General features: G+C 67.7%; 44 protein-coding genes, 1 tRNA gene and 1 pseudogene (3 of these 46 running past the window's edge). 34 read left to right on the top strand and 12 right to left on the bottom strand.

What is annotated here, in order from left to right:
* The 5 genes from glgX to AC1DCZ_RS04565 all read left to right on the top strand — a co-directional run.
* Nucleotides 1-2,191 carry the 3' portion of a glycogen debranching protein GlgX gene (gene glgX, locus AC1DCZ_RS04585; protein WP_476973568.1) on the top strand. 191 nt of this gene lie to the left of the window's left edge, so the window shows 2,191 of its 2,382 coding nt (coding positions 192-2,382); the start codon falls outside the window, past its left edge; it ends in the stop codon at nt 2,189-2,191.
* On the top strand, nt 2,188-4,521 hold the full coding sequence (gene treY / locus AC1DCZ_RS04580) for a malto-oligosyltrehalose synthase (RefSeq protein WP_476973567.1): 2,334 nt from the start codon (nt 2,188-2,190) through the stop codon (nt 4,519-4,521). Before glgX ends, treY begins: the two co-directional genes overlap by 4 nt.
* 32 nt (nt 4,522-4,553) lie before the next feature.
* Nucleotides 4,554-6,353, top strand: a complete 1,800-nt coding sequence (treZ, locus tag AC1DCZ_RS04575; RefSeq protein ID WP_476973566.1) for a malto-oligosyltrehalose trehalohydrolase — start codon at nt 4,554-4,556, stop codon at nt 6,351-6,353.
* A 5-nt stretch (nt 6,354-6,358) separates the two neighbouring features.
* Nucleotides 6,359-7,396: an L-glyceraldehyde 3-phosphate reductase gene (gene mgrA / locus AC1DCZ_RS04570; protein ID WP_476973565.1), complete on the top strand. Its 1,038-nt coding sequence runs from the start codon at nt 6,359-6,361 to the stop codon at nt 7,394-7,396.
* Nucleotides 7,397-7,563: 167 nt separating this feature from the next.
* Nucleotides 7,564-8,649 (top strand): inositol-3-phosphate synthase, encoded by a 1,086-nt coding sequence (locus tag AC1DCZ_RS04565; protein ID WP_476973564.1) that lies wholly within the window; start codon nt 7,564-7,566, stop codon nt 8,647-8,649.
* Between the two features lie 282 nt (nt 8,650-8,931).
* On the opposite strand, the gene AC1DCZ_RS04560 is transcribed toward AC1DCZ_RS04565, so the two are convergent.
* The 3 genes from AC1DCZ_RS04560 to mshA all read right to left on the bottom strand — a co-directional run bounded on the left by AC1DCZ_RS04560 (nt 8,932) and on the right by mshA (nt 13,122).
* Nucleotides 8,932-9,648: an endonuclease domain-containing protein gene (locus AC1DCZ_RS04560; RefSeq protein WP_476973563.1), complete on the bottom strand. Its 717-nt coding sequence runs from the start codon at nt 9,646-9,648 to the stop codon at nt 8,932-8,934.
* 465 nt (nt 9,649-10,113) lie between these two features.
* The gene (locus AC1DCZ_RS04555) at nt 10,114-11,820 is read right to left on the bottom strand and encodes a formate--tetrahydrofolate ligase (RefSeq protein ID WP_476973562.1); all 1,707 of its coding nucleotides are present in this window, start codon (nt 11,818-11,820) and stop codon (nt 10,114-10,116) included.
* A 36-nt stretch (nt 11,821-11,856) separates the two neighbouring features.
* Nucleotides 11,857-13,122 carry a D-inositol-3-phosphate glycosyltransferase gene (gene mshA / locus AC1DCZ_RS04550; RefSeq protein WP_476973561.1) on the bottom strand — a complete coding sequence of 422 codons (1,266 nt, stop codon included), beginning with the start codon at nt 13,120-13,122 and terminating at the stop codon, nt 11,857-11,859.
* 133 nt (nt 13,123-13,255) lie between these two features.
* Between mshA and AC1DCZ_RS04545 the strand changes: the two genes are divergently transcribed.
* The gene (locus AC1DCZ_RS04545; RefSeq protein ID WP_476973560.1) at nt 13,256-13,822 is read left to right on the top strand and encodes an N-acetyltransferase family protein; all 567 of its coding nucleotides are present in this window, start codon (nt 13,256-13,258) and stop codon (nt 13,820-13,822) included.
* Nucleotides 13,823-13,894: 72 nt separating this feature from the next.
* On the opposite strand, the gene AC1DCZ_RS04540 is transcribed toward AC1DCZ_RS04545, so the two are convergent.
* Complete coding sequence (locus AC1DCZ_RS04540; RefSeq protein ID WP_476973559.1) at nt 13,895-15,313, bottom strand: family 4 glycosyl hydrolase; 1,419 nt, start codon at nt 15,311-15,313, stop codon at nt 13,895-13,897.
* A gap of 82 nt (nt 15,314-15,395) precedes the next feature.
* Between AC1DCZ_RS04540 and AC1DCZ_RS04535 the strand changes: the two genes are divergently transcribed.
* Nucleotides 15,396-16,487 carry a PfkB family carbohydrate kinase gene (locus tag AC1DCZ_RS04535; protein WP_476973558.1) on the top strand — a complete coding sequence of 364 codons (1,092 nt, stop codon included), beginning with the start codon at nt 15,396-15,398 and terminating at the stop codon, nt 16,485-16,487.
* Between the two features lie 168 nt (nt 16,488-16,655).
* Here AC1DCZ_RS04535 and AC1DCZ_RS04530 read toward each other — a convergent pair.
* Nucleotides 16,656-17,854, bottom strand: a pseudogene (locus tag AC1DCZ_RS04530) (IS110 family RNA-guided transposase).
* Between the two features lie 697 nt (nt 17,855-18,551).
* Here AC1DCZ_RS04530 and alr point away from each other — a divergent pair.
* The 5 genes from alr to tsaD are packed head-to-tail and all read left to right on the top strand — an operon-like array spanning nt 18,552 to nt 22,738.
* Nucleotides 18,552-19,772, top strand: a complete 1,221-nt coding sequence (alr, locus tag AC1DCZ_RS04525) for an alanine racemase (RefSeq protein ID WP_476973557.1) — start codon at nt 18,552-18,554, stop codon at nt 19,770-19,772.
* Entirely contained in the window at nt 19,769-20,449 is a 681-nt protein-coding gene (gene tsaE / locus AC1DCZ_RS04520) for a tRNA (adenosine(37)-N6)-threonylcarbamoyltransferase complex ATPase subunit type 1 TsaE (protein WP_476973556.1), read from the top strand. Before alr ends, tsaE begins: the two co-directional genes overlap by 4 nt.
* Nucleotides 20,443-21,114 carry a tRNA (adenosine(37)-N6)-threonylcarbamoyltransferase complex dimerization subunit type 1 TsaB gene (tsaB, locus tag AC1DCZ_RS04515; RefSeq protein ID WP_476973555.1) on the top strand — a complete coding sequence of 224 codons (672 nt, stop codon included), beginning with the start codon at nt 20,443-20,445 and terminating at the stop codon, nt 21,112-21,114. The genes tsaE and tsaB overlap by 7 nt, the downstream gene beginning before the upstream one ends.
* A 53-nt stretch (nt 21,115-21,167) precedes the next feature.
* Nucleotides 21,168-21,635, top strand: a complete 468-nt coding sequence (gene rimI, locus AC1DCZ_RS04510) for a ribosomal protein S18-alanine N-acetyltransferase (protein WP_476894220.1) — start codon at nt 21,168-21,170, stop codon at nt 21,633-21,635.
* The gene (gene tsaD, locus AC1DCZ_RS04505) at nt 21,632-22,738 is read left to right on the top strand and encodes a tRNA (adenosine(37)-N6)-threonylcarbamoyltransferase complex transferase subunit TsaD (RefSeq protein WP_476973554.1); all 1,107 of its coding nucleotides are present in this window, start codon (nt 21,632-21,634) and stop codon (nt 22,736-22,738) included. Before rimI ends, tsaD begins: the two co-directional genes overlap by 4 nt.
* 37 nt (nt 22,739-22,775) lie before the next feature.
* Here the strand turns inward: tsaD and AC1DCZ_RS04500 are convergent, their stop codons facing one another.
* Nucleotides 22,776-23,927, bottom strand: coding sequence for a glutamate--cysteine ligase (locus AC1DCZ_RS04500; RefSeq protein WP_476894076.1), 1,152 nt, complete (start codon nt 23,925-23,927; stop codon nt 22,776-22,778).
* Nucleotides 23,928-24,069: 142 nt separating this feature from the next.
* Here AC1DCZ_RS04500 and AC1DCZ_RS04495 point away from each other — a divergent pair, with 142 nt between their 5' ends.
* Nucleotides 24,070-25,731, top strand: coding sequence for a glycoside hydrolase family 3 N-terminal domain-containing protein (locus AC1DCZ_RS04495; protein ID WP_476973553.1), 1,662 nt, complete (start codon nt 24,070-24,072; stop codon nt 25,729-25,731).
* A 42-nt stretch (nt 25,732-25,773) separates the two neighbouring features.
* Complete coding sequence (locus AC1DCZ_RS04490) at nt 25,774-26,619, top strand: shikimate 5-dehydrogenase (RefSeq protein WP_476973552.1); 846 nt, start codon at nt 25,774-25,776, stop codon at nt 26,617-26,619.
* Between the two features lie 57 nt (nt 26,620-26,676).
* On the opposite strand, the gene AC1DCZ_RS04485 is transcribed toward AC1DCZ_RS04490, so the two are convergent.
* Nucleotides 26,677-27,927, bottom strand: coding sequence for a class I SAM-dependent methyltransferase (locus AC1DCZ_RS04485; RefSeq protein WP_476973551.1), 1,251 nt, complete (start codon nt 27,925-27,927; stop codon nt 26,677-26,679).
* 66 nt (nt 27,928-27,993) lie between these two features.
* On the opposite strand from AC1DCZ_RS04485, the gene AC1DCZ_RS04480 reads away from it, so the two are divergent.
* The 3 genes from AC1DCZ_RS04480 to groL all read left to right on the top strand — a co-directional run bounded on the left by AC1DCZ_RS04480 (nt 27,994) and on the right by groL (nt 31,139).
* On the top strand, nt 27,994-28,413 hold the full coding sequence (locus tag AC1DCZ_RS04480; protein WP_476973550.1) for a hypothetical protein: 420 nt from the start codon (nt 27,994-27,996) through the stop codon (nt 28,411-28,413).
* Between the two features lie 741 nt (nt 28,414-29,154).
* Nucleotides 29,155-29,451, top strand: a complete 297-nt coding sequence (gene groES / locus AC1DCZ_RS04475) for a co-chaperone GroES (RefSeq protein ID WP_018773735.1) — start codon at nt 29,155-29,157, stop codon at nt 29,449-29,451.
* 77 nt (nt 29,452-29,528) lie between these two features.
* Nucleotides 29,529-31,139 carry a chaperonin GroEL gene (groL, locus tag AC1DCZ_RS04470; RefSeq protein ID WP_476894081.1) on the top strand — a complete coding sequence of 537 codons (1,611 nt, stop codon included), beginning with the start codon at nt 29,529-29,531 and terminating at the stop codon, nt 31,137-31,139.
* A 257-nt stretch (nt 31,140-31,396) separates the two neighbouring features.
* Here the strand turns inward: groL and AC1DCZ_RS04465 are convergent, their stop codons facing one another.
* Nucleotides 31,397-32,365: a DUF389 domain-containing protein gene (locus AC1DCZ_RS04465; RefSeq protein ID WP_476973549.1), complete on the bottom strand. Its 969-nt coding sequence runs from the start codon at nt 32,363-32,365 to the stop codon at nt 31,397-31,399.
* A 238-nt stretch (nt 32,366-32,603) separates the two neighbouring features.
* Here AC1DCZ_RS04465 and AC1DCZ_RS04460 point away from each other — a divergent pair, with 238 nt between their 5' ends.
* The 3 genes from AC1DCZ_RS04460 (at nt 32,604) to AC1DCZ_RS04450 (ending at nt 38,341) form a co-directional block, all read left to right on the top strand.
* Nucleotides 32,604-34,673: an acyltransferase family protein gene (locus tag AC1DCZ_RS04460; protein WP_476973548.1), complete on the top strand. Its 2,070-nt coding sequence runs from the start codon at nt 32,604-32,606 to the stop codon at nt 34,671-34,673.
* Nucleotides 34,674-34,878: 205 nt separating this feature from the next.
* Complete coding sequence (guaB, locus tag AC1DCZ_RS04455) at nt 34,879-36,390, top strand: IMP dehydrogenase (RefSeq protein WP_476973547.1); 1,512 nt, start codon at nt 34,879-34,881, stop codon at nt 36,388-36,390.
* Between the two features lie 109 nt (nt 36,391-36,499).
* A complete protein-coding gene (locus tag AC1DCZ_RS04450; RefSeq protein ID WP_476973546.1) occupies nt 36,500-38,341 on the top strand; it encodes an ABC transporter ATP-binding protein in 1,842 nt (613 codons plus the stop codon).
* Between the two features lie 9 nt (nt 38,342-38,350).
* Here the strand turns inward: AC1DCZ_RS04450 and AC1DCZ_RS04445 are convergent, their stop codons facing one another.
* Nucleotides 38,351-38,980 (bottom strand): hypothetical protein, encoded by a 630-nt coding sequence (locus AC1DCZ_RS04445; protein ID WP_476973545.1) that lies wholly within the window; start codon nt 38,978-38,980, stop codon nt 38,351-38,353.
* Nucleotides 38,981-39,077: 97 nt separating this feature from the next.
* Between AC1DCZ_RS04445 and AC1DCZ_RS04440 the strand changes: the two genes are divergently transcribed.
* The 7 genes from AC1DCZ_RS04440 (at nt 39,078) to AC1DCZ_RS04410 (ending at nt 50,198) form a co-directional block, all read left to right on the top strand.
* Nucleotides 39,078-40,214 carry a GuaB3 family IMP dehydrogenase-related protein gene (locus AC1DCZ_RS04440; protein WP_476973544.1) on the top strand — a complete coding sequence of 379 codons (1,137 nt, stop codon included), beginning with the start codon at nt 39,078-39,080 and terminating at the stop codon, nt 40,212-40,214.
* 74 nt (nt 40,215-40,288) lie between these two features.
* Nucleotides 40,289-42,040 (top strand): glycerol-3-phosphate dehydrogenase/oxidase, encoded by a 1,752-nt coding sequence (locus AC1DCZ_RS04435; protein WP_476973543.1) that lies wholly within the window; start codon nt 40,289-40,291, stop codon nt 42,038-42,040.
* A gap of 90 nt (nt 42,041-42,130) precedes the next feature.
* Nucleotides 42,131-42,619 carry a PTS sugar transporter subunit IIA gene (locus AC1DCZ_RS04430; protein WP_476973542.1) on the top strand — a complete coding sequence of 163 codons (489 nt, stop codon included), beginning with the start codon at nt 42,131-42,133 and terminating at the stop codon, nt 42,617-42,619.
* Nucleotides 42,620-42,703: 84 nt separating this feature from the next.
* Nucleotides 42,704-43,597 carry an SURF1 family protein gene (locus AC1DCZ_RS04425; protein ID WP_476973541.1) on the top strand — a complete coding sequence of 298 codons (894 nt, stop codon included), beginning with the start codon at nt 42,704-42,706 and terminating at the stop codon, nt 43,595-43,597.
* Nucleotides 43,594-44,106, top strand: a complete 513-nt coding sequence (locus tag AC1DCZ_RS04420; protein WP_476894091.1) for a DUF3817 domain-containing protein — start codon at nt 43,594-43,596, stop codon at nt 44,104-44,106. Before AC1DCZ_RS04425 ends, AC1DCZ_RS04420 begins: the two co-directional genes overlap by 4 nt.
* Nucleotides 44,107-44,238: 132 nt before the next feature.
* On the top strand, nt 44,239-45,828 hold the full coding sequence (gene guaA, locus AC1DCZ_RS04415; protein ID WP_476973540.1) for a glutamine-hydrolyzing GMP synthase: 1,590 nt from the start codon (nt 44,239-44,241) through the stop codon (nt 45,826-45,828).
* Between the two features lie 209 nt (nt 45,829-46,037).
* Nucleotides 46,038-50,198 carry an AAA family ATPase gene (locus AC1DCZ_RS04410; protein ID WP_476973539.1) on the top strand — a complete coding sequence of 1,387 codons (4,161 nt, stop codon included), beginning with the start codon at nt 46,038-46,040 and terminating at the stop codon, nt 50,196-50,198.
* 151 nt (nt 50,199-50,349) lie between these two features.
* On the opposite strand, the gene AC1DCZ_RS04405 is transcribed toward AC1DCZ_RS04410, so the two are convergent.
* The 3 genes from AC1DCZ_RS04405 to AC1DCZ_RS04395 form a co-directional block, all read right to left on the bottom strand.
* Nucleotides 50,350-50,913, bottom strand: coding sequence for an RcpC/CpaB family pilus assembly protein (locus AC1DCZ_RS04405; RefSeq protein ID WP_476973538.1), 564 nt, complete (start codon nt 50,911-50,913; stop codon nt 50,350-50,352).
* A gap of 498 nt (nt 50,914-51,411) precedes the next feature.
* The gene (locus tag AC1DCZ_RS04400; RefSeq protein WP_476973537.1) at nt 51,412-51,669 is read right to left on the bottom strand and encodes an FmdB family zinc ribbon protein; all 258 of its coding nucleotides are present in this window, start codon (nt 51,667-51,669) and stop codon (nt 51,412-51,414) included.
* A gap of 200 nt (nt 51,670-51,869) precedes the next feature.
* Entirely contained in the window at nt 51,870-52,493 is a 624-nt protein-coding gene (locus AC1DCZ_RS04395; protein ID WP_476973536.1) for a 5-formyltetrahydrofolate cyclo-ligase, read from the bottom strand.
* 96 nt (nt 52,494-52,589) lie between these two features.
* Here AC1DCZ_RS04395 and galU point away from each other — a divergent pair, with 96 nt between their 5' ends.
* Nucleotides 52,590-53,519 (top strand): UTP--glucose-1-phosphate uridylyltransferase GalU, encoded by a 930-nt coding sequence (galU, locus tag AC1DCZ_RS04390; RefSeq protein WP_476973535.1) that lies wholly within the window; start codon nt 52,590-52,592, stop codon nt 53,517-53,519.
* 5 nt (nt 53,520-53,524) lie between these two features.
* Nucleotides 53,525-54,145, top strand: coding sequence for a GNAT family N-acetyltransferase (locus AC1DCZ_RS04385; RefSeq protein WP_476973534.1), 621 nt, complete (start codon nt 53,525-53,527; stop codon nt 54,143-54,145).
* Between the two features lie 118 nt (nt 54,146-54,263).
* The gene (locus AC1DCZ_RS04380) at nt 54,264-55,277 is read left to right on the top strand and encodes a hypothetical protein (RefSeq protein ID WP_476973533.1); all 1,014 of its coding nucleotides are present in this window, start codon (nt 54,264-54,266) and stop codon (nt 55,275-55,277) included.
* Between the two features lie 98 nt (nt 55,278-55,375).
* Nucleotides 55,376-56,176 carry an SDR family oxidoreductase gene (locus AC1DCZ_RS04375; protein WP_476973532.1) on the top strand — a complete coding sequence of 267 codons (801 nt, stop codon included), beginning with the start codon at nt 55,376-55,378 and terminating at the stop codon, nt 56,174-56,176.
* A gap of 46 nt (nt 56,177-56,222) precedes the next feature.
* Nucleotides 56,223-56,295: transfer RNA gene (locus AC1DCZ_RS04370), tRNA-Ala, on the top strand.
* 721 nt (nt 56,296-57,016) lie between these two features.
* On the top strand, nt 57,017-57,671 hold the 5' portion of the coding sequence (locus tag AC1DCZ_RS04365; RefSeq protein ID WP_476973531.1) for an amidohydrolase family protein. 26 nt of this gene lie beyond the right edge of the window; the window shows 655 of its 681 coding nt (coding positions 1-655); it begins with the start codon at nt 57,017-57,019; its stop codon lies beyond the right edge, outside the window.
* Nucleotides 57,616-57,671 carry the start of an amidohydrolase family protein gene (locus AC1DCZ_RS04360; protein WP_476973530.1) on the top strand. 337 nt of this gene lie beyond the right edge of the window, so the window shows 56 of its 393 coding nt (coding positions 1-56); the start codon lies at nt 57,616-57,618; its stop codon lies beyond the right edge, outside the window. The genes AC1DCZ_RS04365 and AC1DCZ_RS04360 overlap by 82 nt, the downstream gene beginning before the upstream one ends.

The raw sequence follows: 57,671 nt of genomic DNA, 5'->3' as shown, positions 1-57,671 counted from the left end.
GCCCGGGCAGAAGTACGGTTACCGCGTCCACGGCCCGTACGAACCGGACCACGGAAACCGGTTCAACCCCAACAAACTGCTGATGGACCCGTATGCCAAGGCCATCCAGGGCCAGATCGACTGGGATCCGGCGCTGTTCTCCTACAACTTCGGCGATCCCGCGTCCCGCAATGACGCCGACTCGGCCCCGCACACCATGCACGGCGTCGTCATCAACCCGTTCTTCGACTGGGACGGCGACCGCCAGCTGCGCATCCCGTACCACGAGTCCGTCATCTACGAGGCCCACGTCAAGGGCCTGACCGAGCTGCACCCGGACGTCCCGGACGAGCAGCGCGGCACCTACGCGGGCGTGTCCCACCCCGCCGTGATCGAGCACCTCAAGAAGCTCGGGATCACGGCGATCGAGCTCATGCCCGTCCACCAGTTCGTCAACGACGGAACCCTCGTGGAGAAGGGCCTCAACAACTACTGGGGCTACAACACGATCGGCTTCTTCGCGCCGCAGAACACCTACAGCTCCTCCGGCGACGTCGGGCACCAGGTGCAGGAGTTCAAGGCGATGGTGCGCGAGTTGCACAAGGCCGGCATCGAAGTGATCCTTGACGTGGTGTACAACCACACCGCCGAAGGCAACCACCTCGGCCCGACCCTGTCCTTCAAGGGCATCGACAACCAGGCGTACTACCGGCTGGTCGACGGCGACCTGAAGCACTACATGGACTACACCGGCACCGGCAACTCGCTCAACGTCCGGCACCCGCACTCCCTGCAGCTGCTCATGGACTCCCTGCGCTACTGGGTGACGGAAATGCACGTGGACGGGTTCCGCTTCGACCTGGCCTCCACCCTGGCCCGCGAGTTCTACGATGTGGACAAGCTCTCCACCTTCTTCGAACTCATCCAGCAGGACCCGATCGTCTCCCAGGTCAAGCTGATCGCCGAGCCGTGGGACGTGGGCCCCGGCGGCTACCAGGTGGGCAACTTCCCGCCGCAGTGGACCGAGTGGAACGGCAAGTACCGCGACACGGTCCGGGACTTCTGGCGCGGGGAACCGTCCACCCTGGGCGAGTTCGCCTCCCGGCTGACCGGCTCCGCGGACCTGTACGAGAGCTCTGCGCGCCGTCCCGTGGCTTCCATCAACTTCGTCACCGCGCACGACGGCTTCACCATGCGTGACCTCGTGTCCTACAACGAGAAGCACAACGACGCCAACGGCGAAGGCAACAACGACGGCGAATCGCACAACCGGTCCTGGAACTGCGGCGCGGAAGGCGACACCGACGACGACGCCGTCCTGACCCTGCGCGCCCGCCAGCAGCGCAACTTCATCGCCACCCTGCTGCTCTCCCAGGGTGTCCCGATGCTCCTGCACGGCGACGAGCTGGGCCGCACCCAGCAGGGCAACAACAACACCTACTGCCAGGACTCCGAGCTGAGCTGGATCCACTGGGAAGCCATGGACCAGCCCCTCGTGGAGTTCACCGCCGTCGTCAACAAGATCCGCCACGACCACCCCACCTTCCGGCGCAGCCGTTTCTTCGACGGCCGCCCGGTCCGCCGCGGCGAGGGCGAGAAGTTGCCGGACATCGTCTGGCTGAACACCGACGGCAAGGAAATGCTGCCCGAGGACTGGGACAGCGGATTCGGCCGGACCATCGGCGTGTTCTACAACGGCCACGGCATCCAGGAACAGGATTCACGCGGACGCCGGATCACCGACGACAGCTTCCTGCTCGCCTTCAACGCCCACGACGACAACGTCGACTTCCTGCTGCCGGCAGAGGAGTTCACACCGTTCTGGGAAATCCTGGTGGACACCGCCGACCAGGCTGACACGAACGAACCACTCAAGGCCGGATCCGTCCTGAAGCTGGCGGCCAAGTCCCTCGTGGTCCTGCGCGCCTACTCCGGCCCGGAGGTGGAGGTGGACTACTCCGCCGCCGCGTCCCTGGCCGCGATGGCCGAGACCGCCGAAGACGAGACCCCCGCGCCGGCGAAAGCTGCCGAGCCTGCTCCGGTGGAAGAATCTCCCGCTGAGCCGGCGCCGGCGAAAGCCGCCGAGCCTGCGCAGGAAGTCTCCGCACCGGCAGAGACCGGCACGGCCAAGGACTCCGCAAAGGGCGGTGCCAAGGAACCGAAGGCTGCCCCGGGCAAGAAGCCGAGAACCAAGAAGGGACCCGCTTCATGAGGACACCCGTCTCCACGTACCGTTTGCAGATCCGTCCGGGCTTCACGCTCCAGGACGCCGCCGCGACCGTGCCGTACCTGAAATCGCTCGGCGTGGACTGGATCTACCTCTCGCCGATCCTCACCGCCGAGCAGGGCTCGGACCACGGCTATGACGTCACGGACCCCTCCACCGTCGATCCGGACAGGGGCGGCCCCGAGGGGCTGCTCGCCGCGTCCAAAGCTGCACGGGACGCCGGCATGGGGGTGCTCGTTGACATCGTGCCCAACCACGTCGGCGTCGCCACCCCGGCCCAGAACCCGTGGTGGTGGTCCCTCCTGAAAGAGGGCCGGGACTCCCGCTACGCCCAGGCGTTCGACGTCGACTGGGACTTCGGCGGCGGCCGGATCCGGATCCCCGTGCTCGGCGACGATTCCGGTCTGGACGAGCTCGAAATCCGGGACGGGGAACTGCGGTACTACGATCACCGTTTCCCGCTCGCGGCCGGCAGCTACGCCGAGGGCGATGATCCCCGGCAGGTCCACGACCGGCAGCACTACGAGCTGATCGGCTGGCGTCGCGCCGACAACGAACTGAACTACCGCCGGTTCTTCGCCGTCAACACGCTGGCCGGGATCAGGGTGGAAATCCCGGCAGTCTTCGACGAGGCCCACGAGGAGGTTGTCCGCTGGTTCCACGAGGGACTGGTGGACGGCCTGCGGATCGACCACCCGGACGGCCTCGCCGATCCGGAAGGCTACCTCCGCCGGCTGCGGGAGGTCACGGACGGCAGTTACCTGCTGATCGAGAAGATCCTGGAACCGGGAGAGGTGCTCCCCGCCAGCTTCGAGTGCGAAGGAACCACCGGCTACGACGCCCTCGCGGACGTGGACCGGGTGTTTGTCGACGCCGGCGGCCAGGACGCGCTTGATGCGCTCGACACCGAACTGCGCGGCGGCCAGGCCGCCGACTACGAGGACATGATCCGCGGGACCAAGCGCAGGATCACCGACGGGATCCTGCACTCCGAAATGCTCCGCCTGGCCCGGCTCGTGCCGGCCGGGACCGGGCTGGCCGTCGAAGAGGCGGCCGACGCACTCTCGGAAATCATTGCCGCCTTCCCCGTCTACCGCAGTTACCTTCCGGAGGGGGCAGACGTCCTCCGGGAGGCCTGCGAACTCGCCGTCCGCCGCCGGCCCGGGCTAGAGCACGCCGTCGGGCTGCTGGTGCCCCGCCTGCTCGATGCCGGACCCGGGGCCGAAGCGGAGCTGGGGCGCCGGTTCCAGCAGACCTCCGGCATGGTCATGGCCAAGGGCGTGGAGGACACCGCGTTCTTCCGTTACACCCGTCTTGGCACGCTGACCGAGGTCGGAGCCGACCCCACCGAATTCGCCGTCACACCCGAGGAATTCCACGCCAGGATGGCACGCCGCCAGGCTGAACTTCCACTGTCCATGACGACACTCAGCACCCATGACACGAAGCGCAGCGAAGACACCCGGGCGCGGATCTCCGTTCTCGCGGAGCTCGCCCCGGAGTGGAAAGAGACCCTGGAGCGGCTGCAGAAGCTCGCGCCCCTGCCGGACGGGCCGCTGGCCAACCTGCTGTGGCAGGCCATTGCCGGAGCGTGGCCGGCGGACCGGGAGCGCCTGCAGTCCTATGCCCAAAAGGCCGCCCGCGAGGCCGGAAACTCGACCGACTGGTTGGACCCGGACGCGGCCTTCGAGGCGAAGCTGACCGACGCCGTCGACGCCGCCTTCGACAACGCCGACGTGCGCGCCGAACTGGATTCCCTTGTGGCACGGCTGGAGCCTTACGGCGCCTCCAACTCGCTGGGCGCCAAACTCGTCCAGCTCACCATGCCCGGGGTCCCGGACGTCTACCAGGGCACCGAATTCTGGGACCGCTCCCTGACGGACCCTGACAACCGCCGGCCGTTCGACTTCGACGAGCGCCGCAAGGCCCTGGCAGCGCTCGACGCCGGCGACCGTCCGGCGTCGTACCTGGACGACGCGGCAAAACTCCTCGTCACCTCCCGGGCGCTGCGGCTGCGGCGTGACCGCCAGGAGCTGTTCACCGGGTATACGTCCGTCGCCGCTGCGGGCGCGGCGGCCGGGCACCTGCTCGCCTTCGACCGGGGCACCGCGGCTGATCCCGGCGCCGTCACGCTGGCAACCCGCCTTCCGCGCGGGCTGGAACGGCGCGGCGGCTGGCAGGACACCGCGATCGAGCTCGTCACCGCCATGACGGACGAACTGACCGGCAACGCCTTCGGGCCGGGCGCGGTGGAGGTGGGCCAGATCCTTGGCACCTACCCGGTCGCCCTCCTGGTGCCGGCCGAGAAGCACTGAATCGAACCATAGATAAGGAACGGAAAGCTGTCATGACTGTGCCTGCAAACGGAAGCGAACGCTTTGATCTCTGGGCGCCGGAAGCGGGCACGGTCACGCTGCTCGCCGGCGGCCAGGAGCACCCGATGGACCGCCGCGCCGGGGCCGGCGCGGCGGGATGGGACGGCTGGTGGACGGCCGCCGGCGCTCCGGCGTCCGGCGACGTGGACTACGGCTACCTCCTCGACGGGGACACGACGCCGCTGCCTGACCCGCGGTCCCGGCGCCAGCCGGAAGGCGTCCACTCGCTGTCCCGGACCTTCGACGCCGGAAGCCACGAGTGGGCCGACGGCGCGTGGGCGGGACGGGAGCTGGAGGGCTCCGTGATCTACGAGCTGCACCTGGGGACGTTCACGCCCGAAGGAACCCTTGACGCGGCGGCCGGCAAGCTGGCCTACCTGGCGGAACTCGGCGTCGACTTTGTCGAACTCCTGCCCGTCAATGGCTTCAACGGGACCCACAACTGGGGCTACGACGGCGTCCTCTGGTACGCCGTCCACGAAGGCTACGGCGGTCCCGCGGCTTACCAGCGCTTCGTGGACGCCGCCCACGCGGCAGACCTGGGCGTCATCCAGGACGTCGTCTACAACCACCTCGGCCCCAGCGGCAACTACCTGCCGCGTTTCGGACCGTATCTGAAGTCGGGCGAGGGCAACACGTGGGGTGATTCCGTCAACCTGGACGGCGCCGGCTCCGACGTCGTGCGCCGGTACATCCTGGACAACGCCGCCATGTGGCTGCGGGACTACCACGTGGACGGGCTCCGGCTCGACGCCGTGCACGCCTTCAAGGACGAGCGGGCCGTCCACCTCCTGGAGGAGTTCGGGGCCCTCGCCGACGCCGTCTCGGCCGAAACGGGCCGCCCGGCGACCATGATCGCCGAGTCCGACCTGAACAACCCGCGCCTGCTCTACCCGCGCGGGGTGAACGGCTACGGCCTGGCCGGGCAGTGGAGCGACGACTTCCACCACGCCGTCCACGTCAACGTCAGCGGCGAGACCACCGGCTACTACGAGGACTTCAACTCGCTGGGCGCCCTAGCCAAGGTCCTGTCCAAGGGCTTCTTCCACGACGGCAGCTACTCAAGCTTCCGCGGACGGCATCACGGCCGGCCCATCGACGAGTCCCTGGTCCGTCCGGCGGCCCTCGTGGTCTGCAACCAGAACCACGACCAGATCGGCAACCGCGCCACCGGTGACCGACTGTCCCAGACGCTGGGGTACGGGCCCCTCGCGCTCGCCGCCGTCGCCACCCTGACATCCCCGTTCACGCCCATGCTGTTCATGGGCGAGGAATACGGCGCCACCACCCCCTGGCAGTTCTTCACGTCCCACCCGGAACCGGAGCTGGGCAAAGCCACCGCCGAGGGCCGGATCAGGGAATTCGAACGCATGGGGTGGGACCCCGCCGTCGTTCCCGACCCGCAGGACCCGGCGACCTTCACGTGCTCCAAACTCAACTGGTCCGAAGTGGCCGAGGGGGACCACGCCCGCCTTCTGGAGCTTTACCGCGCGCTCATCGCCCTGCGCCGCTCGACGCCGGAGCTCACGGGCCTCGGCTTCGAGGGCACCGAGGTGGACTTCAGCGAAGAGGACCGCTGGCTCCTGCTCCGGCGCGGCCGCACCCAGGTGGCCATGAACTTCTCACCCGAACCCCTGTTGCTCGGCGTCCGGGGCGGCACGATCGCCCTGGCCACCGACGACGCCGTCCGGCTCGACTCTTCCGCAGGGGACGGCGGACAGCTCGAGCTTCCGGGCCATAGCGCCGCCATTCTCACCAATGAGGCAGGATAGAACGTATGACTTATTTGGCAGCTGACACCCGCTACGATTCCATGCCCTACCGCCGCGTCGGACGCAGCGGACTGAAACTCCCGGCCATCTCGCTGGGCCTGTGGCACAACTTCGGCGACGACAAGCCCTTCGAGGTGCAGCGCGCCATCCTGCGCCGCGCTTTCGACCTCGGCGTCAACCACTTCGACCTCGCCAACAACTACGGGCCGCTCGCCGGTTCGGCCGAAACCAACTTCGGCCGGCACCTGAAGGATGACTTCGCGCCCTACCGCGACGAGCTCATCATCTCGACGAAGGCCGGCTACAACATGTGGCCGGGCCCCTTCGGCGAATGGGGATCCCGCAAATACCTCCTCGCCAGCCTGGACCAGTCGCTGAACCGCATGGGCCTGGACTACGTCGACATCTTCTACAGCCACCGCCCGGACCCGGAAACCCCGATGGAAGAAACCATGGGCGCGCTGGACCAAGCGGTGCGCTCCGGTAAGGCCCTGTACGCCGGCATCTCCTCCTACACCCCGGAGCAGACCCTCGAGGCGGCCCGGATCCTGAAGGACCTCGGCACGCCGCTGCTGATCCACCAGCCCAGCTACTCCATGCTGAACCGCTGGACCGAGAACGGCACCCCGAACCTCTACGAGGCGCTGGAGCAGGTCGGCGCAGGATCCATTGCGTTCTCCCCCCTGGCGCAGGGCATGCTCACCGACCGGTACCTCAACGGCATTCCGGCCGACTCGCGTGCCGCGCAGGAGAAGTCCCTCGCCGAGTCCACCATCACGGAGGACAAGCTGAACCGGGTGCGGGGCCTGCAGCGGATCGCCGAAGGGCGCGGCCAGTCGCTCGCGCAGATGGCCATCGCCTGGATCCTCCGTGAACAAGGCAAGGGCACCCCGGTGACCTCCGCCCTCGTTGGCGCCTCCAGCGTCCGCCAGCTCGAGGACACGCTGTCCGCCATCAACAACCTCGGGTTCACGGCCGGGGAGCTCGACGCGATCGACGAGTTCGCGGTCGAGTCCGATATCAACCTGTGGGCGCAGAAGTAGCTCCCTGGTCCGCCGCTGTGGCGGGGGGTGCCGTTGGGAACAACCACGGCCCCGGCGCCGTTGACTAGAATGCTAAGGGCGCCGTATGGCGCCGTGCCCGCCTGCCGCCGTCGCGCATCAGAGTGCGTCCGTGCCGGGCACGTGAAGTTTGTCCTCAAAGGAGTTTCGTGTCTTCAAATCCGATTCGTGTTGCAATCGTTGGCGTAGGTAACTGTGCCGCTTCGCTGGTCCAGGGCGTCCAGTACTACAAGGATGCTGATCCCCAGGCCACGATCCCGGGTCTGATGCACGTGGAGTTCGGCAAGTACCACGTCAACGACGTCGAGTTCGTCGCAGCGTTCGACGTCGACGCCAAGAAGGTCGGCCAGGATCTGGCGGACGCCATCCTTGCCAGCGAAAACAACACCATCAAGATCGCCGACGTCCCGCCGACGGGTGTCACCGTCCAGCGCGGGCCCACTCTCGACGGCCTCGGCAAGTACTACCTCGAGACCATCGAGCAGTCCACCGCGGAGCCGGTCGACGTCGTCCAGGCCCTCAAGGACGCCAAGGTAGACGTTCTGGTCTGCTACCTGCCGGTGGGGTCCCAGGAAGCCGCCGAGTTCTACGCCCAGTCCGCAATCGACGCCGGCGTGGCGTTCGTCAACGCGCTGCCGGTCTTCATCGCCGGAACCAAGGCTTGGGCAGACAAGTTCACCGCTGCCGGCGTGCCGATCGTGGGGGACGACATCAAGAGCCAGATCGGTGCCACCATCACGCACCGCGTCATGGCCAAGCTGTTCGAAGACCGCGGCGTCACACTGGACCGCACCTATCAGCTGAACGTCGGCGGCAACATGGACTTCAAGAACATGCTGGAGCGCGACCGCCTCGAGTCCAAGAAGATCTCCAAAACCCAGGCCGTCACGTCCAACGTGGAAGCCGACATCGCTCCCCGCGACGTCCACATCGGCCCGTCGGACTACGTCCAGTGGCTCGATGACCGCAAGTGGGCCTTCGTGCGCCTCGAGGGCCGGAACTTCGGCGACGCTCCCGTGTCGCTGGAATACAAGCTCGAGGTCTGGGACTCACCCAACTCCGCCGGGGTCATCATTGACGCCATCCGTGCAGCCAAGATCGGCCTGGACCGCGGCATTGGCGGTCCGCTGCTCTCCGCGTCGAGCTACTTCATGAAGTCCCCGCCGGAGCAGTTCAACGACGACCTCGCCCGTGAAAAGGTCGAGGCCTTCATCCGCGGCGACCTGGAGCGCTAAACCCCGTTCCTCCTCCCTTCCCTCCCCGACGCTCCCTCACTTTTGGAGGGTCCGCCGCCGACGCTCCCCCACTTCTGGCGGGTCCGCCCCCGACGCTCCCTCACTTAGGTGGGGGAGCGTCGTGGTTTCCGGAGTCCGCCGCCGACGCTCCCGCACGTCGGGTCGGCTCCGACCTGATCCTCCCTCACGTCGGGTCGGCCCCGGACCTGATCCTCCCTCACGTCGGGTCGGCCCCGGACCCGATCCTCCCGCACGTTGTGCAGGTGTCGGCGGTTCGCTCCCTCAGCCGGGGCCGGAAAAGCCTGCGGCGATCGAAGGGCTGACGTACCCGGTGCGGAGAGTCCGTTTGATCCTGGCGGTCGCGACCGCGAATCCGTCCGCAAGATCATCTTTTGTCAGGAGGAGTACAGTCCAGCCCGCTGTCTCGAAGGCCTTGTCCCGGCGGCGGCCGCTGAAGATCTGGGCGGGGAGCAGATGGTGTCCGCCGTCGTACTGGACGGCAAGCCGCCGACGGCGATACCCAAGGTCCGCAGTCGGGGAACTCGGGGTCCCCGGACGCAGCAGGAGCTGCAGCTCAGGTTCCGGGAGACCGGCGTCGCACATCGCCAGGCGTAGAAGTGTTTCCGGGCCTGAATCTGATCCCACTCGCATCAAGTCGAGGGCCGCCCGGGCGCGGACGATTCCTTGCAGATTCGGATGCCGGTTCACCATCGATCGCAGTCCATCGATGGTTGCGTATGGCTCGCTCCGTCCCTCCAAACGTAACCGGGGAATCCGAACAAGTTCATCGCCCATGCAGACCAGATCGGACAGGCCCAACCGCCGGGCGAGGTCCAGCCATGTCCGGGGACGCGTGCTGATCCGGATGCCGTCTGCAGTTTCGACCTCGTCATCCAGAGCCAGAACCGTGTGCCCGACGATGCCTTTGCGCCGGACCTCGGGCAGTGCCCTCGGCTTGCTCAGGTGCAGCTCCTCAGAGTCCGAAAGCCAAGGAGGCAAGAGCTGACATCGCAGCCTGGCGGCCGTAACGTGCGAGATCCAAGCCCCTGGAGACGCGGCGGACAGCGCGCGAGCCGCCGTCTCCAGCTCGAAGCTCCAGTCCGCAGGCCGATAGAGACCCCGGCTGATGTGGCGGATGTCGGACTGCCGGAGTCGGGCTCTCGGCACTCCCAAAGACCGGGCAGTCGCGATGGTGAAGGGTGCTGCGCTGAGTGAACCAGGAAGCTGCGCTCGCGTTGTCATGCTGGCATTGTGAACGCAATTGTTAAGCCGTGCTGGAGTTATCCACAGACTCCCTTATCGACCCGAAGCGGCAGGCCCGGGTTTCGGCGATTCCGTCACGAGCACAGGTCCGGATGTGAGGGTGCGACGCCGGGAGGGACGCCGGATGTGAGGGAGCGTCGCCGGGAGGGATGCCGGATGTGCGGGAGGGTCGGGTGGAGGGGCGCCGGATGTGAGGTCGGGTTAGAAGAGGCCGACGGGGTTCCCGTCGGCGTCGACGTCCATCCGCATCGCCGCCGGGACCTTGGGCAGGCCCGGCATGGTCATGACGGCGCCGGTGAGGGCCACGATGAATCCCGCCCCGGTCTTGGGGATGAGGTCCCGCACATGGACCGTGAACCCCTTCGGCGCACCGAGCCGTGTGGCGTCGTCGCTGAAGGAATACTGGGTTTTCGCCATGCAAACCGGCATCCCGGACCAGCCGTTCTTCTCGATCTCCGCCAGCCGTTTGAGCGCCGGCAGGGAGAAGTCCACACCGTCGGCGCCGTAGATTTCCTGCACGATGGTCCGGATCTTTTCCTCCACCGGCATCTCGAGCGGGTACAGGTGCCGGAAGCCGTGCGGGGCGTCGATCGCCGCGGCCACTTCCTCCGCCAGCTTGTCCCCGCCGTCGCCGCCACCGCCGTGCCCCCAGACGTCGGCCACGGCCGCGTGGACGCCCTCGGCGGCGCACCACTCCAGCAGCCAGTCCAGTTCCTCAGGGGTGTCTGTGACGAACTTGTTGACCGCGACGACGGGAACAATGCCGAACTTCTCGACATTGCGGATATGGCGCTGAAGATTGACGACGCCGGCAGCCAGCGCCTCCACGTTGGGCACCTTGAGCTCGTCCTTCGCGACGCCGCCATGCATCTTGAGGGCCCGGACGGTGGCCACGAGCACGACGGCGGACGGCGCGACGTCTCCGACCCGGGCCTTGATGTCCATGTACTTCTCGGCGCCGAGGTCGGCACCGAAGCCTGCCTCCGTGACCACGATGTCCGCCAGGCTGCGGGCCGTCTGGGTGGCAATGAGGGAGTTACAGCCGTGGGCGATGTTGGCGAAGGGGCCGCCGTGCACCAGGGCCGGAGTGCCGGCGATGGTCTGCACCAGGTTGGGTTTGATGGCGTCCTTGAGCAGCATGGTCAGGGCGCCCTGGACACCCAGGTCCGCGACCGTGACCGGCTCCCGGGTGTACGTGTAGCCGAACGTGATCCGGCCCAGCCGCTCCCGGAGATCCCCGAGGTCCGTGGCGAGGCAGAACAGAGCCATGATTTCGGAGGCCACGGTGATGTCGAATCCGTCCTGCCGCGGAATGCCCTGGGTCGGGCCGCCCAGTCCGATCACGACCTCCCGGAGGGACCGGTCGTTCATGTCCAGCACACGCTTGAAGGTCATGCGCCGGGGATCGATGTTGAGCTCATTGCCCTGGAAGATGTGGTTGTCCACTAGCGCCATCAGGGCATTGTTTGCGGACGTGACGGCGTGGAAGTCGCCGGTGAAGTGGAGGTTGATCTCGTCCATGGGCAGCACCTGGGAGTAACCGCCGCCCGCGGCTCCGCCCTTCATGCCCAGGATCGGGCCCAGCGAGGGTTCGCGCAGCGCGATCATGACTTTGTGCCCCGCACGGGCCAGGGAGTCCGCCAGTCCCACGGTGATGGTGGACTTGCCCTCACCGGCGGGCGTGGGGGACATCGCCGAGACCAGGACCACCTTGCCGGGGGCGCGCCGGGCGCCGGACTCGGCGAGTTTCGCGGGATCGATCTTCGCCTTGTAGCGGCCGTAAAACTCCAGGGCCTCGGCGTTGATGCCGGCCGCGGCCGCGACCTCCTCGATCGGCTTCATGACGGCCCGCTGGGCAATCTCGAGGTCGCTCGGAACGGTGTTCCCTGGCACGGTGGTTTCAGACATCGTTGTCCTTCGGCTTGCGGCGTCGCTGGGTCCGGCCTAGGGCGTGTGGCCCACCGGGATGTTCATGCTTCCAACGTACTGTGCCACAGCGGCGTGGTAGCTCTCCAGCGTAAGTGCGGCCGTGCGCTGCCAGCCGAACCCCTGGGCGTGCACTGCGGCTGCACGGCCCATGTCCGCCCGCGTGTCGGGGTCGTCATAGAGAGCCTCCAGAGCGTCCGCCCAGTCGGCGGCCTTGTGCCCCTCCACGAGCATCCCCGTGCGCCCGTCGAAGACGGCGCGGGACAGGCCGCCCACTTTGGTGGCGACGACCGGCGTCCCGCAGGCCTGGGCCTCCAGCGCCACGAGGCCGAAGGATTCACTGTAGGACGGCATCACCACGACGTCGGCCGAGCGGTACCAGCCGGCCAGCTCCGGTGCGTTGACCGGCGGGTGGTGGGTGGCGACGTCGTCCATTCCCGCGGCGCTGATCAGTGACGTGAGGTCGAAGTCCTTCGCCCCGCTTACTGCTCCCAGGATGGTCAGCTGCAGATCGATGTCCGGGCGGCGGGAGCGCAGCAGCGCGGCAGCCTTGATCAGGACCTGCGGGCCCTTGAGCCGTTGGATCCGTCCGGCGAACAACAGATGGAACCTGTCCGGCGGGACACCGTGTTCGGTCCGGGCCCGGGTCCTGAACGCCGGCGTGAACACTGCCAGATCCACGCCGGGCGGAGCCACATCGATGCGGTCGATGTCGGCGTTGTAGTGCGAGACGAGCTCGGCCGCTTCCGTGCCCGTGTTCGCGATCAGCCGGGCGGCCCCGTCGACAATCCGCTGCTCGCCGTCCTCGCGCCGGCGCGGCTCCGGCAACTCCCCGGATTCCAGCAGCAGGTTCTTGACCTTCGCCATGGTGTGCATCGTGTGCACCAGGGGCACGTCCCACAGCTGAGACAGCTCAAGCCCGGCGACCCCGGACACCCAATAGTGCGAATGGATGACGTCATAGCGCCCGTGCGGCTGGAGCTGCCGGACCCGGTCGATTTCGGCCACCATGCTGTGCAGGAGCTCGGGAAGCTCCTCCTTGGGCAGCTTGCGCGGCGGGCCGGCCAGGACGTTGTGGACGCAGACGCCCGGGGAGGGATGTTCGACGGCGGGCTGCCCGGCTGCCGTGGACCTCGTGAAGATCTCCACCTCGACGCCGGTCTCCGCGAGGGCCGCTGCCAGCGCCCGGACGTAGACGTTCATTCCGCCGGCGTCGCCCGAGCCGGGCTGCTCCATCGGCGAGGTGTGCAGGGAAAGGAACGCCACGCGGCGGATCAGCGGCATTGTTTTCCCTTCCCTCGACTTGGTGGCCATGTGAACGGCGCCTGAACTTGGATTCGATAAAACACTACTCCTGAAGTGGCAGAGGGTTCACAGGACCGGTGACAGGGCCGGGAGGGCTGCTAACGTGGCCGCTGTGAGCGCAACTACAGAACCAGGATCCACGGCGGCCGGCTGGGAAATCCGCGAGGCCACCGCACAGGACTGGCCGGGCATCTGGTTGATCCTGGAGCCCGTCATCCGGGCCGGGGAGACCTTCACCTGGGACCGGGACACCCCCGAGGACGAAGCCCGTGGCCGGTGGTTCAAGCAGGCGCCCGGACAGACGTTCGTCGCCGTCGGGAAACGCGCCGGTGGCGGGGCCGGCAGTGACGCCGGTGGCGGCGCCGGTGCAGTGCTGGGGACAGGGGAACTCCATGCCAACCAGGGCGGCGGCGGCAGCCACGTCGCCAACGCCGGCTACATGGTCCACCCGGACCACGCAGGCAGGGGTTTGGCCCGCGCCCTCTGCGCCTACTCGCTCGACGCCGCCCGCGCCGCCGGCTTCCGGGCCATGCAGTTCAATGCCGTGGTCGAGAGCAACGTCCGGGCCGTCGCCGCGTGGAAGTCGATGGGATTCGAGGTCCTCGCCACCATCCCCGAAGCGTTCGAACACCCGCGGCTGGGCTACGTGGGCCTGCATGTGATGTACCGCAAGCTCTAGCTCCAGGTGCCGCGCCCGAACGTCCCGCTGCCGCGCCGGCGCCCCGACGCCGCTGCCGCCTGCGCTCCCGCTTCAGTCCCGGCCGCGCCAGAGCTGCGCGAGCTCCGGGAACGCGGCCTCGTACCCGGTGAGCAACTTCCCGGCGAGGGCGTCCGAATCCACGAGCGGGTGCCGGGCGAAGGCGGCGAGGGCCGCATCCCGGCTGCCGGTCGTGGCTGCCAGCACCACAAGGCGCTCGACGTCCTTGACGCGCCGCATGAGAGCCAGCTGCGCGGGGGCCGGGCGCTCCTGCGGCAGCGGGACCACGCCGTCGGGCGTCACCCGGCAGGGGACCTCGACGACGGCGTCCGCCGGCAGCCCCGGCACGGCCGGTGCAGCCCCCGGTCCCGGGAGCGTGTTGACAGTATTCAGGATCAGCTCCGTCTCGCCGCGGCGCGGGGAAGCACCTGGCTGAGTGCCGGGCAGGGGCCCAGGGGAGAGGGCCCGCATGGCGGCAAGGGCGACGCGTTCGTAGCCGCCACCGGCAAGGTCGGACTCGTCCCGACGCTCGCCCGCCTGCCGGGCCTCCGCCAGGTACCCCTCTTCGCGGGACAGGCGCGCGGCATCCCAGAGCGGATACGCGGCCGGACCGGCGTCCCGCAGCCGGGGATAAAGCTCCGCCTGCTGCCGCTCGATGCTCTCCCCGCGCGTGCGGTCCAGGGCGCGGATGCCGGCCACGGCGCGGGCGGTCTCGTAGTAGTAGTAGAGGTACTCGTTGGGCAGGCAGCCCAGGCCGGCGAGGAACTCCTGGCCGAACAGGCGGCCTTCCTCGAAGCCGGCCAGGGCCGGGGCGTCCGCCAGCAGGTCCGGGAGGACGTCCCGGCCGGCAGGCTCGAGCCGGTACAGCCAGCCCAGATGGTTCAGACCGGCGTAGCCCACGCCGTCGAGCCTCCCCGCCGGGAGCGCGACGCCGGCGGCGTTCGCCGCACGGTACACGAGGCCGCCGGCGGAGTCGCAGATGCCGATCACGCGGCTGCCGACCACGGGGACGAGGGCCTCCGTGACCATGCCTGCCGGGTTGGTGAAGTTGAGCAGCCATGCCCCGGGGCAGAGGCGCCGCATTTCGGCCGCCAGCTTCAGCATCGGCGGGATGGACCGCAGGGCGTAGGCGATGCCGCCGGCGCCGGTTGTCTCCTGGCCCAGCAGTCCCAGGTCCAGGGCGACGCGCTCGTCAGCGGTCCGCCCCTGGGTGCCGCCGGGCCGGATCGCGGCAAACACGACGTCGGCGCCGTCGAGGGCCGCCGGCAGGGACGAGGTGGTGCGGACCGCAGGAAAGCGGCCCGGGGCGGACTGTGCGAAGGAGGCCAGGACCGCCTCGATCGCGGCCAGCCGGCCGGCGTCGACGTCGTAAAGTACCAGCTCCCTGACCAGCCCCTCAAAGGGGCCGGACGAGAGCGCCCGGTAGATCAGCGGGACCCGGAACCCGCCCCCGCCGGCAATGGTGAGCCGCATGCGGGCAGTCTACTCGCAGCCTCTCCGCCACGTCCCGCGCCTTGCCTTTCCACTGGTAGAACGACGGCGTAGTGTGCCATACATGGACGCGAACCCAAGGCGGCGCTTTGATCCGCTCTCAGCGGTCCGCACCCCGGCGGCGGAGGGGTTCGACCTGCTCCTGACCGGCACCGTGTTCCAGGACATCATTTTCACCGGGCTGCCGCACGCCCCCCGGGCCGGGACGGAAATCTGGAGCGACGGGATGGGCACCTGCCCGGGCGGGGTCGCCAACCAGGCGATTGCTGCGGCGCGGCTCGGGTTGCGAACGGGGCTGGCGGCCGCGTTCGGGGACGACGGTTACGGGGACTACAACTGGAAGATCCTGGCCGCCCAGGAACATGTGGACCTGTCCCTGTCCCGCCGTGTGCCGGGCTGGCATTCGCCGGTTACAGTGTCCTTGAGTGTGGAGAAGGACCGGTCCATGGTGACGCACGGGCACCCGGCGCCGGTGACTTCCACGGAGCTGATCGGTTGTCCGCCGCCGGCGCTGGCCGCCGTTGCCGAGCTGGGTGAGGAACTCGAGCCGTGGGCCCTTGATGCGCGCAAGGCAGGCGTCCGGCTGTTCGGCGACGTCGGCTGGGACCCCACCGGCGCCTGGTCTGCGGCCCGGCTGGACAACTTGCAGTACTTCCACGCCTTCATGCCGAACCAGCGCGAAGCCATGGCGTTTACCGGCCGCGACGACCCCTGGTCCGCGCTGTATTCGCTGGCGGACAAAGTGCCCGTGGCAGTCGTGACGCTTGGCGCGCAGGGATCCATGGCTGTGGACTCCGAAACGGGCGAGGAAGAGTGGGTGCCGTCCCTGCCCGTCGCGGCCTACGATCCGACCGGCGCCGGGGACTGCTTTGGCGCCGCCTTCATTGTTGGCTGCCTGGCGGGATGGCCGCTCGGGGACCGGCTCCGTTTTGCCAACCTGTGCGCCGCGCTCGCCGTACAGGAAGTGGGCGGTTCCCTCGCTGCGCCCGGCTGGGGCGACATCGCCGACTGGTGGCAGCGGGCCAACGCCCGCAAGGAACGCCAGAGCAGCCAGTGGCTGCGCCGGTACTGCTTCCTGGAGGAGATTGTCCGCGACGTGCCGCCGGAGGCGCAGCGGCGCGCGACGGCGACCATCGCGCATCATTCCGACGCCTAGGCGTATTCTCCCGCTCCGCCACGGTTGGACATGCTCCGCGTTCGGGCCCGGTCACGGTTGGGCATGCTCCGCGTTCGGGCCCGGGGGTGGGCATGAGGGTGTTGTGCCCTGTGTTGGGTGCCAGGACTGGGCATGTCCTCCGTGGGGGGGGTGTCCCTATGCTTTTGGTCAAGCGGCAAGGACCGGCTTCTCGTCGTAGAGGGCGCCGTGTCTGAGCATGGAGTAGATGACGTCGCAGCGGCGCCGGGCCAGGCAGATGACGGCGGCGTTGTGTTTCTTTCCCTGGGCGCGTTTCTTTTGGTAGTAGGCCTTCGATGCCGGGTGGTGGCAGCTGGCGATCCAGGCCGATCTGAAGAGTGCGTTCTTGAGCTGTTTGTTGCCGGAGCGTGCGGGGAATTCGCCGCGTATCGAGGTTCCTGATCGCCGTGTCACGGGGCGATGCCGGCGTAGGCGGCGAGGTGTCCGGCAGAGGTGAAGGTGCGTGCGTCGCCGATGGTCAGGAGTATCGTCGCTGCGGTCTTGATGCCGACTCCCGGCATGGACATCAAGACCCGGGAAAGAGGGAAGTCATCGAGCAGTTTTTCGACTTCTTCTGCGACGATGGCGCGTTGGTGTTTTAGTTCCTTGATTTGCGCCGCGACACGGGGGATGACCAGTTCGACGGCGTCGGTGCCGATCACGGTCACGGTCTGCTCACCCAGTGCCGAAAAGACGGCCTCGATGAGGTTCACGGGGTCCTTGCGGCTGCGATTTCTGGCCCAGCGCAACACGTTGGACCTACCCGCGGCCCGGAGCCCGGTGGGTCCGGAGTACTTGATGAACAACTCCAGGACCAGGGACCTGGTCAGCACCGTCCCCGGGAAGGTGCGCTCCAGGGCCGGGAAAATCTGCAGCAGCAGGGACCGCAGGCGGTTGATCGCCCTGGTGCATTCATGGGTCAGGTCCGCGTCGAATCCGGAGAGGACCTTGAGTGCCGCGAGCACCTCGCTGTCCCGGTCAACGGCCCGCAGGGTGTGCGGCATCGCGCGTGCCGTCTCGGCGATGATAAACGCATCCCGGGCGTCCGTCTTGGACTTTCCGGGATACAGATCCGCGGCTTTGCGCATCGCCAGGCCCGGCAGGTAGGCCACCGTGCAGCCGCAGTCCCGCGCTACGGCTATCGGCAGTGCCCCGATGGTGTTGGGCTGGTCCACGATCACCAGCACCCGGCCGTGCTGCTGCAGGCCGGTGAAGAGCTCGCGCAGCCGCGCCTCGTCCTGCGGGAACGGTTTATCGAAGACCCGTTCTCCCTCGGCGTTCAATGCGGCGGCGTGATGCTCGGATTTGCCGACATCGAGTCCGCAGTACACCTCGTATCCTTCGTCCATCCGGCGCTCCTTTGCACCACCACATGGCCGCAGTCACGACACCCGATGCTGGCACCCACGTTACAAAGAGACCTGGCACCAGTTGAAGGAGCCGGCCGTGTCCCTATCAGCAGTCAACGCGTGTCTCCGAACCCGGCGACAACACCCCCCGGATCATCAATGACAGGGCGAGAAAGTCATACCGGGTCCAGCGACCAAATCCCCGGCCTTCGGGGACCCAATAAATGTAACGGGGGGGGGACGCTCCCCGGCCCGGTCACGGTTGGACATGCTCCGCGATTGGGCGCGGGGGTGGGCGTGAGGGTGTTGTGCCCTGTGTTGGGTGCCAGGGCTGGGCATGTCCTCCGTGGGGGGGACGCTCCCCGGCCCGGTCACGGTTGGACATGCTCCGCGATTGGGCGCGGGGGTGGGCATGAGGGTGTTGTGCCCTGTGCTGCGTGCCAGGAGTGGGCATGTCCTCCGTGGGGGACCCTCCCCGGCCTGGTCACGGTTGGGCATGCGCCCCGTTCGGGCCCGGGGGTGGGCATGAGGGTGTGGTGCCCAGTACTGGGTGTCAGGACTGGGCATGTCCTCCGTGGGGGGACCCTCCCCGGGCCCGGTCACGGTTGGACATGCTCCCCGCCCGGGCCCGGGGTTGGACATGCTCTCCCGTCGGCCCGAATTATCCGGCCCGCTGCGCCACCCCTAGAATCGTTAAGTGACTTACCCAGCAGCAACAGGCGATCTCCGGCCCGATGCGGCGGCAGCGCCCGTCCACCCGGAGGAACGCTCGGCCGTAATCGACCTCGAAGCCATCCGCCACAACGTCCGGCGCCTGGCAGCCGTGGCCTCGCCCGCGAAGATCATGGCGGTGGTCAAAGCTGACGCCTACGGCCACGGCGCCGTTCCCGTGGCCCGGGCGGCCCTCGGCGCCGGCGCCAGCTGGCTGGGAGTGGCCCATATCTCCGAGGCGCTGGGCCTGCGCGCTGCCGGCATCGAGGCCCCCATGCTGGCCTGGCTGCACACCCCCGAAAGCAACTTCGCCGCCGCCGTGGCCGCCGGAATCGACATCGGCTGCTCCGGCTGGGAGCTGGACCGGATTGTGGCCGCCGCGCGCGAGCAGGAGCGGCCGGCCCGCATCCACTTGAAGATCGACACCGGGCTCGGCCGCAACGGCGCCACCCTCGACGCCTGGGACAGCCTCGTGGGCGAGGCCATGGAATACCAGGACCAGGGCCTGCTGCGGGTTGTGGGGATCTTCTCCCACCTGGCCGTCGCGGACGAACCCGAACGGCCCGAAACCGATGAGCAGCTCGCCGCATTCCGCCAGGCCCTCGCCATCGCCCAGGACGCCGGTGTGGATCCCGAGGTCCGACACCTGGCCAACACGCCGGCCACCCTTTCGCGCCCGGACACGCATTTTGACCTGGTCCGCGTCGGGCTGGGCCTCTACGGACTGTCGCCCTTCGAAGGGCAAAGCTCCGAGGAGCTCGGCCTGCGCCCCGCCATGACGGTCCGCACAGTCGTTTCGCACTGCAAAGACGTGCCCGCCGGACAGGGTGTCTCCTATGGCCTGAACTACCGCACCGGCGGATCCAGCACGCTGGGGCTCATTCCCCTTGGCTACGCCGACGGCGTTCCGCGCGTCGCCACCGGCGGTCCCGTCCGCGTTGAGGGCAGGAACTATCCGGTGGTGGGACGCATCGCGATGGACCAGATGGTGATCGACCTGGGACCGCGCAACGTGGCGGCCGGCGGCCCGAGCGTCCTCGGCGCCGAGGCCGTGCTGTTCGGCAATGGCGCCGACGGCGGACCCACCGCCGAGGATTGGGCCCGGGCCGCCGGAACCAACAACTATGAGATCGTCACGCGGATCAGCCCCCGGGTGCCGCGCCGCTACATTAACGAAGAGCCCTCTACCCCGGGATTACGGCCGTGACCGGACCGGCGTGGGAACGGACGCTTAAGGTCCGGACAGCGGATCAGACGCACGCGCTCGCGGCGGCCCTGGGCGCCGTGCTGGAGCGGGGGGACCTGCTGGTCCTGACCGGCGAGCTGGGCGCGGGGAAGACAACGTTCACGCAGGGACTTGGCGAAGGCCTGGGCGTCCGTGCGGGCATTATTTCGCCCACTTTCGTGCTGGTCCGCATCCACCCCAACCTGACCGACGGAACCCGGCCGGGCGGCCCGGACCTTGTGCACGTGGACGCCTACCGGCTGGGGTCCGCCGCCGAAATTGATGACATCGATCTGGAGAACACCATGGACTCGGCCGTGACCGTCGTCGAGTGGGGCCGCGACCGGGTGGAACACCTGAGCGACAGCCGGCTCGAGGTAGAACTGCACCGCACGCTCGGCGGTGCACCAACTACAGGAACCGCCCCTTCGGGAACCGCGGCCCCCGGCGTCCCGGACGGCGCCACTCCCGGACACGCGCCGGCCCCCGGCGTCCTGGATTTTGACACGGACGACGACGACGAGCCCCGCACCGTCGTGATCCGCGGCTTCGGTCCGCGCTGGACGGAACCCCCTGTCCTGCGCGGGTTTGGGCCCCTGCCGGAGGCCAATGCCCTTGCCGGCAACCCCGCGGACCCGGAACGGAAGCCCTCATGCTGATTCTCGCCATCGACACCTCGGCCGTGGCCAGCGCCGCGCTCATCTCCGATGACGCGCCGGAGTCCGTGGTGGCCAGTTTCTCCACCGAGGACACCCGCACCCACGCGGAAGTCCTGGCCCCGGGGATCGAGAAGCTTCTGGCCGGCGCGGGCCTGTCCGGTGACGACGTCGACGCGATCGTCACCGGTGTGGGTCCCGGTCCCTTCACGGGCCTGCGCTCGGGCATAGTCACCGCCCGCACCCTCGCCTTTGTGTGGGGCAAGCCGCTGTACGGCGTCATGAGCCTGGACGCGATCGCCCTCGAAGTGGCTGAATCCACCGAGGCGGCCGCAGAGTTCATCGTGGCCACCGACGCGCGCCGCAAGGAAGTCTACTGGGCCCGCTATGCGCTCGCCGGCGGCCAGTTGCCTCAGCTGCTGGACGGACCGCACGTGGGATTTGCCGCGGATCTCCCGGACCTCCCCGTCTACGGTGCCGGTGCCGGGATCTACGCAGGCGTGCTCAAGGCTGTCCCCGAGTTCAGCGCCCGGCAGCCCGAGGCGCTCTCGCTGGGCCAGTTCGCCCTGGCACGTCTTACGGCCGGCGAACGGCTCCTGGATTCCACCCCCCTGTACCTGCGGGAGTCCGACGCGCAGGTACCCGGACCCCGGAAGCGGGCGCTGTGAGCCCGGCGGATGCCAAGCCCTCTGCGCTGCCGTCCGGCGTGACGCTGCGGGACATGACGGCGGCGGACGTCCCTGCCGTCCATGAGTTGGAGCGCCGGCTGTTCCCGGTGGACGCGTGGCCCTTACAGATGTTCCATGACGAACTGGCGCAGGCCGACACCCGCCGCTACCTCATCGCGGAGCTCCACGGCGGGATCGTGGGTTACGCCGGGCTCATGTGCATCGAGCCGATCTCGGACGTCCAGACCATCGCGGTCGTGCCCGAGCACGAGGGCAAGGGCATCGGCTCGGCCCTGCTCACCGAGCTCATCCGCGAAAGCCGCCGGCGCCGCGCCGAGGACGTTTTGCTGGAAGTCCGGGCGGACAACCCCCGGGCCCAGCAGCTCTACCGCCGCTTCGGGTTCGAACAGATCCATGTCCGTCCCCGCTACTACCGCGACGGCGTCGACGCCCTCATCATGCGGCTCCAGCTGCCCACCGAACCACTCAGCCACCAGTCCAGGGAAGCAGGCCACCCGTGAACCGCACCCAGCCGCTCGTGCTCGGCATCGAGTCCTCCTGTGACGAGACCGGCGTCGGGATCGTCCGCGGGACCGCGCTGCTGACGAACACGGTGTCCTCCTCCATGGCGGAACATGTCCGCTTCGGCGGCGTGATCCCCGAGATCGCCTCCCGCGCCCACCTCGATGCGTTCGTGCCCACGCTCCGGGCGGCACTGGCCGAGGCCGGGGTGACTCTGGCGGAGATCGACGCGATCGCCGTCACCTCCGGCCCGGGACTGGCCGGGGCGTTGATGGTGGGGGTCTGCGCGGCCAAGGCGCTCGCCGTCGCCACGGGCAAGCCGCTCTACGCCATCAACCACCTCGTCGCGCATGTCGGCGTCGGGCTCCTCCAGCCGGTGCCCGGCAGCACGCAACCGCGCACCGGGAAGCTGCCGGAATCCCAGCCGGAGAACATGGGCGCGCTCCTGGTCTCCGGCGGGCACACCGAAATCCTGCGGATCCGCAACATCACCGACGACGTCGAGCTCCTGGGGTCCACGATCGATGACGCCGCAGGCGAGGCGTACGACAAGGTGGCCCGCCTCCTGGGCCTCGGGTACCCGGGCGGTCCCGCCATCGACAAGCTCGCGCGCACGGGCAATGCCAAAGCGATCCGGTTCCCGCGCGGACTGACGCAGCCCAAGTACATGGGAACCGCCGAGGAACCCGGCCCGCACCGCTACGACTGGTCCTTCAGCGGACTCAAGACCGCCGTCGCCCGGTGCGTGGAGCAGTTCGAGGCCCGCGGCGACCAGGTACCGGTGGCGGACATCGCCGCGGCGTTCCAGGAAGCCGTGGTGGACGTGATCACGTCCAAGGCGGTGCTGGCCTGCCGCGAAAACGGGATCACCGAAGTGTTGCTGGGCGGGGGTGTGGCGGCCAATTCACGGCTCCGGCAGCTCACCGAACAGCGGTGCAGCGCGGCCGGGATCCGGCTGACCGTGCCGCCGCTGGACTTGTGCACGGACAACGGTGCCATGGTGGCCGCCCTCGGCGCCCAGCTCGTGATGGCCGGGGTGGAAGCGAGCGGTACCGGGTTCGCCCCGGATTCCTCCATGCCAGTCACCACCGTGTCCGCCTGAGCGGCGCGCCCGCCGGCGGCACTGCCCCGGCCTGGGGCTAGGCTTCGGGGCCCTTGCGCATCTGCTTGACCAGGTCCAGGACGACGGCGCGGAGGTCGCCGCCGTTTTCGGCCGCCACACGGCGCTGCCGCTGATAGCCGGCACCGCGCTGAATGATCTTTTCGACGTCGGCCAGCTCGGCGGCGCAGCCGAGCCTCGCCGCGACGGGCTCGAGCCGCTTAAGCGTCTCGCGGAGGTGCTCGGTGACGAGCTGCTCATTGCCCTCGGCGTCCAGGATGATGATCGCCTCCAGGCCGTACCGGGCAGCACGCCACTTGTTTTCCTGGACATGCCACGGGGGCATGGTGGGAATGGTGCCGCCGTTCTCCAGCGTCGTGGAGAACTCGTCGACGAGGCACTGCGTCAGGGCCGCGATGGCGCCGACTTCCTCAAGGGTCGCCAGCCCGTCGCAGATGCGCATCTCGATGGTGCCAAGGTTGGGCACAGGCCGGATGTCCCAGCGGATTTCGGAGAGGGTGTCGATGACGCCGGTGGTGAACATGTCCTTGACGTAGGCCTCGTAGTCTTCCCAGCTGGAGAACTGGAACGGCAGGCCGGCCGTGGGCAGCTGCTGGAACATGAGGGCGCGGTGGGACGCATAGCCGGTATCCTCGCCGCCCCAGAACGGGCTGGAGGCGGAGAGCGCCTGGAAGTGCGGAAAGTAGTTCACGAGCCCGTCCAGGACAGGGAGGACCTTGTCGCGGCTGTCGAGTCCGACATGCACGTGGACGCCGTAGATGACCATCTGGCGGCCCCACCACTGGGTCCGGTCAATGAGCTTGGCGTAGCGCGCCTTGTCAGTCACTGGCTGCAGCTGGGGCGGACTAAAGGGGTGGCTTCCGGCGCAGAAAACCTCGACGCCCATGGGATCGGTGACCTCACGGACCGCCGCGAGCGAGCTGCTCAGGTCCGCTTTGGCTTCCGCCACCGTGGTGCAGATTCCGGTGACCAGCTCCACTGTGTTCAGCAGCAGTTCCTGCTTGATGTGCGGGTGCTCGTCGTCCTCATTGAGCTCGGGATGCCGGGCGGCCACACCGCGGAGGACCTCGTTGGCGACCGAAGCCAGCTCACCGGTCTCCGCGTCAACGAGGGCAAGTTCCCATTCCACACCAAGAGTTGATTGCCTGGATGAAGCGAAATCAATCTTCATGTGGTCCCTTCAGTGTTCTACTGTCCGCGTTCTACTGTCCGCAGCCGGCGTCCGATCTGGACATGCCGCTGGCGGGGCCGCCGGTAGGGCGGCTGGCAGGGCAACGGTGGTCCAAGTCTAGTGCAGGGGTAGCATCGGACTGGTGTCAAAGTTACAGCTGGTGCGTGAGTGTATTCACAGGCAGGCGCGGTCCGCAGCCGTGCTGACTGCGGTGGCGGGGCTTGTCCTCGGTGCCGGAGCGTGCAGCGCACCGCCGAACGGGCCAGCGGCCACGCCGACGCCGGCGTCCCCCGCTCAGTCCGCCCAGGACCCGCTCGGCTGGGGGCCCGATCAGCGGGACGCGGACGCTGCGGGCCATGCTGTGGCCGCCATGAGCCTCGAGCAGAAAGCCGGACAGGTCCTGCTTCCGTTCTACGCCGGGCTCGACCACGAGGGGCAGGCCGCGACAATCGAGCGGCTGCACCTCGCCGGATCCATCATCATGGGCGACAACGTCCCGGGAACACCGGACGGGCAGGTGGACACCGCGGCAATGGGCGCTGTCACCCGGCGGCTGGAAAAGGCGGCGCATGCCGATGGCCGCAGCTGGCCCGGCCTGATCGGTGTCGACCAGGAGGGCGGGGTCGTAGCCCGGCTGCGCTCACCCCTGACCGAGTGGCCGGCACCGATGAGCTACGGAGCGGCCCGGAGCGCCCCGCTCGCCACCTCCGCCGGCCGCGCCATGGCCGCAGAACTGGCGGGGCTGGGATTCGACACCGACTTTGCCCCGGACTCCGATGTCACCATGGGCCCCGCAGACCCGGCCATCGGTTCGCGGTCCATGTCCGGCAGTGCGGACGCCGCCGCCGACTTCGGCACGGACTTCTCCCAGGGGATGCTCGCCGCGGGGGTGCTGCCGACCGTCAAGCACTTCCCCGGCCACGGTTCCGTGACAGTTGATTCCCATGAAGGCCTCCCGGTCCAGAACGAATCCATGGACCAGCTCCGCGCCAAGGATCTGGTGCCCTTCCAGGCGGCAATCAAGGCCGGGCTGCCGATGGTCATGACCGGGCACATTGCCGTTACGGCCCTGGAACCGGGGGTCCCCGCGTCGGTCTCCAAGGCCAGCTACACGGCGTTGCGGGGGATGGGGTTCCACGGGGTGGCCGTGACCGATGCCCTGAACATGGGAGCGATCCAGGGCAAGTATCCCAACGATTCCGCCGCGCCCCTGGCACTGGCCGCCGGGGCCGACCTGTTGCTGATGCCAAAGGATGTCGCCGCCGCCCACGCCGCCATCGTGAACGCCGTCAGGAACGGCACCCTGCCGCCGGAACGGCTCGCGGACGCCGCGCAGCGGGTCGTCACCATGATGATGTGGCGCGGCCGCACCGGCGCCCCGGCGGGAAGCGCGCCAGGAAGCGGCAAGGAACTCTCACGGAAGGTGTCGCGGGAAGCCATTACCGTGCTCGCCGGACCCTGCCACGGTCCCATCGTGCCCGCCAGCGTGCGCGTGACCGGCGGCTCGGACCAGGACCGGGCACGGTTCGCGGCGGCAGCACGGGACGCCGGCATCAGCATCGGCACCGGCCCGCTCGTTACCCTGATCGGCTTCGGCGGCAAGCCGGCGGTCGCTGATGTCGCCGTCGCCCTCGATGCGCCATGGCCGCTGGCGGACTCCGCCGCGCCCGCCAAGATTGCGCTTTACGGGCGCAACCAGGGGGCCTTTGACGCCCTGGCGGCGGTGCTCGCCGGCAAGGCGACGGCGCCCGGGAAGCTGCCGGTCGCCGTCGGGCCGCAGGCTGCAGGCTCAGGCTGCGGCTGAGGCCGGGGCTGCCAGCGGTTTTTCAAGGGGTTTAATGGAGCTGTGCCCATACTGAACAAAGACATGACCCTGTGCATCTCGCTTTCGGCCCGGCCGAGCAACAACGGGACCCGTTTCCATAACCACCTATATGAACAGCTTGGCCTGAACTGGATCTACAAGGCCTTCGCGCCCACTGACCTGGCCCAGGCAATCGCCGGCGTCCGGGGCCTCGGGATCCGCGGCTGCGCGGTGTCAATGCCCTACAAGGAAGACGTCATTGCCCTGGTGGACGTCATGGACCCCTCCGCGAAAGCCATCGATTCGGTCAACACGATCGTCAACGACGGCGGCCGCCTGACCGCCTACAACACCGACTACACGGCAATCGAGCAGCTGCTGAAGTCCAACGCCGTGCCCGCGTCCTATACCGTGTGGGTCCTCGGCTCCGGGGGCATGGCCAAGGCCACCGTCGCGGCGCTGCGGGATGCCGGGTTCAGGGACGTCACTGTGATTGCCCGCAACGAGTCCTCCGGACGGGCGCTCGCAGGGCACTACGGGTTTGCGTGGCGCGCCGACCGTCCCGGAACCGGTGCACACGGAACTGAGGCTGCCGGCACCGCCGACATGCTCATCAACGTCACCCCCGTCGGGATGGCCGGCGGCCCGGACGCAGGCTCGCTGTCCTTCCCGCAGGAGGCGGTGGATGCCGCGAAGGTGGTGTTCGACGTCGTCGCCCTCCCGGCGGAGACCCCGCTGGTCATGGCCGCCCGCGCGGCGGGCAAGACCGTGATCACCGGAGCCGAAGTGGCCACCATCCAGGCCCTGGAACAGTTCGTGCTGTACACCGGCATCCGGCCCACCGACGAACAAGTCAAGACCGCAGAAGAATTCATGCGGGCGCAGTAGCTTCACCGCGCGCCGGAGTTTTACCCGGGCGCAGGCCTGCACTGCAGGCCTGCGCCCCTACTGGACGGGTTCCACCGAAATGGCCACCCGGTCCTCGCCGATCCTGGTGAGAACCAGGGTGGCTGTATTCTTGCCTTTGTTTTTCGTCCCTGCGTTCTTTCCGGATGTGTTTTTCCCGCCGGGGAGAAGCTGCTTGCGGAGCTCCTCCGGCGTGACCGCCGTGCCGCGTTTCTTGATGTCCAGCACGCCGATGCCGTGGTCCTTGACCCAGGCCTTGAGCGCCTTGACGTTGTAGGGCATGACTTCCAGGACCTTGTAGGCACGGGCAAACGGAGTGTCGCGCAGTTCCGGGGCGCAGATATAGGCGATGTGCTCGTCCACGAGGTGCCCCTCGAGCTGGAGTGCGACGTCGGCCACGAGGCCGGCGCGGATGACGGCGCCGTCAGGCTCGTACAGATACCCCTCCACAGGGCCGACGGGCGCCACCGGGCCGCCGTCGAATCCGTCGCCGCTGGTCAGTTCGGCGGCGCCCTGCGGGCCGAGCACGAGGGCTGCACGGCGGACGCCGGGCCGCCGCACGGCGTTGAACCACAGTGCCACCTCGGTGACGTCGCCGCCCACCGAGACCCACTGGGCTTCACAATCCGCCGGCACGGAGTCGTGCGGCATGCCAGGGCCCATCTTCACGCCCACGGCGAGCCCCGAACCGGCCAGGGACTCCACGAAGGACAAAGGCGGGGAGAAGTCCTCCGGGTCCCACAGCCGCTTGGTCCCGGAGCTCGACGTGGTGCGGCGGGCCGGATCCAGCCAGACGCCGTCGATTCCCTCAAGCGGCACGGACATGGCATCTGCATGGACGACCGTGGCGTTCCGGAACGGAATCAGGTTCATCGTGGCGCAGGCGGCTGTCGTCTCGTCCATTTCCACGGCGGTCACCTTGATGTCCATGGAGGCCAGGGCCATGGCGTCAGCGCCGAGCCCGCAGCCGAGATCCGCCACGTGGCCGATGCCGGCCTCGACGAACCGTTGCGCGTGCCGCGCCGCGACCGTCAGCCGGGTTGCCTGCTCCAGGCCGGCCCGCGTGAAGATCATCTGCCGGGCGAACTCGCCGAACTTGGCCTCGGCCTTGGTCCGGAGCCTCGACTGGGTGAGCGCCGCCGACACGAGTTCGGGGGAGTGGCCGGCCTTCCGCAGCGTTGCGTTGAGCCGGATGGCGTCGTCCTCGCGGTAGGGGCCCAGCGACGCCAGCAACTCCCAGCCCTCGGGGTTGAGGAGCGGGGCGATCTGTTCCTGCGGTGCGTCAGCCATGCCATCTAGCGTAGTTCAGCCGCCGTTCACCCGATGCGCCGGACCAGGACGACTAGGCTTGACGGCATGGAAGACAGCGGAGCGGACGAGCGCGGCATTGACGTCAACACAGGGCAGTACGACGCCGATGAGGACCACCGGAACCATCAGGGGCTTGCCCGTTACGCCCGCCCGGCGCTGATAGCCGGCGGCATCATCGCGGTCGTCTGCATCGCGTTGCTGGTGATCATCTTTTTCCTGGATTCCTTCAACGCCACCATCTATTCCGTTGGCGGCAAGGACGTCAAGGACGCCACGGACGAGGCGCGTGCCATCCGCGACACCTATGCCGCGGCCCGGCTCGGCGGCGTCATCTTCCTCGTCGTCGGCCTCCTGCTCGCCGCCGCAGGCGGCCTGCTGCTGTACCGGCACCGCAACGATCAGGGGCGCATCATCGAGGAAGAAGACGGCGAAGACGTGGACTTCGAGGACCTCGCGGGAGAGTAGTCAGACGCCGGCAGCGCCTGGCGGACATGCTCATTCTTGGTATTCGAGGAGGGGCATGTCCCTCCGGGCAGTGCGGACTTGTTGGACATGCCCTTCGTCGAGCGCCTGGGGTGGGCATGTCCTTCGTTCAGCGCCTGGAGTGAGCATGTCCGCAGCATTTGTTTGGGCATGTCCATCGCTCGGCACGGACAGCGAGCATGATGCCCGCGAGTCCACCGGCCGCAACGAACAATGGGCATGTCCCTCTGGTCCGCTTGGGTCCGTCGCACACCCTTTTGTTCAGCCCGCACGCGTCGGTCAGCCGGGGTCCATCCGCACACCCCCTTTGTTCAGCCCGCACGCGTCGGTCAGCGTGGGTCCGTCGCACACCCCTTTGTTCAGCCCGCACTCGTTGGGCATCTCCTTCGTTCGGCGCCCGGAATGAGCATGTCCGACGCGCCCGTTGGGCATGTCCATCGCTCGGCACGGGCAGCGAGCATGATGCCCGAGTGTCCACCGGCCGCAACGAAAATTGGGCATGTCCCGCTGGGGGAAGTGTTCACCGGGGACGAATTTCTGGCACTCGCCTTGACCGAGTGCTAACTACTTACATAGAGTCGTCATTAGCACTCTCCCTGGGAGGGTGCTAATACATGAAGCGCCACTTGCCCGGCGCGCTGCCGGCACCGCGACGACGGTCTGCACGCCAGGGCACCACCGCTTCATAGTCCACAAATTTGCTGACGAAAAGGAGAGGTCCGAGTGTCGGTCTCTATTAAGCCTCTTGAGGATCGTATTGTTGTCCGCCCGCTCGAAGCCGAGCAGACCACGGCTTCCGGCCTGGTTATCCCGGACTCCGCGCAGGAGAAGCCGCAGGAAGGCGAAGTTGTTGCAGTAGGCCCCGGCCGCTTTGACGACAACGGCAACCGCGTTCCCATTGACGTGGCCGTTGGCGACGTCGTCATTTACTCCAAGTACGGTGGAACCGAAGTCAAGACCGGCGGCACCGAGTACCTCGTGCTCTCCGCCCGCGACGTTCTGGCGATCGTCGTAAAGTAACTCTCTTGGACCCCGCGCCGCCGATCCCTCGTTTGACGGGTCAGTTGCGCGGGGTTCTGTCTTGAAAGGACAAAACCATGGCAAAGCAGCTCGCGTTTAACGACGCTGCCCGCCGGTCGCTTGAAGCCGGCATCGATAAGCTCGCCAACACGGTCAAGGTGACGCTGGGCCCGCGCGGCCGCAACGTCGTGCTGGACAAGAAGTGGGGCGCCCCCACGATCACCAACGATGGTGTGACCATCGCCCGTGAAATCGAACTGGACGACCCGTACGAGAACCTTGGCGCACAGCTGGCCAAGGAGGTCGCCACCAAGACCAACGATGTTGCCGGCGACGGCACCACGACCGCCACGGTGCTGGCTCAGGCACTGGTCAAGGAAGGCCTGCGCAACGTTGCGGCTGGCGCCGCCCCGGGCGAGATCAAGCGTGGCATCGAAGTCTCCGTCGAGGCCGTCGCCGCCCGACTGCTCGAAAACGCCCGCCCGGTTGAAGGCACGCAGGTTGCCAACGTGGCCTCCATCTCCGCGCAGAGCGACGAGGTCGGCGAGCTCCTGGCCGAAGCCTTCGGCAAGGTAGGCAAGGATGGTGTGATCACCATCGAGGAGTCCTCCACCACGCAGACCGAACTGGTTCTCACCGAGGGCATGCAGTTCGACAAGGGCTACCTGTCCCCGTACTTCGTCACCGACGCGGAACGCCAGGAAGCAGTACTCGAAGACGCCCTGATCCTGATCAACCAGGGCAAGATCTCCTCTGTGCAGGATTTCCTGCCGCTGCTGGAGAAAGCGCTGCAGAGCTCCAAGCCGCTCTTCATCATTGCCGAGGACGTCGAGGGCGAGGCCCTGTCCACACTGATCGTCAACCGCATCCGCGGCACCCTGAACGTCGTTGCCGTCAAGGCGCCGGGCTTCGGTGACCGCCGCAAGGCAATGCTGCAGGACATCGCGACCCTCACCGGTGCGCAGGTTGTCTCTCCGGAACTGGGCCTGAGCCTGGACACGGTCGGCCTTGAGGTGCTGGGTACCGCCCGGCGCATCACCGTCACGAAGGACAACACCACCATCGTCGACGGCGCCGGTTCTGCCGAGGACGTCGCAGCCCGGGTTGCGCAGCTGCGCGCCGAGCTGACCCGCACCGACTCGGACTGGGACAAGGAAAAGCTGCAGGAACGCCTGGCCAAGCTGGCCGGCGGCATCGGCGTGATCAAGGTCGGCGCTGCCACCGAGGTCGAACTCAAGGAAAAGAAGCACCGCATCGAGGACGCCGTGTCCTCAACCCGTGCGGCCCTCGAAGAAGGCATCGTGGCCGGCGGCGGTTCCGCCCTCATCCACGCTCTGAAGGCCCTCGACGAGGATCCGGCGGTTCAGGCCCTCGAAGGTGACGCGGCTGCTGCCGTCGGCATCGTCCGCCGTGCGTTGACCCAGCCGCTGCGCTGGATCGCCCAGAACGCCGGTTTCGACGGCTACGTCGTCGTTGCCAAGGTCGCCGAGTCCGCCGTGAACCAGGGCTTCAACGCCAAGTCCGGCGTCTACGAGGACCTCATCGCGGCCGGCGTGATCGACCCCGTGAAGGTGACGCGTGCGGCCCTCCGCAACGCTGCCTCCATCGCGGCATTGGTTCTTACCACGGAAACGCTCGTGGTGGAGAAGCCGGCTGACGAGGACGAGCACGCGGGCCACAAGCACTAAGTTCGGCCCAGCGCAGGGGACGTCCCGGCATCTGAATTGCTCCAACCTTTGGGAAGCAGTTCGTCTCGCCGGGGCGTCCCTTTTGTGTGCCGCGCGTGTGCCGGGATTCTGCCGGAGGGGGATCCCTCTGCGCGCCGCATTCCCCGGAAACTCAAAGCTTTGCGTGGCTCAATGGGGGAGCTGTGGTCCCCCACGACGGGCTGGCCATAAATGTTCGGGGTTGGGGCCGGTGCCGGCCGCTACCGGCCGGGCCGGGGTCAGCGCCGCGTGCGTGCAGCCTTCTGCCGCAGCCGCAAGGCGGCGTCCCGAGGGAGGCGTTTTGTGACGAGCCGGTAGAAGAGCAGCACCGCAACAGCGGACACCACGATTCCCAGCAGGTTCAGGAACAGCTGGAGTGCCGAGCCCGCGGCCTTTTGGTACTCGCCCAGGACCAGCGCCACGGCCACGTATCCGGCCGCCGGGACGGTGGTCACCGAGATGAAGACCCCGATCAGCGCCGCGGAGCGCCGGCCGATCACCGACAGCATTCCCGCAGTCCCGGCCAGAACCGCCACAATCAGGGAGTAGGGGCCGGGGTGGTAAATGAATTCGACCGCCGAACCCCGCTCCAGCGCGTCGGCAGGGAAGAGCCCGAGAGGGACTGACAACCACGCGGTCAGGGCTGCGGCCAGCATCGCGACGGGAAAGCCGACGCCGACGGCCAGTGCTGCTTCGCGTCCGAGCTTCGCCTGGCGCCTGACCAGTGCAACGGCCAGGGCCGCCAGCGGACCGAACTCGGGGCCAACTGCCATGGCTCCAACGATGGCGATGGTCGAGTCCGTGACGATGCCGATGGCTGCCAGCTGCGTGGCCAGGACCAGGAAGGCCAGGTAGCTCCACGTCAAGCGTGAGTCCTCGCCGCTCTGCCGCGACACCTCGTCCCAGATCACGGCGTCTGCGCCTTCCCCCGGGGCGGCAGCCTCAGCCCGGTCCGCCCGGTCCGAGAGCACCAGCTCCGGCATATTGACCGCAATAGATCCCCGCTCCTGGACGTTGAGGACGTGCAGCTTCTCCACCAGCCGCTCCACCGATTCCCGCGCAAGCAGGACCAGGATCACGTCGCCGGGCGGCATTACCGAGGCGCCCGCGTGAAGGGCCACTTCCGCGACTCCCAGCTCCCAGGAACAACTCTCAACGACCACGCCGGACAGGTCATCCGGGACACAAATGCGCAGCTGCACGATCACGATGGGGGGCCTCCTCCGATTCGTATCAGACTATCCGCACGGCCCAAGGCCGACGGCGGCACCCCGCCTTCGGTCCCGCCCCCGACAAGGCCGACGGCGGCACCCCGCCTTCGGTCCCGCCCCCCGACAAGGCCGACGGCGGCACCCGTTGCCGGCGTCCGTAGCGGCCGTTCGACTGGCAAAGCAAATTACGGTTCGGTAACATTGACGTTTTGGAAACCGGCCCGAAGGATTTTCTGTGTCGAACGAGCGAACCGTAGCCGCGCTGCCCGCAGCGGACCACGGTTCCCGGGCGAGCCGAAAAGCCACCTACCGCCCCGAGGTGCAGGGCCTCCGCGCCCTCGCCGTCCTCATGGTGGTCACCTACCACGTGTGGCTTGGCCGGGTCTCCGGCGGCGTGGACATATTCCTGCTGATCTCGGCCTTCCTGATGACCCTCAGCTTCACCCGCAAGGTCGAAAGCGGCAAGCCGCTGCGGCTTTTCGGCCACTGGCTGCACCTGCTCAAGCGACTCCTGCCCGCCGTCGTCGTGGCGGTCCTCGGCGTCCTCGTCGGCACGTGGGCCATCCTTCCGCAAAGCCGCTGGCCTGATGTCCTGGACCAGGCCTGGGCCTCCCTGCTGTACCGGCAGAACTGGCTCCTGGCCGACAGCGCCGTGGACTACTACGCGCAGGACCATTCCGGTGCCAGCCCCCTCCAGCACTTCTGGTCGCTGTCCATCCAGGGGCAGGTCTTCGTGCTGTGGCCGCTCGTGTTTGCCGGCGCCGCGCTGCTGCGGCGCCTGCTCCGGCGCTGGACCATTCTGGACTACCGGGCCTTGCTGGCCGTGGCCTTCGGAGCCATCTTCGTCGCGTCGCTGGTGTACTCAATCGACCAGACGGCGACCAACCAGGCGGTCGCCTACTTCGACACCCGTGCCCGGCTCTGGGAATTCGCCCTTGGCTCCCTGCTGGCCCTGGCACTGCCCTACCTGAGGCCCGGCAGGACCTTCCGGGCGCTGCTGGGATGGGCGGGCCTGGCTGCCATGCTCTCGTGCGGGTTGTTGCTGACCGTGGACCGCTCCTTCCCCGGGTTCGTTGCGTTGTGGCCCACGCTGGCAGCGGCGGCCATCATCGTCGCGGGACGCAGCGGCAGCCGCTTCGGTGTCGACCGCTTCCTCACGTGGAAGCCGCTCGTCGCCCTGGGGGACAACTCGTACGCGCTCTACCTCTGGCACTGGCCGCTGCTGGTGCTGGCCCTCGCCGGGGCGGGCATCACGTCGCCGGACCTGGTGCAGGGCCTGGCCATCGTGGCCGCGTCCGTCGTGTTGGCGGTGCTCACCACCCGCTACGTGGAGAAGCCGCTGCGCGAATGGCACTGGCCGGAAAGCCGCACGTGGCGCACCGCCGTCGTGATAGTTGCCTGCGGCACCCTGCTCGCCGGTCCTGTCGCCGTGTGGCAGAGCCGGATCCTTGCCGATGAGGCCGCGGCCGCGTCGCAGCCGAAGGAACTGACCCCGGGAGCCGCGGCTCTGGCGCCGGGAAATGCCGGCAAGCCCACGCCGGAGGCGAAGATCATTCCAGCCCCCGCCGCGATGAAGAACGAATGGGCGGATATCGACGGGCTGTGTACCGGGGACAACGTCCCGAGCGACCCCTTGCTGCAGGGCTGCCTGCAGAACAGCAGGCCGGACACCGTCACGAAGCGGATCGTGGTCGTCGGCGATTCGCACGCCCAGCAGTACATGGCGGCCCTGGGCCCGATCGCCAGGAGCCACGGCTGGGAAGTCGTCACGCTCCTGAAGGGCAACTGCCGCTTCGGCGGGGAGTCTGCCGAACGCGACGCCGACTGCAACGCCTTCAACAAGGCCAGCGCCCGGTACGTCCTGGACCACCACCCGGACGCGGTGTTCACCGTGGCCTCCCTGACACAAAAAGACGCGCCATACGAAACCGAGGTGCCCCAGTACCTCGACGGCATCAAGGACTTCACCGGCGCCGGCATCGAAGTTGTTGGCATCCGGGACAACCCGCGCTTTAGCATCAACATGCCCGAATGCGTCCAGAAAAACGGTCCGGCCGCACCGCAATGCAACGTGCCGCTGCAGGACTCCCTGGCCGGTTCCTCCCCGCTGGACGCGTACCGGGACAAGGTGCCCGGGCTGCACCTGATGGACATGAGCGATTTCATCTGCGCCGGGGGAACATGCCCCGCCGTCGTCGGCAACGTGTACGTCTACAAGGATGACAACCACCTGACCAAGACGTACGTCCAGACCATGATTCCGATGTTTGAGCAGCGGCTGCTCGCGTCCACCGGCTGGAAATGACGCCCACTGGACGCCGTCCTCCATGCGATAGCTCACAATACCGGAGCGGAATATGGCGATCGCCGCCAAGGTTCTAGTATTTACTCAACCCTTCTGCACGAAAGTGCACGAATAACCTGCACGGACCAGACCCGTAATGACTGGCTGGTCATCTGCTGCAACCCCTACCCATGAAACCCCGTAACCCAAGGTAAGAGGCGCACTCATGACCCAGCCCGAACACGATCCCTTCGGCTTCATCGGCCTGACCTACGACGACGTCCTGCTCCTGCCGGGGCACACCAACGTCATCCCCTCCGAGGCTGACACCTCCTCCCGGATTTCCAAGCGCATCACGGTGAACACGCCGCTGCTGTCCGCCGCCATGGACACTGTGACCGAGTCCCGGATGGCGATTGCCATGGCCCGCCAGGGCGGCCTCGGCGTCGTGCACCGCAACCTCTCCATCGCCGACCAGGCCGATCAGGTCGACCGGGTCAAGCGCAGCGAATCGGGCATGATCACGAACCCGCTGACCATCGGCCCGGAGGCGACGCTGGCGGAGCTCGACGAGATCTGCTCGCACTACCGCGTGTCCGGCCTGCCGGTCGTGGACGAGGGCATGAGGCTGCTGGGCATCGTCACCAACCGCGACACCCGCTTCGTGCCGGAGGCCGACTTCCCCCTGCGCCTGGTCAGCGACGTCATGACCAAGATGCCGCTCGTCACGGGCCACGTCGGTATCAGCCGCGAGGAAGCCTCCCACAAGCTCGCGACCAACAAGATCGAGAAGCTCCCGCTCGTCGACGAGCAGGGCCGGCTCAAGGGCCTCATCACCACCAAGGACTTCACCAAGGCCGAGCAGTATCCGCTCGCCACCAAGGACGACGCGGGCCGGTTGCGCGTCGGCGCGGCCATCGGCTTCTTCGGCGACGGCTGGGAGCGCGCCATGGCATTGATCGACGCCGGCGTGGATGCCCTCTTCGTCGACACCGCCAACGGCCACTCCCAAGGGGTCCTGGACATGATCCGCCGGCTCAAGTCCGATCCCGTCGCCGCCCACGTGGACATCATCGGCGGCCAGGCCGCCACCCGCGAAGGCGCCCAGGCCCTGATCGACGCCGGTGCCGACGGCATCAAGGTCGGCGTCGGTCCCGGCTCGATCTGCACCACCCGCGTCGTTGCCGGCGTCGGTGTCCCGCAGATCACGGCGATCTACGAGTCCGCCAAAGCGGCCATCCCGGCAGGCGTGCCGCTGATCGCCGACGGCGGCCTGCAGTACTCGGGCGACATCGGCAAGGCGCTCGTTGCCGGCGCCGACACCGTGATGCTCGGTTCCCTGCTGGCCGGCTGCGACGAGTCCCCGGGCGACCTGATCTTCGTCAACGGCAAGCAGTTCAAGCTCTACCGCGGCATGGGTTCCCTCGGTGCGATGCAGACGCGCGGCAAGAACACCTCCTACTCCAAGGACCGCTACTTCCAGGCCGACGTCTCGGGCGATGACAAGCTCATCCCGGAAGGCATCGAAGGCCGGGTGGCCTACCGTGGTCCGCTGGCCTCGGTGGCGTACCAGCTGGTCGGCGGCCTCCGCCAAACCATGTTCTACACGGGGGCCCCGACAATTCCGGAACTCAAGGCCCGCGGCAAGTTCGTCCGCATCACCCCTGCCGGGCTCAAGGAATCACACCCGCATGACATCCAGATGACGGTGGAGGCACCGAACTACGGTTCGCGCTAAACCGCACAGTGCGGTTCACCCAAGTAACTCGCAGCAGGGGCCGTTTTGGACCCCCGTAACGGCCCCTGCTGCGAGTCAGTCGGGCAGGCCTGTGTCCTAGGCTGGAAGCATGTCCGAACTTCTGCCCGCACGTGAGCCGAAGCGCAAGCTTGCGCTGAGGCCCTACGCCCGGGCCGTGGCGCAAGTGCTGCGAGTCAGCTTCCGGGCCTCACCCGCCGCCGTCGTCATGAAGGTTGCGGGTTCGCTGATTTCGGCGCTGCTGCCCCTGGTCACCACCTACTACGCGTCCCTGACCACGACGTCGCTCGCGTCGGCGTTCTCAGGCAACGCCACAGCGGGCCAGCAGGCGATCATCTACGTGGTGGTCACCGCCGCGCTGGGGCTGTTCTGGGGCGCCTTCAGCAGCGTGGACCGCTACATCCAGCAGCTCATGAGCTTCCGGGTCGGCGCGATCGTGGGCGACCTCATGTACGAGCGCTTCCTGGCCCTCGAGTTCTGGCGCTACGACGACAAGGAAACGATCGACCTCTACGACCGTGCCAAGCGGTTCTCCGACTCGTATGCCCGAGTCCTGGACCGCATTGCGGCGATCTTCACGCAGCTGGTCTCGGTGCTCCTCGCCATCGGGGCGCTGCTGCTGGTCAGCTGGTGGATCGCGGTGATCGTCCTGGTCGCGATCGTGCCCAGCGTGTACCTGCAGTTCAGACTCTCCCGCGAGCAGATCGCGCACTGGAACACCCAGGTGGATTCCCGCCGGCAGCGGCGCATGATCGAGACCAACCTGCTGCGCCCCCAGCACATCGCCGAGATGCGGCTCTACGGGATTGTCGCGTACCTGATGGGATTGCGGTCCCGGCTCCGGGACGCGGACGAAAAGCGCCGGCTGGACTTCCAGAAACGCTACATCCCCAAGCAACTCGCGGCCGATGCCCTGCAGTACGGCGCGGAAGTGGTGTCGCTGATCTGGGTGGTCGGGCAGATCATCGCCCGGGCCCAGCCGGTGGGGCAGTTCCTTTACGTCCAGCAGATCGTCAGCCGCGCCCTGTCCACCGCCAACAACCTCGTCTCCTCCCTCAGCTCCATCGACGAGGACCTCGCCAACCTCAAAGACTATGAACTGTTCATGGCGTTGCCGGTCCATGCAGAGCACGCGCCGCCGCTGCTGCAGTCGCCCCGGACCGTGGAACTGCGGGACATCCGCTTCACCTACACGGGCAGCGAGCTGGAAGTCATCAGGGGCATCTCCATGACCATCCACGAAGGCCAGCACATCGCCATCGTGGGCGAGAACGGCGCCGGCAAGTCCACCCTCATCCGGATCCTCGCCGGGCTCTACCGGCCGGACTCAGGGCAGGTGCTACTCGACGGCGTCGACCTCGCCGCCGTCGACGTCACGTCCTGGCACCGCCATCTGGCGGTGCTCAGCCAGGAGTTCCTCAAGTACGAGTTCGCCACTGCCGCCGAGAACATCATCTTCGGCGACGTCGACGCGCCGCACAACGACGCCAGGATCCGTCGCGCCGCTGCTGACGCCGAAGCCCTCGAGTTCATCAACAAGCTGCCCAATGGCCTGGACAACCACGTCAGCAACTGGATGGAGGATCCGCGCGGACGGAAGGGGAGCGGGCTCTCCGGCGGCCAGTGGCAGCGGCTCGCGATGGCCCGCAACTTCTACCGGAACGCCTCGTTCATGGTCATGGACGAGCCAACCTCGGCCATCGACGCCCTCGCCGAGCACCGGATCTTCACCCGGCTCTTCGCCGACCGCAGCAGCACCCTCATCGCCATCAGCCACCGGCTGGCCACGATCGAGAAGGCGGACATTGTCTACATGCTGGAAGACGGACGGATCGTGGAACAGGGCACCCATAGGGAACTCGTGGCCCTGCGCGGCCGCTACTTCCGGATGTTCGAGTCCCAGCTCGCCGTGGACGAGGCCGAAGGGATTTGAGGAGGCCGGTTATGCCGGAGCCGGCCCGCCGGCAGTCGACTCAACCACGGTCGTGCGTACCCGCGACAGCGTGGGCTCCGGCGGCACGCTGCTGAAGCCGAACCCGACGGCGGGCCGAACGGCGGCCAGGGGCCCGGCGTCGGCGCCGTCCCAACTGACCGTGGCAGCGGTAATGCGGTGCAGGTCGGTCACACCGTAATATTCCTGCCGGCCGCCCTTGGCGGTGCCGGCTGTTCGCGCCCCGGGGCTGAGGAGTGCAGCGATCGGGCTGATGGCCCGCAGCCACTGCGGATGCACGGCCACCGGCCGGGGGACCAGCCGCACGATGTTGCCCAGCCGGGTCCGCACGCCGACGTCGGCCCGGATCCGGAGCGGGCCGGCGTCCACCCTGAGCTCGTTCGCGTTGCGTGACGCCGTGACGCCCACGACCCGGGCCTCGTCAAAGGTGTAGACGTCCGCGATGAACCCGGCGATTTCCGCCGTCGGGGCGAGCAGGATCCGGTGGCCGGAGGGCAGCTGCAGCATGGCGTCGGCGAATGGCCCGAACGGGGAAAGCTGCCAGAGGCCCACCACTGCGCGCAGGCCGGATTCGGTGCCGATCCCGGCGATGTGGCCGTCGAAGATCCATCGTTGGTCCATGCCGCCACTCTACTGATGACCGCCGCGCCGGTCCGCCGCGGCGGTGCCGGCGGCGGCCCACCCCCGGCAGGTCCGTCAGCTGGGATAACCTAGAGCAGTGACTTACGAGATTGAGATTGGCCGCGGCAAGCGTGGGCGTCGTGCCTACTCCCTGGATGACATTGCGATCGTCCCCAACCGACGCACACGTGACCCCAAGGACGTATCCGTCTCCTGGCAGATCGACGCCTACAAGTTCGACATGCCCGTCATCGCGGCACCGATGGATTCGGCCATGTCGCCGGAGACCGTCATCGCCCTGGGCCGCCTCGGCGGACTCGGAGTGCTCGACCTCGAAGGCCTCTGGACCCGCTACGAGGACCCGCAGTCCGTGCTCGATGAGATCGCGGCCCTGGCCGACGAGACCAACAGCCCCGCCGTGACCCGCCGGATGCAGGAGCTGTACCAGGCGCCTATCCAGCCGGAGCTGATCACCTCCCGCCTGGCCGAGATCCGCGCCGCCGGCGTCACCGTCGCCGGCTCCCTGACCCCGCAGCGGACCCAGGAGCACTACAAGACCGTGGTGGCGGCCGGCGTCGATATCTTCGTGATCCGCGGAACCACGGTCTCGGCCGAGCACGTCTCCAAGGACCATGAGCCGCTGAACCTCAAGCAGTTCATCTACGAACTCGACGTCCCCGTGATTGTCGGCGGCGCCGCCGGCTACACCCCGGCACTCCACCTCATGCGCACCGGCGCGGCCGGCGTCCTGGTCGGCTTCGGCGGCGGCGCCACCAGCACCACGCGCCGTGCCCTCGGCATCCACTCGCCGATGGCCTCCGCCATCTCCGACGTGGCCGCGGCCAGGCGCGACTACATGGACGAGTCCGGCGGCCGGTACGTGCACGTAATCGCCGACGGCGGGATGGGATCCTCCGGCGACATCGTCAAGGCCATCGCCATGGGCGCCGACGCCGTCATGCTGGGCAGCGCCCTTGCCCGTGCCGAGGAAGCGCCCGGCAAGGGCTGGCACTGGGGACAGGAAGCGCACCACCTCGAACTTCCCCGCGGCGACAGGGCCAACGTCGGCACGGTCGGCCCGCTGGAGGAGGTTCTGTTCGGCCCGGGCCACCACACCAACGGCACCTCCAACCTGATCGGTGCGCTGCGCCGTTCGATGGCCACCACCGGCTACTCGGATCTGAAGGAATTCCAGCGGGTCGACGTCGTCGTCTCTCCCTACGCCGGCAACTGATACACCCCTGCCCATCCGGGGGACTTGGAAGTAGTCTGGTGCCCTACGAGGTTTGATCCGGATGGAGGCGTGACATGAACAGTTTTCCCGGCGGTTCTCCCGTGGCCAGTGGTGCCCTGGGGCCCGCGGAGCGCGAAGCTTCAATCGCTGTTCTGAAAGGCACCACGGACCCGGGCAAGGAACTCGACATCCTGATCGTGGGCGGGGGCATCGTCGGAACCGGCGCCGCCCTGGACGCCATCACGCGCGGGTTGAGCGTGGGCATCGTCGAGGCCAACGACTGGGCCGCCGGAACGTCGTCGCGGTCCTCCAAACTCATTCACGGCGGCCTTCGTTACCTGGAGATGCTTGACTTCGCCCTCGTCAAGGAGGCCCTGCACGAGCGCGGACTCATTCTGTCGGTGCTTGCCCCGCACCTTGCCCGGCCAGTCCCGTTCCTGTACCCGCTGACTAAACCCTTCCTGGAGCGGCCGTACGTCGGCGCCGGGATCGCCTTGTATGACGCCATGTCGATCACCGGCGGGCACAGCCGCGGCGTGCCGTTCCACAAGCACCTGAGCCGGCGCGGGACCCTGCGCGCCGCGCCGAGCCTGAAGGACGATGCCTTCGTGGGGTCGATCAGGTACTACGACGGCCAGGTCGACGACGCCAAGTACGTGGCGAACCTCGTCCGCACGGCGGCGTTCTACGGCGCCCACGCCGTGAACCAGATGTCAGTCGTTGCCTTCCTCCGGGAAGGCGAACGCGTCGTCGGGGCCAAGGTGGTCAACCACGAGGACGGCTCCAGTTTCAGTATCCGGGCCAAGCAGGTCATCAACGCAACGGGTGTCTGGACCGATGAGACCCAGGCTATGGTGACCGATCGCGGCCAGCTCAAGGTGCGCGCGTCCAAGGGCATCCACCTGGTGGTGCCCCGTGACCGCGTCCAGTCGACCGTCGGGCTGATCCTGCGGACAGAGAAGTCCGTGCTGTTCGTGATCCCATGGGGCCGGCACTGGATCATCGGAACCACGGATACCGACTGGCACCTCGACAAGGCCCATCCCGCCGCGTCCAGCAAGGACATCGACTACATCCTCGAACACGTCAACCACGTCCTCAAGCGCCCGCTCACCCGCGAAGACGTCGAAGGCGTCTATGCCGGGCTGCGTCCGCTCCTCGCCGGGGAAAGCGATTCGACTGCCAAGCTCTCCCGCGAGCACGTGGTGGCCCACCCCGTACCGGGGCTCGTGGTGGTGGCGGGCGGCAAATGGACGACCTACCGTGTCATGGCCAAGGACGCTGTGGACGAGGCCACCCGCAGCATGGACGAACGCGTCCCGCCCAGCTGCACCGAATCCATTCCGCTGCTGGGGGCCAGCGGCTTCAAGGCCGCCTGGAACAAGCGGAACCGGATGGCGGAAGAGACCGGCGTCCACGTGGCCCGGATCGAGCACCTGCTCAACCGCTACGGCGCCATGGCCCCCGAGGTGCTGGCGCTCATTGCCGGCAGCCCGGAACTCGCGGAGCCGTTGCCGGGGGCCGATGACTACCTGGGGGCCGAGGCCGTGTACGCGGCCACGCATGAAGGCGCCCGCCATGTGCAGGACGTGCTGACGCGCCGAACCCGGATCTCGATCGAGGCGTGGGACCGTGGTGTGTCGGCCGCTCCGGTAGTCGCTAAACTAATGGGGGATGTTCTCGGCTGGAGCGATGCGCAGCGCGGGAGCGAAATCAAGCACTACCTGGCCCGGGTCGACGCCGAGCGCCTAAGCCAGCAGCAGCCGGACGATGAGTCCGCCGACGCAGCACGGATGGGCGTGGAGGACATCGTCCCCTTACGCTGACCGTCAGCGCCGGCCGGCAGTGCTGAACATAGACGCTAGTCACTGGACTGCCGGACGGCGTGCACTGACGCCACTTCGAAGGGACACCTCTTGGCGGAACCACTGGACCGCTATGACGCCGAGCTCACCACTCCCGAGATGGTGATCCTCGAACTGGATGCCACCGACAAGCTGGACGCCACGTCGCAGCTCGCGGAGCGGATGTACGCTGCCGGCCGCATTTCCGACCTCGAGCGCTTCCTCAAGCAGGTCAACGCCCGCGAGCACCAGCTGGCGACAGGCCTGCCCGGCGGCGTCGGCCTGCCCCACGCCCGCAGCGAGCTCGTCTCGCAGACGACCATCGCGGTGGGCATCACAAAGTACGGCAGGGCACTGGACTTCGGCGCGACGGACGGCCCGGCCACCGTGATCCTGCTCATCGCGACGCCGGCGAGCTCATTCTCCGACCACCTCGAGGTGCTGGCCACGCTGGCGCGTTCGCTGTCGAAGGAATCGTTCCGCGAGTCGCTGCGCCGTGCCTACGACCCCGAAGTGATCGCCGAACTCATCAATTCGTCCCTGGTGTTCTTCGACCACTAGGGATTGGGGCAGGCCCTTTCGTGTCGACTTCGGCGCCCCGGGCCCGTTTCGCGGTTCTACACGGTGACGAAGTACGGTTAAGACGTGCTGAAAACTGCCCTCAAACCCCGCTGGATCGCAGGCCTTGTGTTTGCGATCGCCCTTTCAGGGGTCTTTGTGCTGCTGAGCCAGTGGCAGTTCGGCCGCTCGACGCAGCCGGAGGCGCCGGTCAGCACCACGACCGAGGAGATTAAGGCGCTCACGGCGGTCCTGCAGCCGGGGGACTTCTTCCATGGTTCGGTGGCGGACCAGATGGTCTCCGCCACGGGCAGCTACGATCCGCAGAAGCAGGTGCTTATCCCGGGCCGTCTCGAGGACGGCGCGAAAGGCTATTGGATCGTCTCCGCCTTCGCCGTCAAGGGCGCTCCCGTCCTGACCGGATCCGGAGCCACGCCCCAGACCTGGATCCCCGTGGCCCGCGGCTGGGTGGCGGATCCAGCGGACGCCGCAGCACCGCCGTCGGGCACCATTGAACTCACCGGACGGCTCCTGCCGTCCGAATCCCCGTTGTCGAACACCGACACCGGCCCCGGCCGTGCAAGTGCCGTCTCCGTGGCGGAACTCATCAACGTCTGGGACGTGAGCAGCTACCCCGGCTTTGTCGCGGCGAAAACCGAGGTTTCCGGCGGAACCGACGTCGGGGCAGAAGCATCGGCCGGCCCCATCAAGCCGCTTCGGATCGGCCCCCAGCCGGCTGCCCAGCAGATCAACTGGCTGAACCTCTTCTATTCCGTGGAATGGGTGGTCTTCGCCGGCTTCGCGCTGTTCATCTGGTGGCGCCTCGTGAAAGACGACTACCGCCGCGGCCTGGAGGACGCGCTGGACGAAGAGCAGGCCAGGCAGACTGCCGCCGGAGGCCCCCCGCCGCCACGCGGACCGGATCCAGGCCAACCGCACGCCACGCAAACGCATCCCACCGACCCGAGAGTGCAATCATGATCGAGCCCCAGCCAGCCGTCCAGCCGCAGTCCCCCAACGGAACCGGGACGGCCGCCGGCAAGAAGCGCCGCTTCGGCGGCACCGAGGCCCAAATCCGTTCCGCCCTGAAGTTCTACAAGGTCCTCGCCTACCTGACCGGCTCGATGCTGCTCCTGCTGTGCACCGAACTGATCGTCCGGTACGGCTTCGGCCAGTATCTCTTCGCTGGCGGCACCAACGCCGTGACAGGGCAGCCTTTCGGTTTCGGATTCGCCGACGCCGATCCTGCAGGGGTCATCGGCGGAATGAACCTGTCCGTCACGATCCTGATTGTGCACGGCTGGATGTATGTCGTGTACCTCGTCTCGAACTTCCGTTTGTGGTCCCTCATGCGCTGGCCGTTCAGCAAGCTCGTCGTCCTGGCACTGGGTGGCGTTGTGCCGTTCCTGTCGTTCTTCGTGGAGAAGAAGTTCCACGCCGAGGTCGAGGCTGAGCTGGCGTCCAACCCGCAGGCGCCCCAGCGCTACTGAACGGCGGACGACGACGGCGGCCCGCCGTCGTCCGCCCGAGGCGGTGTGAGTTCCCTTACCCGGCGCTTGATTCCGGGCCCGGGCCGGCTTCTCAATGTGCGGGCGGGTAGCGGCGCAAAGTAGGCTGGTACGGTGACTACTCCCTCTGCATCCCAGACGTCCCACAAGCCGGTGCTGGTTGTTGACTACGGTGCCCAGTACGCGCAGCTGATTGCCCGCCGCGTCCGGGAAGCGAACGTGTATTCGGAAGTGGTTCCGCACACGTACAGCACCGAGCAGCTGCTGGCCAAGAACCCGGCCGCCATCATTCTCTCCGGCGGCCCCGCCAGCGTATACGCCGACGGCGCCCCGAGCGTGGGTGCCGATCTCTTCGAAGCAGGCATCCCGGTCTTTGGAATCTGCTACGGCTTCCAGGCCATGGCCAACGCCCTTGGCGGCAAGGTGGCCCAGACCGGGCTCCGCGAGTACGGCGCCACCGAGACCACCACGATCGGCGAGGGCCGCTCCATCCTCGCAGGCATGCCCCAGCACCAGAGCACCTGGATGAGCCACGGCGACTCCGTCCATGAAGCCCCCGCCGGCTTTGAGGTGCTAGCGACGACGGCAGGCGCCGAGGTGGCAGCTTTCGCCAACGAGGAGAAGTGCCTCTACGGAGTGCAGTGGCACCCCGAGGTGAAGCACTCGGCCTACGGCCAGCAGGTCCTGGAGAACTTCTTGTTCAAGGGCGCCAAGCTCGAACCGAACTGGACTGCAGGGAACATCCTCGAGGAGCAGGTTGACCGGATCCGCGAACAGATCGGCGACGCGCGGGTGATCTGCGGTCTGTCCGGCGGCGTCGACTCCGCCGTCGCCGCCGCCCTGGTCCAGCGCGCAGTCGGCGACCAGCTGACCTGTGTCTTCGTCGACCACGGACTGTTGCGTGAAGGCGAAGCCGAGCAGGTGGAGCGCGACTTCGTGGCGGCCACCGGCGTCAAGCTCTACGTCGCCAACGAGCAGGAGCGCTTCCAGAGCGCGCTGGCCGGCGTCAGCGACCCCGAGACCAAGCGCAAGATCATCGGCCGGGAGTTCATCCGCGCCTTCGAGGAAGCCGAGCTCGCGATCATCGCCGAGGCTGCCGCGCATGGCGAGAAGATCAAGTTCCTGGTCCAGGGCACCCTGTACCCCGACGTCGTCGAATCCGGCGGTGGCGAGGGAGCTGCGAATATCAAGAGCCACCACAACGTGGGCGGCCTGCCGGAAGACCTGCAGTTCGAACTCGTCGAACCGCTGCGCGCCTTGTTCAAGGACGAGGTCCGCGCCGTGGGCGCCCAGCTCGGGCTGCCCCAGGAAATCGTCGGCCGGCAGCCCTTCCCGGGCCCGGGCCTCGGCATCCGGATCGTCGGCGAAGTCACGAAGGAGCGGCTGGACCTGCTCCGCAAGGCCGACGCCATCGCCCGCGCGGAGCTGACCGCGGCAGGCCTCGACAACGAGGTCTGGCAGATGCCCGTCGTGCTGCTGGCGGACGTGCGCAGCGTCGGCGTCCAGGGCGACGGCCGCACCTACGGCCACCCGATCGTGCTGCGTCCGGTCTCGTCCGAGGACGCCATGACCGCCGACTGGTCACGGCTGCCGTACGATCTGCTGGCCCGGATCTCCAACCGGATCACCAACGAGGTGGACGGCGTCAACCGCGTGGTGCTGGACGTGACCAGCAAGCCGCCGGGAACCATCGAATGGGAATAGCGCTGTGAATGGCCGGCCTCCTTGCGAGGCCGGCCATTTCATTTCGTTCCTGGCAATCCGGGTTGAATTTCGGCCGCGCCAGTGTTGCGGCCCGTCACGGGCGGCGGATTCGGGCTACCCTCGAAAGCATGCCGGTATGGTCCAAGGCGTCCCGCGCGAGCAAAGAAAGCGCGCGCAAAGAAACCGCGAGCACAGAAAAGAAGGCAGCAGTGTCAGTTGGTCAAGGCCACCCCGAGGGCTCCGAGGAGCTCAGGAAATGGCTGTCGGGGCTTAAACCCGTCACTGGAGCAGATACGATGCTGCGCTTCACCAAGACGCCTGAAGGTTCCATTGACCTGACCCACGCGCATCCGTCCGGTCTCGCCCAGCTGATGGCAGGCCGGCGCACCCGTCTGTCCACCCTCATCCGTGACCGCCAGCAGTATGTCGTCGCGGCCCGGGCCTCGCGCAACCTGCGCTCCAAGATCTTCGAGCTCGCAAACGACCGCGGAATTGACGCAGGGTACTTCTCGGCCGGCACCGTCGTCTGGACGTCCGCCGTCGGGGGCAAGCCGCAGCGGGTCTCGGCCCCGGTCATGCTCACCGCCATCTCCCTCACAGTCCGCCCCGGCGAGGACGACTACGAACTGCAACTGACCGAACAGGCACAGATCAACCCGGCCCTGATACGGCACCTGAAGTCCGTCCATGGGATTGTTTTCGACGTCAACGCCGTGACACGGATGGCGTACAGCACCGCCCGCTACGACCCCCAGCCGGTCCTGGACCGCCTCAGCACGCTGGTCCAGCCGATCCACGGCGCCGAGGTCGAACACAATCTCCTCGTGTCGACCTTCGCGGACCTGTCCGGCAATCTCGACGACCCGTGGATCAACCAGAACAACGCCGTCGTGATGGCGCTCGGCCGTGCCGCGTCCGGGGAGCCCGTCGAAGTCCCCGAGCTGAAGGCTGGCCGCTTCACCAGCACCGATGAACGGGACCCGGCGGATGAGCTGTTGCTGCTCGACGCCGACACAGACCAGCAGTACGTCGTGGACGCCGTCCGGGCCGGGGACTCGCTCGTCGTCAGCAGCCCGCCGGGGACGGGCCAGACACAGACAGCCATCAACACCATCGGTGCCCTCGTGGATGAGGGCAGGACCGTGCTGGTCGTGGGCGACCGGCGCGCCAGCCTCGGCGAGATCTCCTCCCAGCTGGATGTCCTCGGACTCGATTCCGTCCTGTTCCAGCTCATGGGCAGCGCGAGTCCGCTGCAGCTGAAAGGACAGCTGGTCCGCGCAATCGTGCGCAACGAAAAGTCGCTGCAGCCCCAGCTGGAGAACCTGCACAGCACCCTGACCGGGCACCGCCACGCGCTAATGGACCACGTCGCATCGCTGCACAACGTCCGGCAGCGCTGGGGATGCTCCCCGTACGAGGCCATGCAGTCGCTCGCCGAACTGACCTCCATCCATCCTGCGCCGGCCACGACGGTCCGGCTCAAGCGCAGCGTCCTGGACAGTATCCGGGACCGCGAGGAACTGGCCGGCAGGCTCCGCCGGGCAGCCGAACTGGGAAGTTTCAGCCGGGCCTCCACAACCAGCCCGTGGCACGGGGCAAGGCTGCTGACCCGGAAGGAAACGCAGGAGGCCCAGCAGGTGGCCCGGTCCGTGGCCGAGAAGCTTCCGCTGCTGCGCGAACGCATGGACGGTGTAGCCGACCACGCCGAAATCCGCCTCGGTGACACCTTTGCCGAGTGGGGCGACCAGATCGAACTCCTCGTCGCGGTCCGCGAAAGCCTCGACAAGTTCACCCCCGACATTTTTGACCGGCCGGTCCACGACCTCATCTCCGCCACGGCGTCCTCCGCCTGGCGGCGCGAGCGGAATATCGAAATGCCGTCCATGCAGCGCTCCAGGCTGCGCCGCGTGGCCAAGGAATACGTCCGGCCCGGCGTCCACATCGCCGATCTGCACAGTTCGCTCGTCCTCGTCCAGGAGCAGCGGGCCACCTGGTCCGGCTACGCGACGACCCAGCGACACCCTGCTGTGCCCTCTGGCCTGGCCGAAATCACCGCGCTCTACCGCGAGCTGGAGTCCGAACTGGCGGAGCTGGGGCAGGCCGTCAAGTACACCGCCGACGGCGGTGACCTCCACGGGACGCCCTACGAAGAGCTGATGGCACGCCTGGAACGGCTTGTTGCCGACACGGCGACCCTCGAAACCCTGCCGGAGCGGACCCTGCTCGTCGAGAACATGCGCGAGCACGGCCTCGGCGAGCTGCTCGCGGACCTCGCCGAGCGCGAAGTGCCGGCCGGGTCCGTGGCGGCCGAACTGGACCTGGCCTGGTGGCAGTCGGCGCTGGAAGCCATGATCAGCGGGGACGATTACCTTGCCATGTCCGACGGCGATGCCCTGCGCCAGCTGGAAGCGGAGTACCGCCTCGCGGACAACGCCCACATTGCCAGCGGTGCTGCGCGCCTGCGCTGGCACCTTGCCGAACGCTGGCGCGCGGCCATCAAGGAGCACCCGCGCCAGGCCGACCTGCTGCGCAGCCTCTTGAAGGACGGCCGGGTGACCTTATCCGCATTGACGGCCCAAGCGCCCGAACTCCTGCCGATGCTGGTACCCGTGTGGTCGGTCAGTCCGTACCTCATGACGGGTCTCTTGCCGGTCGAACAGAAATTTGACGCCGTCGTGATCCTGGATGCCGAGGCGACGTCGCTGCAGGCTGTCCTGCCGGCAATCGCCCGCGCGAAACAGGTCATTGCCTTCGGCGATGACAGGATTGCCAGCCCCCGGACATTCACGGTCGGTGTCGAGCGGCTCGCAGCGGGGGAGACCTCCTCCCAGAGCGTCGGGAGCGCCTACAGGGCCCTCTCAGCCGTGCTCCCCGTATGGAGCCTGCGGACCGTCTATCGTGCCGTCGACGAGGATCTCGTCCGCCAGCTCAGCAAGGGCTTCTACGACGGCGGGCTCCGCCGCCTGCCCGAAGGCCAGTCGGCCACCGGCCTTGAGCGTGCCCTCACGGTGGAATATTTGCCCGACGGCACCGGGCTGCCCAGCGCGGACCAGGACGGCGTTGAGTCTGTTGTCGCCGAAGTGAACCGCGCCGTTGAGCTCGTCTTCGAACACGCAAGGCTCCGGCCCCGGACATCCCTGGCAGTCGTCACGGGCAGCCTCCGCCATGCTGCCCGCATCGGCGAGTCCATCCGGTTGCAGTTGCCCAACTACCCCCTGCTGGCCAGCTTCTTCACGGCCGGAAATGAGTCCTTCCGCGTGGTGGACCTGGAACGCGCGCAGGGCCTCGTCCGCGATCACGTCATTTTCTCTCCGGGATACGGCCGCACTCCGCACGGTCGAGCGCTTCACAGCCTGGGTCCGCTCTCCGTCGACGGCGGGCGCGCCAAATTCGCCCTCGCTATGACGCGTGCCCGCCGGTCACTGCACGTGCTCAGTTGCTTCCGTCCGGAGGATCTGGACGTCACGCGACTGAGCTATGGTGCAGTGGATTTCTACGAGCTGCTGGATCGTGAAATCGCCGGCAACTCGGATCTGGGCAGCCCCGCGTCGCGGGCCGCGGCCAGTGAGCAGGAACTCGGGGCCGACCCGCTCGTGGCCGATCTGGGGGACCGGCTCCGCGCCCGCGGCGCGCGGGTCTGGCACCAGTACGACGGTGTCCTGAACATGGTGGCAGCGGCAGATCCGCTCAGTACCATCGGCCAGGACGATGCTGAGATCCCGAGGCCTGTGGCCATCGAGTCCGATGGCACGGAGCAGTACCGGCGGATGTCCGTCCGGGAGCGCAGCCGGCTCCGGCCGCAACTGCTGGAGCGCCTTGGCTGGCGCTACATGCCACTATGGACCATAGAGGTATTCACCGATCCCTCGGCCTGCGCCGACCGTATCGGCGGATACCTGGGGCTGGAGAAGCCCGCCGCGGCCAGCCATCGAACCCCGCCAGGGTCCTTCGATGACGACGTCGAAAACCTTGCGGTCAATGATGTGCAGGTCTCGGCTGCTCCCGCAGCCCCGGCACCGGAAGCACAGCGGCAGCCAGCGGCCGGCTGGCCGGACAGCGCGCACCAGCAGGAATCAGTAGCAGGCAGTGAGGAGACCGGCGGCATGCGTGCGGCGGACGGCGACATCCAGGACAACAGCAATCACGACGGCGACAATCACGACGGCGGGTACGCCGGCGATGAGAATTCCGGCCCCGGGCAGGAAGGGCGCGCGCGGGAGACCCGCCTTTCCGAGGTGCACGCCTCAGCGTCCGGCGGGGTTCTCCCGAACAAGGCTGCCGAGGATGACCCCCGGCGCTGGGGCGACCAGCCGGGCAGCTACGACCACGACGCGTGGCTGCAGGAACAGAAGCCGCCGCACTGGGGCTGAACAGGGCCGCACTGGCGGCCGGGACCGGCGGCCCGCACTGGGTCAGCCCGCACGGGCGTCCGCGGCATCGTCGGGCCGCCGCGGGTCAGCCCGCACGGGCGTCCGCGGCATCGTCGGGCCGCCGCGGGTCAGCCCGCACGGGCGTCCGCGGCTAGCCGGGGGCAGATCCAACCATTACGAAGAACAGCTTTCCTTGGGTGGAAGAGCCGGCGAGGCGTCGGGCCTGGTCAGCGTCGGCTGCCACGACGATGAGTCCGTCAGCGTCACTGGAAGCCAGCCACTGGGCGCCCTTGCCGCCTTGTGCCGACGTCCACAGCACGGGGACGGCTGCAGCCAGGACCTGGGACTGTGAGGGTTGTTCGGAGCCGTTGCCGCCGGTCAACACCACATTAATGAGCTGTCCGGGAGAGACCAGCTGGATCGAGGCCGGATCTGCCATTCGGAGAGGCACGGCGGCCGACCCGGGCCGGGTGCCCGCCAGCAGCCCGGCACCGATGAGCTGGGAGTCGGTAAGAAGCTGGCCCTTTCGAAGCGCGACGGCCAACTGCCTCCCTAGGACTTCTGTTTCGCTCCGCAGGCTGCCCCCGGGAACGAGGCCAGGCGGCACGCTGACGCTGGAGACATCACCCGGTTCCAGCGTCTTGCCCGCCGGAATATCCTCCGCCGCGGCGAAGACCGCAACTGTCTCGGCGGGGACTGGAGTGAACTGCTGCACCGTCACACCCGCGGCGACGCACAGGAGGAGCAGGACCGCCAGCCGCCGGTTCCGGTTCAGCCACCCGGCGAGACGCCGGTGCGGGGGACGGCCGCGAGGCGTCCTGGAACTTCGGGGACTCTTGGAGCGAAGCGGGACCCCGGAGTGAGGCCGACCGGAGATGGAGCGACCGCCAGGTGGACGTGCAGCGGTGCGAAAGGCCGCGTGCAGGAAGCGCCCGGGGAGAGGGCTCCCAAGGATTAAGTGCCCTTCGGGAGGGCTCATTACGGCAGAGTGCCCACCGGTGGGGCGGCCAACGACGGGGCCCACGGGAAGCGGCGCGAGGCACGCGAACGGATTCATGCCTCGACGCTACGCGCGAGCCGCGTGAAGGGTCAGACGCCGGCACGCCTATGTGGAAAAGCAGCCCGCGCACGGTGCCGGAAGGCAACACGCCGGCGGGCGGAGGGGCGCTAAGCGAGGGAGCGTGGCAGGTCAAACCCCGATGCGGGCAGAAGACTAGCTGGCGGCGGCAGCGGCGGGGGCAGGTGCCGCCGCGGGAGCAGGCGCGGGAGCCGGCGATACGGTGCTGCCTTTGGCATCACGGGAATCGGTCCGGTAGAAGCCCGATCCCTTGAATACGACGCCCACGCTGTTGAATTTCTTGCGCAGGGTTCCCTGGCACTCAGGGCAGGACGTCAGGGTGCTGTCGGTGAACGACTGCACGATCTCGAAGGCGTGGCTGCAGTCCTTGCAAGCGTATGCATACGTGGGCACTGGAAATCCTCCTCTGGGACAAACGAGCAGGTCCCGTGGTGCCAAGTCGGAGAGTCCGTTGCCGGAACCCGACCTTTAGCAGTCGCAGGGCCTGAGTGCCAATTCTATCACCCCGCCCGCGGACCCCGCCTGCGCACCCCTCCCATCGGCCCCGCCGACGGCCCGATGGCCATGCCCTAGTGGAATCGAGCCCAGCCGGATCAGCCCAGCCGGATTAGGGATGCCGGGGTCAGGGCAAAAGAAACCTTCCGGTCGAAGGACTCGGCGGGGATGCTGTCGGCGGGCAGCACCTCCGACTCGTACACGACCGCGGCGGTCGGCAGCGGACTGTCGTCGGGCGAGTTGGCAGTCCGCGAAAGCATGCCCTCCAAGGTGGCCAGGAACTTGTCGTAGTAGCCGCCGCCCTGGCCGATCCTGTTGCCGGAGAGGTCGACGGCGGTGGCTGGCACGAACACGCCCGTGGCATGGCGCATGACCTCGGTCCCGTGGCGTTCCCCGGCCGGCTCCTGGATGGGTGCGTAGCGGCTGCGCCCAAGCACTGACTCCGGGGTCCAGTACACCCAGGCCAGTTCGAGTCCGGGCTCGCAGACCGGAAGCAGCACCCTGTGACCGGCATCGTGCAGGGCCGTCAGGAGGGGCCGGGTCGGCGGCTCGGAACCTACGCCGAGGTACACCGCGAACGTCCCCGCCTGGCCGCTTGTCAACGCGGTTGCCCACTCCAGACCCCGGCGGGCTATGCCCGCGGCGGCCGATTCGAGCGCTGCTGGCGGCAGGGCCGCGCGTTGGACCCTATGGCTGGACCGAATGTCTTCTTTTGACGCCATAACGGCTCGTCCCTCCGCCTGCTGCCGGCGGCCCAGGGCCCGTGACGGCAGCTTGAATGATTACCGAATGATTGGTACCTCCGATAGATTAGTCGAGTGACTACATCCAACGCTTCCGTCCGCAAGGCCGTCATCCCCGCCGCGGGCCTCGGTACCAGATTCCTGCCGGCCACCAAGGCCATGCCCAAGGAAATGCTTCCCGTCGTTGACAAGCCGGCTATCCAGTACGTCGTCGAGGAAGCCGTCAACGTCGGTCTCAACGACATCCTGATGATCACGGGCCGCAATAAGCGCGCGCTGGAGGACCACTTCGACCGCGTCCCCACCCTGGAAGCTACGCTGGAAGCCAAAGGCGACACCGCCAAGCTGGAGTCGATCCAGGCCGCCAGCAACCTCGGCGACATCCACTACGTGCGCCAGGGCGATCCCATGGGCCTGGGCCACGCGGTCCTTCGTGCAAAGCAGCACGTAGGCTACGAGCCCTTTGCGGTCCTGCTGGGCGATGACCTTATCGATGCCCGCGATGAACTGCTGAGCACCATGATCGAGGTGCAGGCCAAGACCGGCGGCTCGGTTGTGGCGCTGATTGAAGTGGACCCGTCCCAGATCAGCTCCTACGGCTGCGCCGACGTAGAAGCTGTCGGCGGCGAAGAGTACGTTCGCATCAACCACCTCGTGGAGAAGCCCGACGTCGAGGACGCCCCCTCAAACCTGGCCGTCATCGGCCGCTATGTGCTGCATCCGGCCGTCTTCGACGTGCTGGAACGCACCGAGCCCGGCCGCGGCGGAGAAATCCAGCTTACGGACGCACTCCAGGAGCTCTCGTCCGGGACCGGCGAAGGCTACGGCGTCTACGGCGTGATCTTCCGGGGCCGCCGTTACGACACCGGCGACAAGCTCAGCTACCTCAAGGCCTGTGTCCAGCTCGCCTGCGACAGCGAGGACCTCGGCCCAGGCCTGCGCGAATGGCTTCCCGGCTTTGCCGCCAGCCTTGACCCCAGCCTGACCGCCAGCGTCGCCAAGTAACTTCCGTGGGGGGCAGCTTCAACTGGCCGGTGACGCTGGAGAGCGGCGACCTCGTGTTGCGGCCGATCCGCTACCGGGACCGCAAGGAGTGGACCGCGCTCCGCTCCCGCAACAGCGAGTGGCTGGCGCCGTGGGAGGCGTCCAACCCCGTCCCCGGCGGAGGCCTGCCCAACTACCGCCAGATGGTCCGGTCCCTGAAAGTCCAGGCCACGCAGGCCACGGCGCTGCCCTTCGTCATCACCGCGTGGACCCCCGGGTTCCAGGCGCCCGTCATCGTCGGCCAGCTCACGGTGTCATCGATCGTGTGGGGTTCGGCCATGATGGCAACGCTTGGCTACTGGGTGGACAAGGAGCGGGCCGGCCAGGGAATTGCGCCCACCGCAGTGGCCATGGCAACCGACTACTGCTTCGGCACCCTGGGCCTGCACCGCATGGAGATCAACATCAGGCCCGAAAACGGGCCCAGCCTGCGGGTGGTGGAGAAACTCGGCTTCCGGGACGAGGGCTACCGGCCCCGGTTCCTGCACATCAACGGGCAATGGGCGGATCACCGCACCTTTGCGCTGACGTCCGAGGAAGTGCCCGAAGGCCTGCTCGCCAGGTGGCTGCGGTCCCGCACGGCGTGAGGGCCTGAACCGTCCCTGACCAGCGATTTCGTCATAATCCCGGCCTATTGCCGGTTGCTGCGCGACACACCGGCACGAATGCGGCCCCATGTCCATTGCACCTCATACGGTTTTGATTGTGGACTTCCCTCTTAGCAGCTCTGTGATCCTTGTCATTGCTGTTGCGCTCTGGATCGTGTGGGTGGCCCCCTACGTCCTCCGGAACGGGCGCCACCAGCTGCAGCCTGCGGGCGAATACCTGGCGGATGTCATAGACATAGAACCAGCAGACCACCAAGCCGTGACAGTCATGAAAATGGCGGCCCAGCAGGAGAACCCCATGACCAGCACGCCGCGCACCCCCCCTGCCTCGAGCACCACGGACCGCGATGCAGCCCGGACGGCCGCAACTGCCGCCCCGGCATTCAGGATCCGTTACGGACGGCTGACATTTGCGCTGGCCGGTGTGCTGTCGTTGCTCACCGGCGTCGTGTCCGCGGTGTTGCGGATTTTCGGGGTGGGTTCAGGCTGGCTCCCGGTGGTGACGCTACTGGGCACGGCCGGAGCGGTCATGCTGCTCCGCCGGCTTGCCGTCCGTGACCGCCGTCGCAAGGTCAATGCCGCCTTTCGGGCAGCCATGACCGCACCGGCGCGGCAGGCTTCGGTCCGGGAGGGGGCAGGGCACGACGCACCGGTCCAGGCTGGCCCGGTGCGGAAATCCGCGGACCGTGTGACCCGCGCTGAGAGCCCGCTCTTTGACGCTCAAGCGGGCCCTTCCGAGCCAAAACCCGCGCCCAAGCAGCTCACCGCCCAGGAACTGCGCCAGGCCGCCCTGGCCGAAGCCGCGGCCTCTGGCGACATTTCGGCACTCGCTGCGACAGCGCCGATCTCCGTCGAAGGCTCCAGCTGGGAGCCTGTGGAGGTTCCGAAGCCCACCTACGTTGAAGCCGCCAAGGCCGAACGCGCAGCTCCCCAGCCCCTCGATCTCCCGGAAGCCCCGAAGGCCGTTGGCAAGCCGACGCTCAAGCAGGCCTCGGCGAAACCTGCCGCTTCGGAGCCGCGGACCGCGGAAGACGCCGACGCAAAGCCCCTTGGCAAGGCGCAGAGCGCGCTGAGCAACCTCGACGACGTCCTGCAGCGCCGCCGCGCCTGATACTTGCCTTTCCAGCCCCGGACAGCCAGCAACGGCTGCCCGGGGCTTTCTGCTGCGGCGACCTGTCTACAGCGGCCATCAGCCGGTAGCCTCGGGGAATGACTAGAATCTGCGTCGCAGGGGGAACCGGCCAAGTGGGCCGCGAGGTGGTGCGCGGTGCCCTCGGCGCCGGGCACGAGGTCGCCGTGCTCAGCCGCCACCCGCCTTCGGCCGGCGCGCACGGAAAGCTCGAGGGGGCCGAGTACTTCCGCGCGGACACGACGACGGGAGAGGGCCTTGCGGCGGCACTGGCTGGTGCCGGCGTCGTGATCGACTGCCTGGAGGGAAAATCGGGGAAGGCCCTGAAAGGCTTCGCCGACGGCGGCGCGCGGCTTCTCGCCGCAGCCCAGGACGCCGGGGTGGCCAAGGCGGTCATGCTCTCCATCATCAACTGCGACCGGAGCAGCGTCGGTTTCTACCGGTCAAAGGCGGCCAAGGAGCGTGTTTACGAGCACTCCGGACTGGAGACGGTGGTGGTCCGGTCCACGCAGTTCCACTCACTGCTGGGCACGGTATTCGCCGCCGGTTCCAAGTTCCGGATCATCCCGGTTGTCCGGGGAGCCCGTTTCCAGCCGATTTCGCCCGCGGACGTCGCCACGACGCTGCTGGAAGCGGCACTGGAAGTCCCGTCCGGTGTGGGGCACCGCGTCCGAGGCATCGGCGGACCGGAGGTCTGCGACATGGCCGAGTTGGCCTGGGCCTGGAAGCGTGCCACCGGTTCGCGGGGGCGGCTGGTCCGCCTGCCGTTGCCGGGCGGAATGGGGAAATACCTGCGGGAAGGGCTCAATCTGGCGCCCGCGGAACGACACGGCACGGAGACATTCGAACGCTGGCTGGAAATGCACGCAGATAGTTTGTAGCCTAGGGACACCGGCAACGCCGTTCCTTCGGGACCGGCGTTGCTTCGGGGCTATAGCTCAGTTGGTAGAGCGCTTCGTTCGCATCGAAGAGGTCAGGAGTTCGAATCTCCTTAGCTCCACAGTAAAGCCTTCTGACCTGCGGATACGTTCGGTTGGAGGGCTTTTCTCTTGCCCGTTACGGGATCAGCGGACGCCTACCCGACGCTTTGGACTGAAAGCTGCGGAAGACTATGGCGATCGGTCAGGTTCGCCTGAGTGAGACAGTTCCTACAGACCTTGCGACTTGGGACCGTTGCACGCTGATGTTCTGCGCCTTGCGATGTAGGCAAGCCTCGGCGTCCCTGCCCGGAAATACAGCCGGCCTCAGGCGGTTTGGCCGTATGGCTGCGACGTTCATACACCCATCACCACCAACACTCCGGGATCGACTTCCACACCCCGGCGAACGTCCACTGCGGTTACGCCGCAGGCGCGGCCGAAGAGGCTCGGCGACACTCGCTCCCGGGTGAAAACACCCGAACAGTTCGCCACCTCCACCGATCCCAATATTGTGAGGACTGAGCGGTCCCTCCCGGAGAGGGTCAAAGCCACGGACATGACCCGCACCAGCCTCGACCGTCGCCGTCACCCCGACCCCAAAGACGCTGACCGCGGAGAACCAGCAAGCGACTAAGAGAACGGCTCCCAGCGCACGCGGCGGTTCGTGCACGCAACTTCGAAGAGCACGCACGGACCGGTCCAGCTCAGGCCCAAGCGCTGCACCGCGGTCTGCACCCGGGTCCCATTAGCGAGTAGATTGTTCACATCCGCTGGCCTCTGAGGATCCCGCGGATCAGCGAAATGAGCGCGTGGACAAGGAACGGGATGGGCCAGCCGTACCGCATCGACACTCACCAGCACATCGTTCCGCCGGGGTATGCGCGCTGGATGCATGAAAAGGGCATCCGCCCCGGCGGCATTGGCCTGCCGTCGTGGTCCGAGCGCTCCGCGTTAAAGTTCATGGACAGGCACGACGTGCAGACCGGCATCTTGTCCCTGTCGACGCCCGGTGTGTACTTCGGGGATGCGGTGGAGGCGCGGCGGCGGGCGCGGGAGGTCAACGAGTACAGTGCAGACGTGGTGGCGGCTCGGCCGGAGCGGTTCGGGTTCTTCGCGACACTCACACTGCCGGACGTGGAAGGTGCCCTGGCGGAGGCCCGGTACGCCCTGGACACCCTGTTCGCGGACGGGGTCGTGTTGCTGGCCAACAACGACGGCCGCTATCTCGGCGATCCCGGTTTTGAGCTTCTGCTGGAGTTCCTGCACCACCGCCGGACCATAGTGTTCATCCACCCCGGTGAACTGCCCGCTCCGGCGGTGCCGGGCATACCCACCTTCGCCGCGGATTTCCTGCTCGACACCACCCGCACGGGGCCATCAGCTTTGTCCTGTCCGGTGCGATGGAGAAGTTCTCGGGGATCAAGTTCATCCTGGCCCACGCGGGCGGCTTCGTGCC

It is taken from the genome of Arthrobacter sp. 10N418, assembly GCF_056394725.1.
The sequence above is the reverse complement of the archived record's forward strand: the minus strand, read 5'-3'. Positions and strand labels throughout refer to the sequence as shown.

Excerpts from the sequence above, each read along its gene's own strand:
- AC1DCZ_RS04535 (WP_476973558.1), top strand. The coding sequence starts at position 15,396 with ATGGACGCGAACCCAAGGCGGCGCTTTGATCCGCTCTCAGCGGTCCGC.
- AC1DCZ_RS04420 (WP_476894091.1), top strand. The coding sequence starts at position 43,594 with ATGATCGAGCCCCAGCCAGCCGTCCAGCCGCAGTCCCCCAACGGAACC.
- AC1DCZ_RS04375 (WP_476973532.1), top strand. The coding sequence starts at position 55,376 with ATGACTAGAATCTGCGTCGCAGGGGGAACCGGCCAAGTGGGCCGCGAG.
- treZ (WP_476973566.1), top strand. The coding sequence starts at position 4,554 with ATGACTGTGCCTGCAAACGGAAGCGAACGCTTTGATCTCTGGGCGCCG.
- AC1DCZ_RS04445 (WP_476973545.1), bottom strand. The coding sequence starts at position 38,980 with ATGGACCAACGATGGATCTTCGACGGCCACATCGCCGGGATCGGCACC.
- guaB (WP_476973547.1), top strand. The coding sequence starts at position 34,879 with ATGACCCAGCCCGAACACGATCCCTTCGGCTTCATCGGCCTGACCTAC.
- AC1DCZ_RS04395 (WP_476973536.1), bottom strand. The coding sequence starts at position 52,493 with ATGGCGTCAAAAGAAGACATTCGGTCCAGCCATAGGGTCCAACGCGCG.
- AC1DCZ_RS04485 (WP_476973551.1), bottom strand. The coding sequence starts at position 27,927 with ATGGCTGACGCACCGCAGGAACAGATCGCCCCGCTCCTCAACCCCGAG.
- AC1DCZ_RS04555 (WP_476973562.1), bottom strand. The coding sequence starts at position 11,820 with ATGTCTGAAACCACCGTGCCAGGGAACACCGTTCCGAGCGACCTCGAG.
- AC1DCZ_RS04435 (WP_476973543.1), top strand. The coding sequence starts at position 40,289 with ATGAACAGTTTTCCCGGCGGTTCTCCCGTGGCCAGTGGTGCCCTGGGG.
- tsaB (WP_476973555.1), top strand. The coding sequence starts at position 20,443 with ATGCTGATTCTCGCCATCGACACCTCGGCCGTGGCCAGCGCCGCGCTC.
- AC1DCZ_RS04450 (WP_476973546.1), top strand. The coding sequence starts at position 36,500 with ATGTCCGAACTTCTGCCCGCACGTGAGCCGAAGCGCAAGCTTGCGCTG.
- mgrA (WP_476973565.1), top strand. The coding sequence starts at position 6,359 with ATGACTTATTTGGCAGCTGACACCCGCTACGATTCCATGCCCTACCGC.
- AC1DCZ_RS04540 (WP_476973559.1), bottom strand. The coding sequence starts at position 15,313 with ATGCGGCTCACCATTGCCGGCGGGGGCGGGTTCCGGGTCCCGCTGATC.
- AC1DCZ_RS04500 (WP_476894076.1), bottom strand. The coding sequence starts at position 23,927 with ATGAAGATTGATTTCGCTTCATCCAGGCAATCAACTCTTGGTGTGGAA.
- mshA (WP_476973561.1), bottom strand. The coding sequence starts at position 13,122 with ATGCCGCTGATCCGCCGCGTGGCGTTCCTTTCCCTGCACACCTCGCCG.
- rimI (WP_476894220.1), top strand. The coding sequence starts at position 21,168 with ATGACGGCGGCGGACGTCCCTGCCGTCCATGAGTTGGAGCGCCGGCTG.
- AC1DCZ_RS04480 (WP_476973550.1), top strand. The coding sequence starts at position 27,994 with ATGGAAGACAGCGGAGCGGACGAGCGCGGCATTGACGTCAACACAGGG.
- groL (WP_476894081.1), top strand. The coding sequence starts at position 29,529 with ATGGCAAAGCAGCTCGCGTTTAACGACGCTGCCCGCCGGTCGCTTGAA.
- treY (WP_476973567.1), top strand. The coding sequence starts at position 2,188 with ATGAGGACACCCGTCTCCACGTACCGTTTGCAGATCCGTCCGGGCTTC.